The sequence below is a fragment of the Microvirgula curvata genome (assembly GCF_054781615.1).
This window is the reverse complement of record NZ_BAAGUB010000037.1, coordinates 1-41,147: the sequence shown is the minus strand read 5'-3', so window position 1 is coordinate 41,147 and position 41,147 is coordinate 1. Positions and strand designations below refer to the sequence as shown.

Here is a 41,147-nt window from a genome sequence, read left to right as displayed (position 1 = left end):
CCGCTGTCGGTGCGCTGGCGGGTGGCGGCGGGAGACGAGTGCAGCGCGGGCGGGCTGGCGCTGCTGCAGTATCCGGGTTACTGCGTGGACCGCAGCCGGCCGGCACGCGAGGCACCGCCGCTGCCGTTTGCGCAGCAGTACCGGGATGCGACATTGAAGCCGGTGCTGGTCCGCAAAGCAGACAGTGATGAGCAAAGGCGGCGTTTTACACCCTGGTATGCCTGTGCACTGGACGAAAATGACACATACCCTGGTACCGCCCGGCCAACAGAAAACCTGCAGCGTTCATTCGACAGCGCCCACCGCCCCCAGATAGGCATGCACGGTGAACCGATTAACTGGGTCGGCATGAAAATGCAGCTGTACGATCTGGGTGACGGTGCACGCAGCTACGACCCGGGCATTCAACGCTTTCTGACACTCGACCCTTTCAGCCCTTTTTCCATCGGTGGCATGAATCCATACCTGTTCTGTTCCAGTGATCCCGTCAATCGCCTGGATACGACGGGCTATGTTTCCTACCAGGCAGGCTCTTACAGTTACTCGGCATCCACCGCCATCGCTGCGGGTGCCACCGGCTTGATAGCTGGAGTCTTTGCCATTCTGAGCATCCTGACCATGACAAGCATGCTTCTCATATTGGCAACACTGGTGGGTGGCATTATTCTGGTCGTAGCCGCGTCAATGCAGATCGCATCCGGCGTCATCATTGACGCTGACCCGGAATATGGGGGCCAGCTGGGTGATGCCTCGAATATTCTGTATGGCATTAGCGGTGCCATCCTGCTCATTCCTGCCGCAGGTTCAACCTGGAGCGGTTTGCTTAGAATAAAGAATTTTACATGGAGCATCACGCAACGCTGGCGCAACAATGCGAGCCATTCCGTCAAGACATTAACCGATGGCATCCCGGGTTTATCGTTAACTTCACCACGCCCTCATCTGGTCCGATCCCTGTCCAGCTCCTATCCGGAGCTGGGAAACCTGTCTGTGTCGGCATGTCCAAAATTATATTCCAGCCTGCCAAGAACACCCTTTGCGCCAGTCAAAAACATTTCCGAAAATTCAATCTACCATTCGGCCAAATCATCGATTGCTGACTCGCTTTCAATGACATTGCATTCATTTATAAAATTACCCTGATCAATGATCAAAAAACGCCCTGCTTTTATTGGTGCACTCAGGGAGAAAATCCATGCTGTTTTATTCCAATATCTTCAGTTTGATGAACTGGAAGCAGGATGGGGTCAATCCAGCCTCTGGCATGTATATTCTGAATATCCCGCTGGCAGACATTTCCGCCAACCAGCTGCAAGGGCCGGATCTGGACCTGGCCCTGCGCTTCAATCAGTTCAATGCCAATGACTATGGTTTCGGAACGGGCTGGGAACTGAGCCTGGCAAGAATCGATGAGGATCCCGACCCGGACGATGCTTCTTCCCCGCTGCGCACGCTGGTATTGTCAGATGGAAGCCGATACCGGATGAACACGGAGGCGTCCGGCGCTGTCAGTCTGCAATACAAGAAAACCAATACTTTTACCTTCAAGCAGGAAACAGATGGCAGCTGCACGATAGTCCATATCGATGGTCGTATTGAAACGATTTCATCGGGGAGGACGACCTGTATTACCATCCCCAGCAAGAAGCATTTGTACATCAGCTGGAACAGCGATAACACCTTCACCATCAGTGATGATAGCGCAACCGTGCTGCTGTCCAGCAGCATGACGCAAACCGACAACGCCAGAGAGCATTTGGTCACATCACAGCGAGGCAAATTCGCTTTTACACTGCTGGGTCCCCAGCCCTATCAGTTGCGTGCCATCTCCATACCGGGCACAGGCAACCCGATCCTGTATACATTCAGTTACATCAGACACAACACCAATTATTTTCTTATCAAAAACTGGAAATCACTTATTAATTATTTTCAGGAGCAGGCGATAGAGTACACGACCCTGCCCGCTCCCTCCGGGCTGCAAGCGGCCATATCGGCTGTGTCAGCCGTATTTATCACCCGAACTGCCTTTTCCGTCGCCCCCAAGAAAACTGTCGATATCCGGTACGAATATCCTCGCAGGAATTATCTGGGCTATCCCGATATTACAACCTGGGTAGACAACACGGACAATCTGGAAAATTTACCCGGGTCCTATTCATACAGAGTCATTGAAACGGTGGGAAACAAGGACACCCCGTCAAAGACGGTGACACACACCTACAACAAATTCTATCTGCTCTCAAAAGTATTACCGCAAGAAAAATCCAGCGATCGCATCTGCTTTACCAGTTTTTCCTATCAATTAAAATATTCGGCAGGGATTGATGGCCAGTCTCCAAGTTTCATGCTTCCGGTACGAACCGACATCAAGTCGGTCACTGGAACAGGCAGCAACAAGGTGTACACGAATTTTTATACGACTTTAGAATATGATGATTATTCAAATTTGATAAATTTCAGAAACATGGATGGAATGAGAGAGTGGTATGTTTATTATCCAGCGGCAGGAGAGACGGCAGAGGATGGCACCGTACTCTGCCCCCCCGAGCAAAATGGATTCATTCGCTTTCTTAAATCAAAAACACGTTCATCCAAAACAGCGCCCGATGAGCTCCCCCAAAAAACATGGCAATACACTTATGCAAAATCCACGAACACCGACCTGATCCAGAGCAACAACGAACAATTCTTCTTTAAAGACAAAAATTCACCATCCAGCATAAGCCCATTAAAAAAAACAGCCTACACTTATGATGATCCAGGCCGTATGACAAAAGCAGTCAGTGAAACTGGCGGTATCGCAGCACAGGGAGAAGCAGCCGCACCAGCCTATTTTGCAACAACGGTCACTTTCACCTATACCGACAATTCGGCGGACAATACCGTTACCATAAAAAAAGAAACAACAGGCCATGATAATTCAGAAATAAAAAAAACAGAATCCATCACCCAGCGCTATATCACAGCAGATGTCATTTCTTCCACCGACAACAACAACAATATTACCGATTTTGAATATGATCAACTGGGAAGAATTACAAGAAGCACATACGCCAAAGGCTATCCCGGCTCCATGACGACAGATGTCGTATTCGATGCACTTTCCAATAGCACCACCACGACAAGGTCATCCCTTCCTTACGCTGAAATAGAGATATTCGATGGCTCAGGCAATCTGATCAGTACCTCCTGGCTCGCCCCCTCCAGCCGTTCTTCCTCTCCGGAGGCACCCGGCATCAGCTATGAAATCATTCGCAATGAGTTCAATGACCTCAACCAGCTTTCGACAGAAACCCGTTTCGATTACCCAAATCCAGCAAGCACGGTGACGCCTGTCGCCCCATTGGTAACACTCATTACTTATTACAAATGGAATATTTATAATGAGCTTCTGTCAAAATACGATACAACCCTGTCAAAGGATGTCTATGAATACGACACAGTCCAGGGCAATGCAAACCAGAAAACCGTTACTACCATCTCGACACCTGGCGACAAAAAAACAATAGCATACTGGAATGACACCCATCAGGTTTCAAAGGAGGAAACTTACCCATCGAGCAAAGCGAGCACGCCCGATGTTACAGAGACGTTCTCTTATGATGATTTCATGAGACTGCGTTTGCATACGCGAACGGAAAGAGAAGAAAAATATTTTCTGTACGATGCATTCGACAGAAAAATTTCCGAGACCGGCACATCGAGCGGCACAACCCTTTATGCCTATGCACCGCATAGCAGCGACACACTGATATCCAGAATATCCGTTGACTCTGTTGTTATCGGAGAATCAACATACGATGGGCTGGACAGGGTTACCACTTCGACAACATTGTCGGCAAAATCCGATTACGACTATTCAAAAACCAATATTTTTACATGCCCAAACCGCATTTCCATATCCGGCGGGCGTGCATGGGATTATGAATACAACTCGGCACTTGGTCAGGTCACAAAGCAAAAAATCCTGGATGAGTCTCGCATCACAATATCGGTTTTCTCATTCAGCTACGATGAAAAAACCGGTTTGCTGGTAGAGGATAAAGTCGTTCAAAATGAAGGAACGTTCACCAGAACACTGGCCTACAACCAGTTTAATAAACTGGTAAAGGAAACTGGAAGCTGGGGCTTTAGCGCATTGGGAAGATACTCGACAGAAATTCTTCCTACCGTTTGTGGGAAGCCAGAGCAGGTCCAGGTCTCTTTCAATAAAAACGCATCCATCATCAGAGCAGTATACAAATACGACGGCAACGGCAACGAAAAATTCGTTATCTTTTACCTTACGCATGGAGAATTGAACAATTCCATTATCTGGCTTTCCCATATCCATCGTTCAGCAGCGACGGGGAATATCACCGGCATCGACAATTATGCAAAGCATCTGTCCAGAAACAGTGTTTACAATGGCATCAGGAAAAATTTTCACTACGGAAATTATAATCTGGTTGTTTGCAACAATTACATTTTTTACAATCACAACATTCTGCAAACCGTCATGCAATACAACAGGCATTTGCAGCTCAGCGATGTCTCCTACACATTCAGCGCCACAAATACCCACAAGTGGTCCGAAACGTACGAGTACAACAGCCGTGGCTCCCTCTGGAAATGGAGGAGAGCAGGCAATGTCGTTTACCGTAACGAGTATGATCAAATACAAAATTATCAGCGTTTCGAGTACGATAGCCTGAACAATATTTATCGAATCAGGGGGGAATCAGGCAGAGAAGAAACGGAGTCCCTGTATACCTACAACACAGCCTTCCGGCTTGAAAAAATATTGACGACACAGTCTGGCTCTCTGACTCGCACCCAGGTTGACCTGGCCTACGACACGGAAGGCAACATCATCAGCAATACCTGCACCCGATTCAACACCACCACACAGAATAAGTTTCTTTATGGCGCGGCAAACAATATTACGAAATTAACCACTACAGAGCAGGGAAAAACACAAACGCATTCTTATTTTTATAATGCGGCAGGGAAAAAAATATGGACCTCCATACAGAGTGCCGACACGCGGAAAAACATTGCCACCATCCACGCTGGTCATTGCCTGCAAATTGAGCAAGAAGAATTGGCTCTGCCTGCATCGCAACAGTCATTCCGCATTAACCATCAAGTCAATGGCGAAATTGCCTGCACCACCGAAGCACATGCAAACGGGCTTGTCGAAGTCAGGCCCTGTTTCAATGGTCCCTATCGAACGCCCATTGTGGAAGGGCATATCAAGGCGATTCTCCACGATCAGGTGTACAACTACAGAGTCGATACAGAATACAGCTGTTATGATTTCCGTATCCGTGGGCAGAATCCATACGGGATGACTTTCGATCTCGGATCCAGCTTCTATCACCCGAACGTTCTCCTGACACAACTACCGGATTTTTCCTGACCGGGCAGGGCCGGCGCCGCCCACCGTCCTCGCCAGCAGTTCGAGCAGCACCCGCCCCTGTGCCCAGTCACCCAGACCCGATGCCGCGTTGATATGCCCGGCCTTGCCAATTCGCACCAGGTCGGTGCGCCAGGCGCCAGCCAGCGCTTCCGCCCGGTCCAGCGGGCAATACGGGTCATCGTCGCTGGCTACCAGTATGGCGGGAAACGGCAATGCTGCCGCCGGGATCGGGGCAAATCCGGCCAGCGCCGCCGGTACGCCGCTGCGCTCGACATCGGCCGGCGCCACCAGCAGCGCACCGGCAATCGGCCGGCCTCCCCGGCGCACATGATGAGCAACGGTCACGCAACCCAGGCTGTGGGCGACCACCAGCGCCGGCTTGCGGCATGCGGCCAGGGCCGCATCCAGCCCGTCGAGCCAGCGCGGCAGCTCCGGCGTATCCCAGTTGCCATGGGCCACCCGCACGGCGTCAGGCCATGCCAGTTGCCAGCGGCTTTGCCAGTGTTCGGCCGAGGAATCCTGCCAGCCAGGTTGAATCACGATGTCGAAGTCGGCGATGCTCATAGCGCTTCCGTTGCAGTCTGTCGGCCCGGCTTCCCGGTCACATGGGGGGACTGTAATGGAGTCAGCATATAAGCAAAAGAAACCAATTACGATTTCCAAATTCTGTTTGTGCCCGATATGCATCGCGCCATGCGCCGCCCACCCGTATCGGCTGTGCCATACTGGCAGCGCCTTTCTTCATCGTCCGGCCCCTCCCCCACACAGTCAGTCAAAGGAGTCCTCCCCATGAGTGCTACCCGTTCCGAACACGACAGTTTCGGCCCCATCGACGTGCCGGCCGACCGCCTGTGGGGGGCACAGACCCAGCGTTCGCTGGAACACTTCGCCATTTCCACCGAACGGATGCCCGAGGGGCTGATCCGGGCGCTGGCACGGATCAAGCGCGCGGCGGCCGGGGTCAATACCACGCTGGGCCAGCTTGATTCGCACAAGGCAAAAGCCATCATGGATGCCGCCGACGATGTGATCCATGGCCGCCATCCGGGCGAGTTTCCGCTGTCGGTCTGGCAGACCGGCTCGGGCACGCAGAGCAACATGAACATGAACGAGGTGCTGGCCAACCTGGCCTCGGAAAAACTCGGCGGCACGCGCGGCGAGGCACGGCTGATCCATCCGAACGATGACGTCAACCACGGCCAGTCGTCGAATGACGTGTTCCCGACCGCCATGCACGTTGCCGCCGCCGAAGGCCTGCACGACCAGTTGCTGCCGGCGGTGCGTGCACTGCGCGACACACTGGCGGAAAAAGCGCGCACCTTCGCCCACATCATCAAGATCGGTCGCACGCATCTGCAGGATGCGACACCGCTGACGCTGGGCCAGGAGTTCTCCGGCTATGTCGCCCAGCTCGATCTGGCCATCGGCTATGTCGAAGCCGCGCTGCCGACGCTGTACCAGCTCGCCATCGGGGGCACGGCGGTCGGGACCGGCCTGAATGCGCACCCGGATTTTGCCGGACACATGGCGGCGGAACTGGCGCGCGACACCGGGCTGCCATTCGAGAGTGCGCCGAACAAGTTCGCCGCGCTGGCCGGGCACGAACCGCTGGTCCATGCCCATGGTGCACTGAAGACGCTGGCCGCCGCGCTGTTCAAGATCGCCAACGACATTCGCTGGCTGGCGAGCGGTCCGCGCTCGGGGCTCGGCGAGCTGTCCCTGCCGGAAAACGAACCGGGCAGTTCGATCATGCCGGGCAAGGTCAATCCGACCCAGGCCGAAGCGCTGACCATGGCCTGCGTGCGCGTACTCGGCAACGACACGACGGTGAACCTCGCCGGCGCCAGCGGCAACTTCGAGCTGAATGTGTACAAGCCGGTCATCATTGATGCGTTCATGCAGAGCGTGCGACTGCTGGCCGATGCCTCGCGTTCGTTCGATCACCACTGCGCGCGCGGCATCGTCGCCCGCGAAGAACGCATTGCCGAACTGATGTCGCGCTCACTGATGCTGGTCACCGCACTGGCGCCGCATATCGGCTACGACCGTGCCGCCGCCATCGCCAAGCATGCCCACCATCACGGGCTGACGCTGCGCGACGCGGCGATCGCCCTTGGCGCAACCAGCGCCGACGATTTCGATGCCTGGGTCCGGCCGGAAAACATGGTCTGACGGAACAACAAAAAGCCGCACAGGCAGACTGTGCGGCGTTTTCATTGACTGCAAATTCTGGTCGGGGTGAGAGGATTCGAACCTCCGGCCTCTACGTCCCGAACGTAGCGCTCTACCAGGCTAAGCTACACCCCGAATGGTACCGGCTCGACCAGACGAAACGGGTTTTCGTCATGGTTGGAAAGACTGGTCGGGGTGAGAGGATTCGAACCTCCGGCCTCTACGTCCCGAACGTAGCGCTCTACCAGGCTAAGCTACACCCCGATCTTTCCCCGACGTTCGCGGCAAATAGCACCGCCAGTGGCGTCGAGAGGTCGCAATATTAAGCAGCCGGACCGGCAATGGCAAGCAGTTTTTAGCGCCGGCATGCGGCTTTGCGGCGCAAATCATCCAAAAACAGCGGCTTATGTGCCGGATCAGTTGCGGCGGCACGCGGCAGCCTGCAATCGGCCGTGCCCGGCCGGCGTCCAGCGCTTACAATCGCCGCCTTGCCATCAACTCAGGAGCGCTACGCGATGTGGTTCCGCCAGCTTGCCCTCTTCCGCCTCGACCCCAGACAGCTGCCCGATTTCGACAAGCTCGAAACCGCCCTGGCCCGGCATCCGTTCGCCACGTGCGGCGGGCTGGACTGGTACAGCGACGGTTTCGTCCCCGCCGCACCGCACAAGCCGGACCAGATGCTGGCCCGCGCCGGCGGTGCCGCGCTGGTGACGCTGAAGCGCGAGGACAAGGTGCTGCCGGCCGCCGTGGTGCGTGACTTCGTCGAACGCCGCGTGGCCGAGATCGAGGAAAAGGAACTGCGCCAGGTCGGTCGCAAGGAAAAGAAGGAACTGCGCGAGACGGTCGAGGACGATCTGCTGCCGCGCGCGTTCACCAAGAGCGGTCGCAGCCGCTGCTATATCGATCCGCAATCCGGCTGGCTGGTCGCCGATGCCGGCGGGACCAAGGCCGAGAACCTGGTCAGCGCCATCCGCGAACAACTGCCGCCGTTCCCGGCCCGCCTGCCGCGCACGGCGCTGTCGCCGGCCACGGCCATGACCATGTGGCTGGCCGAAGGCGCACCGGACGGTTTCGAGCTCGACAGCGACTGCGAACTGAAATCGCCCGGCGATGATGGCGCCACCATCCGCTGCGCGCGCCAGGATCTGACCGCGCAGGAAGTCCGCCAGCACGTCGATACCGGCAAGCAGGTCACCCGCCTCGGGCTGATCTGGCAGGAACGCATCCGCTTCGTGCTGACCGACAAGCTGGAACTGAAACGGGTCCAGTTCCTCGACGTGATCGAGGACGAGGCCAGCCAGGCCGGCGACGACGCCGAAGCGCTGTTCGACGCCACCCTGCTGCTGATGGTCGGCGAGCTGCGTGGCCTGATCGGCGAGCTGATCGAGGCGCTCGGCGGTGAACTGCCGGTCGATGGCGAATCGTCACCGGCGCCAGCACCGGCACGGCCGGCGCCGGCCGTCACGCCGGCAGCGGCACCGGCCGGAGACGCGTCGGTACCGCCGTGGGAATGACGGTACAACAATGAAAAAACCGCCGCGAGCAGCCCTCGCGGCGGTTTTTTCATCCGGGCCAGGTGGCCGGCTCAGTCGAACCAGTCCGCATCCGGCAGGCCGCCAAACACCTGGCGCAGGCCTTCTCCCCAGCCCCGGCTCAACTGGTGGAAATACGGGTCGTCTTCGCCGATGCGATGGGGAACCGCCGGCGCGAACGAGTCGGTGCGGTAGATCAGCATGTCGATCGGCAGCCCGACCGACAGGTTGCTGCGCACGGTCGAATCGAACGAGATCAGCGTACATTTGGCGGCTTCTGCCAGCGGCGTGCGGTAGTGCAGCACCCGGTCGATGATCGGCTTGCCGTACTTGGCCTCGCCAATCTGGAAATAGGGCGTGTCCTCGCTGGCCTCGATGAAATTGCCCTGCGGGTAAACCTGAAACAGGCGCGTGACCTCACCCCGGATCTGCCCGCCGATCAGGAAACTGCCACCATAGTCGACGCCCTGGTCCAGCGTGGCATGCCCGGTACTGTCGCGCGCCATGACCTCCCGGATGGTGCTGCCCAGCAGGCTGGCCGCGTCATACATCGATGCCACGTTCATCAGGTTCGGCCCGTCATGGCCCAGCCGCTGGCGCAGCAGGCTGATCACGCTCTGGGTAGTCGCCAGATTGCCCGAGTTCAGCAGCACCAGCAGGCGCTCGCCGGGCGCCTCGAACACGGTCATCTTGCGGAAGGTGGAAATGTGGTCGATACCCGCATTGGTCCGCGAATCCGAGGCAAACAGCAGGCCGGCTTCCAGCCGCATGGCTACGCAATAAGTCATGGCGATCGTGTACAGGAAAATCGTTTGGAGGGCATCACTGTAGCCTGTCGGCTCCGGTCTGCCACGCGCTTTTACTGATCTGCTGCCGACGACACCACCCGGGCCGCGATATGCATGATTTCATCGCCGCCGCCGACCCGCATGCCGCGCACCGGGCAGGCATCGAGATAGTCGAGCCCGACCGCCAGCTTCACATGCCGGCCGGCAGCCAGGCACAGATTGCTGGCGTCGTAGCCCAGCCAGCCGCCGTCCATCCACAGCTCGGCCCAGGCATGGCTGGCGACATGCTCGATATCGGTGGCCAGATAGCCGCTGACGTAACGCGCCGGCACGCCGAGCCGGCGCGCGCAGGCAATCATCGCGTGGCTGTGGTCCTGGCACACGCCCAGCCGGCCGGCGAACGCTTCTGCCGCCGAAGTGGCCGCATGGGTCACGCCCGGCGTATACGGCATGTGCTCCGCCAGCGCCACCATCAGGTGCTCGAAGCCCCGGCGGCGATCGGCCATCACCGCACCGGCAAATCCGGCGGCGAAACCGGACAGCGCGGCATCGGCAAGGCTCAGCGGCGTATCGCGCAGGAACACCTCGGGCGGCAACCGGTTGTCGGTTTCGACATCCGCCTCGCGATCGTCGGTCTCCACCGTGCCGACCGCGCGCAGGTGGATGTCGACATGCGGCACGTCGAGCGTCAGCACATGCAGCGTATTGCCGTAGGCATCGGTCCCCGCTTTCGCCCGCGCCGGCAGCTCCAGCCGCCAGTCGAGTACGCGCACGCGCGCCGAGGAGCGCGGCGTCAGCCGCAGATACTGGATGCTGCGCCGGACCGGGTGGTCGTAGCGGTAAATCGTGTCGTGTTCGATGGCCAGCTTCATGACGGGCTCCCGGCAGAAAAGGAATCGGAGCGGCGTGCGCGGCCGCGCATCAGCCGGCTTCCAGATAGGCGGTCTGGATCGCTTCGCCGAGTTCGGCCGAACGCGCCAGGAAACCGGTCAGCCATTCGTGCAGTCCCTCGGCCAGGATCTCGTCAACCGCCCCGTACTCGAGGCTGATCGCCAGTTGCCCGGCCAGTTGCTTGGCAATGCGGCCGGCATCTTCCCCGCCCTGCCCGCCCCTGACCTCGGCCAGGTTGGACCAGATTTCGGCATAGCAGGCGCGCAGCGAACGCGGCACGTCCGGACGCAGGATCAGCAGTTCGGTCACCCGCCGTGCATCCAGGCTGTCGCGATAGGCAGCGTGATAGGCCTCGAACGCCGACAGCGAACGCAGCAGCGCACTCCAGGCGTAGAAGTCCGGTGCGCTGTCCTCGGCGGCTTCGGCCACCAGATGCGACTTCACGTCCAGCAGCCGCGCAGTATTGTCGGCTCGCTCGATAAAGATGCCGAGACGGATAAAGCAGAAGGCGTCATTGCGCTGCAGGGTGCCGTGCGTCGCGCCGCGGAACAGGTGCGAGCGCTCCTTCACCCAGTCGAAAAACGACGACACGTTCGGCACGCCGCGCGCGGGCAGCGTACGGCCTTCGAGCCAGGTGGCATTGATCGCCTCCCACATTTCCGCCGTGATCTGGCCACGCACCGCATGGGCGTTTTCGCGCGCGGCCTTGATGCAGCTGAGCACCGAGGACGGGTTGTCCAGATCCAGCGCCATGAAGTCGAACAGCCGTTCGACGTCCAGTTGAACCTGCTTGGCCTCGAAGGCCTGCAGCGAGCCGGTCACCACCAGCGGCGCATTCAGTTCGATGCCGCTGCCGCGCGATTGCGGCAGCAGCGACAGCGAGTGGGTGACATCAAGCATGCGCACCAGATTTTCGGCGCGCTCCAGGTATCGGCTCATCCAGTAGAGCTGGGCAGCAGTGCGCGAGAGCATGGGATCGGTTCCGTAGTCTTTAGAGGGAGGGGCCGGATTCCAGCACCCAGGTGTCCTTGGTGCCGCCGCCCTGTGACGAGTTCACCACCAGCGAACCGGCCTTCAGCGCGACCCGGGTCAGCCCGCCGGCCACCATCGAAATCTCGCGGCCGGTCAGCACGAACGGTCGCAGGTCGATATGGCGTGGCGCGATGCCGCTGTCGACAAAGGTCGGGCAACTCGACAGGCACAGCGTCGGCTGGGCAATGTAATTGGCCGGTGCGGCTTCTATCCGGCGGCGGAAATCGTCGATTTCCTGCCGGCTGGCCGCCGGGCCGACCAGCATGCCGTAGCCGCCGGCACCATGGACTTCCTTCACGACCAGCTCGGGCAGGTGGGCCAGCACGTGTGACAGGTCTTCCGCACGCCGGCACTGCCAGGTCGGCACGTTGTACAGAATCGGCTCCTCGCCAAGGTAGAAGCGGATCATGTCCGGCACGAACGGATAGATCGACTTGTCGTCGGCCACCCCGGTGCCGATCGCATTGGCCAGGATCACCGTGCCCTGACGATAGGCGGACAGCAGTCCCGGCACGCCAAGCATCGAGTCACTGCGGAAGGCCAGCGGGTCGAGAAAGGCGTCGTCGATGCGACGGTAGATCACGTCGACCCGCTGCGGCCCCGCCGTGGTGCGCATGAACACGCCGTCGTCGTTGACGAACAGGTCCTGGCCCTCGACCAGCTCAACCCCCATCTGCTGGGCCAGGAACGCATGCTCGAAGTAGGCCGAGTTGTACGGCCCCGGCGTCAGCACCACCACCGTCGGCGCCTCGACCTGGCTTGCATGGCGCAGCGTGTTCAGCAGCAGGGTCGGATAGTGCTCGACCGGGGCGACCGGATAGCGGGCGAACAGCTCCGGGAACAGCCGCATCATCATCTTGCGGTTTTCCAGCATGTAGCTGACGCCGGACGGCACGCGCAGATTGTCTTCCAGCACGTAGTAGCCACCGTCGGCGTGACGGATCAGGTCCACCCCGGCGATATGGGTATAGATGTCGTGCGGCAGGTCCAGCCCCTGCATCGCCGGCTGGTACTGGGCATTGGCAAACACCTGCTCGGCCGGAATCAGCCCGGCGCGAACGATGTCATGGTCGTGATAGATGTCGTACAGAAAGCGGTTCAGCGCACTGACCCGCTGGCGCAGGCCGGCTTCCAGCATCCGCCACTCGTCGGCCGGCACGATGCGCGGCACGGTGTCGAACGGGATCAGCCGCTCGGCGCCGGCTTCGTCGCCGTAAACGGCAAAGGTGATCCCGGCCTTGTGGAACAACAGATCGGCTTCGGCATGCTTGTCCGCCAGCCACTGCGGCGTATGCGCATGCAGCCAGTCGGCAAACGGCTGGTAGTGCGGGCGCACGGCGCCCGAGGCAAGCAGCATTTCGTCGTAATGCGCCGGTGCCGGCAAGGTAAGCGCGTGCATGGCTGCTCCCGTGTCTGATTCGCCGCAGGGGTGCGGCGTACGCTCCACGCAGACGCAAATGCCGTGCCAGCACGGCGGTTACGCACGGGAAGACGCTGTCAGATCATCATAGATGGCAGCCGGGCCTGACCTGCGCGCGGCGCCTGCAGTCAGTGCGCGGCGCGCTCGAACAGGGTCAGGTGTTCCGACGTGTCACCCTCCTGACTGCCTCGCCAGAACAGCGCCCAGCCCGATGGTAGCGGCATCGGCGCGCCCCGGGTTTCGGCCAGCAGCTAGCGGCAGTACTACCAGTCTGGCAGCAATCGGTTCAGATAGCGCCGTGTCCGGCAAGCGGGCAGCAGCACCGGCAGCAGCACGCTGCTCAGGGCAAAGATCGCCGGAATGAACAGCCCCTTGCTCATCGCGGCCATGCCGACCCCCAGCCCCAGCCAGACCGCATCACGCCGGCGCACAGCGCAACATCGGTAAACAGGTCGTGCACGTGCTTGATCATGCCGACCGAGCCGAGATACAGCGCCAGCGTCATCAGCACCCACCGGTCAGTCAGTCGTGCCGCAGCAAACGAGGCCCGGGCAAACAGCGTGGCAAAGACCGCCGCCAGCCCGGTGTAAAAGGCGCTGGCCAGCCGTGCGGCGTCATGCAGTGGCAGGACGGGTCGAAGCCAGTGGGCAAACAGCGTTGCCGTCCAGTAATACAGCGGCGGTTTTTCCAGAAACGGCTGGCCGGCATTGGTCGGCACCAGCAATTGCCCGCTTTCGACCATATGCTGAATGATGCCGAAGCTGTAGGCCTCGTCCTGTTTCCAGGGGGTATGGCCAAGCGTGCCGGGCAACAGGCAGACCAGCAGGGCGCACAGCAGCCCGATGGCCAGCGGCCAGGACAGCGTGAGCCAGCCGCCCGTCCGCCATGTGTCGCGGACGGGGGAAGGGATGGCGGCAATGGGGGAGCGGAAAACAGTCGGGCTCGAGCTCATGGCTGGGCAGGTCGCAAACAACAGTATTCGTGTCATTTTGCCCGACAGCAATTAGTGCTCAATGAGCGCTTTCATGCTGGCCGGCCCGGTTTTTTCCACCAGGCGGAATTCGGCTGAAATAACAAATATCGCTAAATACCCAGATAGCAAATGTCGATATGATGTGCATGGGCAGAGACGCACCGGCCCGGACAGCAGGCCCGATCGCGAAGGAACGCCCTCCCCTTCGACACGGGGCCTGTCACGCAGGCCGAAATAACGAACAGACAAGCTCGGTCCCGGAGACGCAAACGTGTTCACCCCCTTAGTCAAACTGGCAGGCAAGCTCAGGCGCGGCGCCCTGGCCTCGGCCGAACTGCAGGCGCTGGCGCAGGCCATCGATGCCGTGGTCAGCATTGACAGCCGAAACCGGATCACCTTCTTCAACGCGGCGGCTGAAAAGCTTTGGGGTTACCGTCGCGACGAGGTGCTGGGCCGGAACGTCAGTCTGCTGGTACCGTCCGACATCCGCCCGGTCCACGATTCGCTGATCAACCGCAACCGGGATACCGGTGTCGACCGCATTGTCGGCACCCGGCGCGAAATCCGCATCGAACGCAAGGACGGCTCCACGTTCTGGGGCAGCATGTCGCTGTCCAAGGTCCGGCTCGGCAAGAAAATCACCTATACCGCTTTCATCCGCGACGTCAGTGCCGACGTGCAACTGCGCGAAGAACGTCACCTGCTGTCCCTGGTTGCCCATGAAACCGACAACGCGGTCATCATCTGCGACGGGAACATGCAGATCCAGTTCGTGAACCGCGGTTTCACCACGCTGTTCGGCTACCAGCTGGAAGAAGTGCGCGGCAAGCGGCCGGCCCATGTGCTCGCCGGCCCGGAAACCGACCGGGAAACGCTGGAACGGGTCAGTCAGGCTGCCCTGCGCCCGGAGAGCATCTATGAAGAACTGCTGCTGTACGGCAAGCAGGGCGATGCCACCTGGGTCTCGACCGTGGTCAATCCGACCATCGGCAAGGATGGCCGCCTGCAGCATTCGATCTCGGTACTGACCAATATTTCGGAAACCAAGCAACTGCAGCTGCTGCAGGACAGCATCCTGGAAGCCGTGGCCTGCGGGCTGCCGGTCAGCGAAGTGGCCGAGCGCATCTGCCTGCAGGTCGAGCGCATTGCACCGGACGTGATCGCCTCGGTGGTACGCATCGACAAGGAAGGCTGTATCCGCCCGCTGGCCGCACCCAGCCTGCCGGACAGCTATATACAACTGCTCGACGGTCTGCCGATCGGCCCGAATGTCGGCTCCTGCGGCACGGCCGCCTTTCGTGGCACCCCGGTCATCGTGTCGCAGATCGACACCGATCCGCTGTGGGCCGATTACAAGCACCTGGCCCTGCCGCTGGGGCTGCAGGCATGCTGGTCGATTCCGATCAAGGCGCGCGACGGACGGGTGGTCGGCACCTTCGCCCTGTACTACCGCAAGCAGGCGCGGCCTTCGCAGTTCCAGCATCGCATCATCGATGCCTGCGTCTACCTGTACGCGCTGGCGCTGGAGCGCGAGGAAGCCAATGCACGCATCCTGACCCTGGCGCTGTACGACGAACTGACCGGCCTGCCGAACCGCTGGTTCCTGCGCGAGAAACTGGATCAGGCCATTGCCCGGACCCGTGAACGCGGCTCGCAGATGGCGTTCCTGTTTCTCGATCTGGACCGCTTCAAGCACATCAACGACTCGCTGGGCCACCCGATCGGCGATCGCCTGCTGCAGGTCGTCGCCCAGCGGCTGAAACAGCACGCGCAACAGGACTGGATTCTCGGCCGCTTCGGCGGTGACGAGTTCGTGCTGGTCCTGCCCGACTGCGGCGCCGAACGGGCCGGCAGCGAGGTTGAGCGCCTGCTGGCCTGCATGGTCGAACCGGTCCGTATCGACGACCATACCATCACGACGTCGGTCAGCATCGGCATCAGCCTGTTTCCGCATGATGGCGACGATATCGACACCCTGTTCAAGCATGCCGACATGGCCATGTACCAGGCCAAATCGGCCGGACGCGGCACCTTCCGCTTCTTCAGTCATGACCTGAACCGCCGTGCCCAGGACCGGCTGACGCTGGAAACCGCACTGCGCGTGGCCATCAGCACCCGCCAGCTGACCCTGCACTACCAGCCCCAGGTCCGGCTCGGCGATGGCTCGCTGTACGGGGTGGAAGCGCTGGCGCGCTGGCAGCATCCGGCCCACGGGACCATTTCGCCGGCGCAATTCGTGCCGCTGGCAGAGGAATGCGGGCTCGGCGACGCACTGGGCGAATGGGCGCTGGACGAGGCCTGCAGCCAGTTGTCGCACTGGCGTCGCCTGCGTCTGCCCGTGCCGTCGGTCTCGGTCAATCTGTCGCCACGGCACTTCCGCAGCATCAAGCTGGTCGAGCTGGTCAGCGACACCCTGCGCCGCCACGGACTGTCGGCCTGCGACCTGCGGCTGGAACTGACCGAAGGGGCCATGCTGGATACCCGCTCGGAAACCCGGGCCACCCTGGCCGCCATCCGTGCGCTGGGCATCCAGCTGGCCATGGATGATTTCGGGACCGGCTATTCCAGTCTCAGCCAGCTCGGTCAGCTGGCCATCGACGAGCTGAAGATCGACCGGGGCTTTATTCACCAGCTGGAAGAAAGCGCGCGCGCCCGCACGCTGGCATCCGGCGTGATCCGCATCGGCACCGGTCTGAACCTGACCCTGGTCGCCGAAGGGGTGGAAACCGAGTACCAGCGCCGCTTTCTCGAAGAACACGGCTGCCAGATCGTGCAGGGCTACCTGCTGGCCCGCCCGCTGCCGCCGGAACAGCTGGAAGCGTGGATCAGCGAACGGGAAGCCCTGACAGCGGCCCGTCAGCCATCGGCGGCGTAGCGGGCAAAAAAAGCCCGGCCAGATGGAATCATGGCCGGGCCAACCTCGGAGCAGTCCGCTACAGCAGACGCCATACTGCCAACAGCAGCGCCGTGATCGACGCCGTCGTGCCCAGCAGCCAGCGCGGCAGTCTCGCCTGGGGGACGAAACCGACGCCGCGCACAAACCCCGCGCTCATCGACCAGAACACCAGCAGCGCGGCCACATGGTCGGCGCGGCCGTCGTGATCGGCCAGCAGGGCGGGACAAGCCACCGTCACCAGCATGATCGACACGGCCAGCAGCAACAGCGGCAGCTGCATGCCGGGTTCCGGCGCCGACGGCGCATCGGCATGTTCAGTCATCGTCACTTGCCGAAGCCGGGGCCAGCGACGCCTGGCGTGCGTCCTCGTACTCCCCCCACATCGCATTGAGAATGGCGAGCAGCACGGCAAAACCGATGCCGAGTGTCCAGGCGAAATACCACATGACGAATTCTCCTTCAGAAGTGGCAGTGGCTACCGCCACCGCCGATGGATTCGGGATGGCCTGCCGCCCGGCCCTGCGGGTCGGCAAGCCACTCGGCCAGCGCACTGGCAGGCAGCGACTGCGCACTGATCACGGTCCGGATGCCGTGGCGGGCCAGGCCCTGCACCAGCCCGGCCCCCACTCCGGCCGTGATCAGCACCTCGATGCCCGCGAGCGGATGCGATGACCAGTCCCCGCCCTGCATGCTCTCGCGCAGGGTCTGGCTGATATCCAGTTCCACCGACCGGAAGCGCTCTCCGTCAGTGAGCAGAAAGTGACGGCAGCGGCCGGCATGGGCGCTGAGCGTCCGGCGGTTCTGGCAGGTCAGGGCAATGTGCATTCCGCCTCCTCAGTAGGCACTGTGATCGTGCTCGCGCACATAGGCGGCGGTGACCTTGCCGCGCATCACGCTGTAGGCCCAGCGCGTATAGACGATGATGGTCGGCATGAAGATCAGCGTCGCCACCAGCATCACGCCGAGCGTCCGCTGGCTGGACACGCTGTCCCACACCGTCAGGCTGGATGCCAGGTCCAGGCTGGACGGCATCACGAACGGGAACATCGATACGCCGGCGGTGCCGATCACACCGGCCAGGCCGACCGCCGACGCCCAGAAGGCGGCGAAGGTCAGGCCGCGCCGCGCCAGCAGCAGCGCCAGGCCAAAGCCGGCATAGGCCAGCAACGGCACCAGCAGGGTCGACGGGTACAGCCGGTAGTTGGCCAGCCATGCTCCCGGCGCACGCACCACGGTTTTGGTCAGCGGGTCCGGCTGGGCGGCGGCATTGATCGCCGAGGTAATCACATAGCCGTCGATGCCATAAGCCAGCCAGACGCCGGCCAGCGTGAAGGCGGCCAGTGTCAGCAGGCCGGTCACGGTGGCCCAGGTGCGCGCGCGGCGCTGGATGTCGCCCTCGGTGCGGTGCATCAGGTAGACCGCGCCATGGAAGGTCACCATCGCACTCGATACCACCCCGCACAACAGCGCGAACGGATTGAGCAGACCCCAGAACGACCCCTCGTAGTACGACACCAGATTGGCGTCGAAGCGGAACGGCACCCCCTGCAGCAGGTTGCCGAATGCCACACCGAAGATCAGCGGCGGCACAAAACCACCGATGAACAGGCCCCAGTCCCAGGTCGAGCGCCAGCGCGGATCGCGGATCTTGCTGCGGTAGTCGAAGCCGACCGGCCGGAAGAACAGCGCCCACAGCACCACCAGCATTGCCCAGTAGAAACCGGAGAACGCCGTGGCGTAGACCAGCGGCCAGGCGGCGAAGATCGCCCCGCCGGCGGTGATGAACCACACCTGGTTGCCGTCCCAGTGCGGGCCAACGGTATTGATGACCACGCGCCGTTCGACGTCGTCGCGACCGACGAAGGGCAACAGCGTGCCCACGCCCATGTCATGGCCGTCCATGACGGCAAAGCCGATCAGCAGCACGCCAACCAGCAGCCACCAGATGAGTTTCAGTGTCGGGTAATCGATCATGTCCGTTCTCCTCAGTGCGCGGTGGCTTCATTGGCGTAGCGGCCGGTGCCCAGGCTGCCCGGCCCCTGGCGCGCAAAGCGCTGCATCAGGAACACCTCGATCACCAGCAGCACGGTGTAGAAGCCGATAAAGCCGGCCAGCGAGCCGTACAGCGAACCGACCGACAGCGTCGACACCGACAGCCGGGTCGGCAGCACGCCGTAGATGGTCCACGGCTGCCGCCCGTACTCGGCCACCAGCCAGCCGACTTCGCAGGCGAACCACGGCATCGGCAGGCTCCACAGCGCCGCCTTCAGCAACCAGCGGCGCTCGGCAAAGCAGCCCTTGACCGAGTACCACAGCGCAGCGGAGAACAGCGCCAGCATCCAGAAGCCCAGCGCCACCATCAGGCGGAAACTCCAGAACAGCGGCGCCACGCCCGGAATGGTGTCGCGCGCAGCGGCATCACGCATGGCCGGCGTCGCGGCACCGACATCATCGGTGTATTTTTTCAGCAGCAGACCGAAGCCGAGATCGGCCTTGTGGGCGTCGAACGCCGCCAGCGCCGCCGCATTGCCACGGTCGGCGCGCAGGGTTTCCAGCGCCTTGACGGCCACGATGCCGGAGTCGATGCGCTGCCGGTTCCGGGCGACGATCTCGTGGATGCCCGGGATCTCCCGGTCGACCGAGCGGGTGCCGATCAGCCCCATCACCCAGGGAATCTCGATCGCCCAGTCATTCTTCATCTCGGCCTGGTTCGGCCAGGCGATCAGGTTGAACGATGCCGGCGCCGGCTCGGTGTGCCACATGGCTTCCATCGCCGCCAGCTTGGTCTGCTGCGCCTCACCGACGGTATAGCCGGACTCGTCACCCAGCACGATCACCGAGCACACCGAGGCGAAGCCGAACGCGGCGGCAATGCGAAAGCTCTTCCTGGCGAATTCGACGTCGCGCTTGCGCAGCAGGTACCAGCTCGATATCGACAGCACGAACATGGCGCCGGTCACATAGCCGGCAGACACGGTATGGACGAACTTGGCCTGGGCATCCGGGTTGAATACCACGGCCCAGAAATCGGTCATTTCCATGCGCATGGTTTCATAACTGAACTCGGCGCCGACCGGGTTCTGCATCCAGCCGTTGGCGATCAGAATCCACAGCGCGGACAGATTGGTCCCCACCGCCATCAGAATGGTCACCAGCAGGTGCTGCTTGCGCGACAGCCGGTCCCAGCCAAAGAAGAACAGACCGATAAAGGTCGATTCGAGGAAGAAGGCCATCAGGCCCTCGATTGCCAGCGGTGCGCCGAAAATGTCACCGACGTAGTGCGAGTAGTAGGCCCAGTTGGTCCCGAACTGGAATTCCAGCGTGATGCCGGTCGTAACGCCCAGTGCAAAGTTGATGCCGAACAGCTTGCCCCAGAAGCGCGTCATGTCGCGATAGACCACCTGGCCGGTCATCACATGGACGGACTCCATGATGACCAGCATCCAGACCATGCCCAGCGTCAGTGGCACGAACAGAAAATGGTACATCGCCGTCGCGGCAAACTGCAGCCGGGACAGGTCGACCACACTATCAATTGGCATGTATTTCTCCTTGTTGTCTGTGCCCGGAAGGAGAAACCGGCGCGAATTGCCGCGCCGTGGTCGCGGCATCCACCTCGACGCGCTGATCATCAACGAACAGGTACCACAGCAGCACGATCGCCATGACCTTCAGCACGAGCACGATCACGATGTCGCGCAGCAGGCGCGGGGGTGGCGCAGTCATCCGGATCTCCTTCTTGTCGAATGACATCCATATCAATAACCGTGCCAGCCGCCCGGATTACATAAACCGTTTGCAAATCATCAACTTGCAAATTTTTGCGCTGCGCCGCCCGCCACCGTGTCATGACACAGTGGCGGCAATGGCAGAAAATGGCAGTGATTCACTGACAGAAAGCCGCCCATGCCCGACCCGACCGCACTGCTGGCCTTTATCGACGCCCTGCCCGATCCGCATATCGTGTGCGACGCCGGCTATCGCATCGTGCATGCCAACCGCGCCTATCTCGACCGCTTCGGTGATGGTCGCGATGTCAGGGGGCGCTTCTGTTACGAGGTGTCCCACCACTATCCACGGCCCTGCAACCGCTGCGGCGAAAGCTGTCCGCTCTCCGACAGCCTGGCCAGCGGCAAGCGCGAACGCGTGGTCCACCTGCACCACACGCCGCGCGGCGAGGAATACGTCGACATCGCCCTGACCCCGATCCCGGGCGACGATGGCGGCTACCGCTACTTTGTCGAACGCATGTCGCCGCTGGCGGCCGGACGCGATATCCAGGGCGACGGCCTGATCGGCCGCTCGCCCGCCTTCCGGCACATGCTGGAACGCCTGGCCCGGGTCGCACCGAGCGATGAAACCGTGCTGCTGCAGGGCGCTTCCGGCACCGGCAAGGAACTGGTCGCCAAAGCGCTGCACGCAGCCAGCCGGCGGGCAGAGAAACCGTTTGTCACCGTCGACTGTACCGGCCTGCCGGAGAACCTGATCGACAGCGAGCTGTTCGGCCACGAGAAAGGCGCGTTTACCGGCGCAGTGCTGCGCCAGACCGGGCTGGTGGAAGCCGCGAATGGCGGCACGCTGTTCCTCGACGAGATCGGCGACATGCCGCTGGCCATGCAGTCCAAACTGCTGCGGCTGCTGGAAACCGGCACCTACCGCCGGCTCGGCTCGACCGAGTGGCGGCGCGCCGATGTCCGCATCGTGTCCGCCACCCACCACCTGCTGGCCCGCCGGGTCGAGGAAGGCCGCTTCCGCGCCGACCTGTACTACCGGCTGTCCACGTTCCCGCTGTACCTGCCGCCCCTGTCCGAGCGGCGTGAAGACATCCCGCTGCTGGCGGAAGCCCTGCTCGCCCGCAGCCACCCGGACTGCCGCTTCAGCCCGGCGGCACTGGCACGGCTGACCAGCCATGCCTTCCCCGGCAATATCCGCGAACTGCGCAATATCGCCACCCGCTGCTGTCTGCTGAGCGGCAACGGGCTGATCGACGAGGCCCTGATCGAGGAAGCGCTGTCATCCGCACCCGGCCCCCGCCGCGACAGCGACACCCCGCCTCCGCCCGCCGCCGGGCTGAAGCGCAGCGAACAGGCGCGAGCACTGGGCATCAGCGAACGCACGCTGTACCGGCGGCTGAAGCAGGCAGCACAGCCGTAATGCTCAGCGGGCGTCCGGCGGACCGGCACGACGCCACAGCCAGCCACCCAGCAAGGCCAGCAGCATGCCGGCAAGATGCCCGACGGCTGTGGCAACGCCGACGAACAGCACCAGCAGCCCGGCATAGGGCGGCCCCCAGACGGTCAACATGGCGAACAGCGCAGCGGCGACCGGGTACGGCGCCAGCAGCAGCCACAACCGCCGGCGTCCGTGACTGAGGGTGAAGGTCAGCAGGCTGGCGATGAGGCCGGTGGTGAGGCAGAGGGTTTCGGGGATGGTTTCTTTCCGTTATTTCTACGCAAAATGCTGCGTGATAATTTGATTCAGTTTTGCAAAAAGCGCAATAAAAGTGACAGGTTAATCGCAAAATATAAAATCAGATATTATTAAATATTTAACACCCGTACAACCAGCATCCCAAGCTATTTTTAACTGTACTCAGGCGGCCATTCATATTCTGCATCGTCATCCGACCTGCATATAAATCACAACGGCAAGTTAATATCAGCAATATGCTTCAGTTCATTTGGGCGAAATTCCATATTGCACTGATTTTTATAAACTACATTTAGCAGAAAACTCGTGCATTTCATATTCTGTTTCTCATTTACTTCAATTTGACTGGCAATTTCAAAAATACGTTCAAATTCGCCAGAGACAACAATGCTGGCAAGAGGATAGTCCACACGAACAGTAACTTCACCAAAAGGATAGAATGCAACACGCTCATCTGGATGCAGGTATTGATTTAATGCTTCAGGAGATAATTGTTCGCCACTTATCACGCATATGCAATTCATTATGTACATTTTTGCCTTCTGATGCCATAACTGGCGCGTAAAAACCAAGCGTCAAATTTTTTGCTGTCAAACATTACTCATCAAGCTCATAACATGTCACTCCTAATATAATATTCAACCGTGCAAACCTTGCTGCAAGATCTGGGCTCAGATCAAACACACACTCTTTATTGTATGCAACATTTAAGCACACATCGACATATTCAACACCTATTTTTTTCAGATCGCCAATAGTTTCAATGAACTCCACTATCCTTTCTGGAGAAGCATCCAACATCATCCTCCCCAAAGGGTAAGGCTTTCCTTTATGATATCCTTCAGTGGCAATCTCACCGGCAGAGTGTGCGGAAAAATCATCTGTCGACAACATATGCCTCGCAATCGAAGAAGGATGGAACTCCCCCCCCACCCATAACGCATGCGCAATTAATTTCCACCATATCTACCTCATGAAATGCTTTAATGGGAAATCCGTAGCAACAGTTCTTTTTGTCTGCTGGTTTCTTGACCTCCCCCCGACTAACCGAGCGGTCTAAACTGGAGATTTCCGGCTTCTGGATGGGCTAGCCGGAACTCGCCGGGAGACCGGTCGCCCAGCGAACTGTGCGGCGTGAGTTCGTTGTAATCCTGCGCCAACGCTCGATCTTGTCACGCGCGTCAGCCAGCGGCAAAAACCAATGCACGTTCAGGCACTCATCCCGCAGACTGCCGTTGAACGACTCGATGAAGACATTATCCGCGGGTTTCCCCGGCCGCGAGAAGTCCAGCGTGACGCCTTGTTCGTACGCCCATTGATCCAGCGCCACCGAAATGAATTCACTGCCGTTGTCGACCTGAATCCGCTGCGGCGTCCCGCGCAAGGCTTGCACATGCCGCATCGTCGCGACTACGTCCGCGGCTTAGGAGACGGCCGCTGCTGAACGACAGCGGTGGCGCGGCGAATGCTGACGCGGTACGCGTTGATCAGGAAGTTGGCCAGCTCGCGTTTGCGAGCCGGCTTCACAGCTTTTTCTGGATGACTTCCTGCAGCATCTGCTTGTCCAGGCTCAGGTCAGCCACCATGCGCTTGAGCCGGGCATTCTCTTCTTCCAGCTGCTTCAAGCGGCGCAGTTCGCTGACGCCGAGGCCGCCGTATTTCTTCTTCCAGTTGCAGAAGGTGGCCTCGGAGATGCCCATCTTGCGGCAGACCTCCGCGACCGTGGTGCCCAACTCCGCTTTGCCAGAAATCTCTACTTCTCTCCGCTACGGTTTTTCGGGAGGAGGTCAATGTGCCCTTGCCGTCTTGACCTCAAGTCCGCTTGAGGCGCTACGGTAGACCACTCTTCCCTCACAGGTGCCATCCGATGACGACTGCAACCCCCGCTCCGCAACTGACTTTCCTCAACCCGGAAGGGCTGTATGATCCGCGCCCGAACGGTTACTCCCATCTGGCCATCGTCGATGGACCGGCCCGGCTGGTCCATGTTGCCGGTCAGGGCGGCGAAGACGCGCAGGGCACGCTCTCCCCCGATTTCGGGCAGCAGGTCAGGCAGGCGCTGGCCAATCTGGAAACGGCATTGCGGGCAGCCGGCGCCGGCCCGCGCGATGTGGCCAGGCTGACGGTGCTGATCGTCGACCATTCGCAGGAACGGCTGCAGGTGTTCGGCCGGGTGTTGACGGCGCTATGGGATGGCGCGCCAATGCCGGCATGCACACTGATCCCGGTGCCACGGCTGGCGCTTGACGGCATGCTGTTCGAGATCGAGGCCACCGCCGTGCTGGCGCCGTCGGCCTGAGCCGGCCCCGGTCGCAGGGCTCAGGCGGGATCGTCGGCGGGCTTTTGCAGCTCGTCGGGAATATCCAGCCCCCAGTCGCCCCACAGATACCAGTCTTCGCCGATGACCTCGGCCGGGTGCTGGGTACGGCCGGAGCCGTTGCCGCACTGGAGGGAATCGACCGGGCAGTATTTGTCACACCCCCAGCAGATTCGCTCCGGGTGTTTCGGGTTAAGCGGGAATTTTTTTGCCATGCCGGCCCCATTAACGTCTGAAGGCAGTGCCATGCACTGCCTTCAGATTAGCGTCATGACCGGGACTGGCGACATGACGCGGGTCAAGCCGCAACGGGTCAGGCCTGCAGATTGAGCCAGAGCTTCTCGCCGTCGCTGTACTTGCTGATCATGCTGGCGTTCAGTCTGGCCGCCGCTTCTTCGGTGCTGGCGGCATCGTCGCCCCCGCCCTGCAGCTCGGCCTGCTTCTTCATCAGCTCTTCGATCTTCGCTGCGACCTTTGCCTTTTCTTCCGGCGGCATGGCCTCGTACTCTTCCTTGGAAATGCCGAGCTGGGCCAGTATCCGCGCCATGACCTTTTCGCGCGGCGACATCGCCATGTACTCAAGGAAGCTCTCGCTGGTGCTCTTGCCGGTCGTCGCCGACGGTACGGCTCCGGCAGCCCCGGCGGCGCTGACGGCCGCGCTGCTGCCAGCAGCAGCGGTGGTGGTGTTCTGGGCCGTCGCCCCCAGGCCGGCGAACGCGGCAACCAGCGCCGCGTTCCAGTCGGCGGCTGCCGTATCGGTTTTTTTCCTGGTCGACGACGAGACGGCGTCGAGGACATTGCTCAGGCTGGCTTCACGAATATTCGACATGCGAATCCCTTTGTCAGTAAACGTTTCAGCCACTGAAACAGCAGGATTCATGCCAGCCCGGATTCCCCGTCAGCCGGCATGGATCGCAGCAAAATCACATACTGCATGACCGGTTTTTACCGCCCGTCGGCAATTTTTGCCTGTGCGGCAGGGCGCCCCGGGCACAGCAGCCGCTCGCAGCGGATGTGGTACATCTCGAGGTCTTCGCGAATGAAGAACGGCATCTCCCACGGGTTCTTGTCGATAAACGCCTGGCGGATTTCCTCGAACACGGCGCTGCCGTTCGGTACCAGGCTGGCCTGGCCCTCGATGATGGTGTAGTTCCACTCGATCGCGCGCTCGAAGGTAAAGGTCGCGCGCTCGTCCATCACGAAGAAGCAGTGCGGGTTGCGCTTCAACTGTCTGGATTTGAAGGTTTCCGGGAAAGTGATCAGGAAGACGTCATCGTTCTCGGTAGACAGGAAGGCAAGCACGGTCGTGTGCGGCTGTTCCGGCGCGAGGGTGATGAGCACCCCGACCTTGTTCTCGCGGTCGCGCCCGGCGATCGGCGGCAGGCTGGCCAGCGTGCTCAGCGGCACCGGCCGCTCCGGACGCGGATCGGCCGGGTAGTCATAACCGGGCTCACGCAGGTTCTCTACGGCGGTAAAACCGTGCAGCAGCATGCATTCGCGCGGTTCAAGCACGGCCCAGTCGCCATCCACGGCCTGCACCCGCCCCTTGTAGGACGCCCGATAGACGCGAATCGACGAGTCGAACTCGTCGACCCCGGTACGGTTGTCCAGGTGAATCGTGGCCAGATCGCCCTGCTGCAGCGCATGCCCGTGCGGAAAGAACAGCCGCAGGCGATTGTCGTGCTGCGGGTACACGCCACAGATATGAATAACGACATCATCCTGCCGGTAGGCGCTGAGAACGCCGAGGATCTGCTTGCCGAGATAGGTGACGAGACTCATGAAGAAAGGTCCGCTAGTACCAGATTCTTCAGATCATACGCCGGGCCCCGGTGTTTCTGGGTCTGTCTGCGGCTTGCGCTTGCCGTGTGGCATGACCGGTGCCGATTTCGGTCTGGCGGCAGCCGCGGTCCGGCAGACAAGAATCCCGACCAGTGCCAGCGGCACCACAACCACCAGCAAGGCTGCCAGCGCGTGCAGGAGTTCGGTGTCCATGGCTCACTCCCCGCGCGCCGACAGCACGTTATCGACGGGTTTGCCGGCGCCTCGCCGCTGGTGCCACAGCGTCAGACTGACAACAGCCTGTCGCGCACAGCGAAACACCAGCACAAAAACCGCCACGGCCAGGGTAATAAAAACCACATCCTTGATAACGGTGTGCATCAGAACGTCTCAGCCACTCTCATGCCAGCACCATAGCCCACAGGAAAATGCCGCGGCGTAAAATTAACGTAAATTCTGCACTGCCACGCTGGTTATTACCGGCACCCTGCCGTTAACTGGACAGAGTGCGGCGTCAGCGACAATAACTGTCTTTATTTACAGCATATTTATATTTCCCGGCATTATCTGAACAGCAATTTTATATCCAGCAGGAAAGAATGGTGCGCAGCGACTTTTACCCTTGATACACACGGGTGTCCCGCCCGGAGAACCACCGACGTGAGTCCAGATCCTGACCCCTTTCCTCCCCCGCTGCGCATTGTCGTGACCGTTCCCCCCGGGCAGACGGTAACGGTCACCGGCACACCCCGCGCACCGTGCGATATCGCGGAAGTCGCGGCCCGGGTCCAGGCCTGCCTGGACGATATCGGCATCGAGGGCGAGGCAACGGCGGTTTACGACGATGGCGTACTCAGTATTGATTTTTCGCGTCATCAGGTCCGGCGTCAGGGGCAGCCGCTTTCGCTGACCCGCAAGGAGTTCTCCCTGCTGGCCCTGCTGGCGCAACAGCCCGGCCGTCTGCTGACCCAGTCCTGCCTGCTGCGCACGCTATGGGGCCCCACACACGAGGACGATGCCCACTACCTGCGCATTCTGGTCGGCAAGCTCAGGCAGAAGCTGGGCGATCCGCGCTATATCCTGACCGAGCCGGGAGTCGGGCTGCGGTTTCTGCCGAGGTGAAACCGCTCACGAAGCCTGCATCTCGTATGGATGGCTGCGCTGCTTCTGGCGCAGGCCGGGCAGGATCAGGGCCAGCAGCGGGCCGGTCATGAAGGTGGTCACCAGCGCCATCACCACCAGCATGGCGAAAATCTGCGGCGACAGGATGCCGATATCGTAGCCGATATTCAAAACCACCAGCTCCATCAGGCCACGAGTGTTCATCAGGGCGCCCAGCGCCCATGCGTCACGCCACTTGATGCCCTTGCTTCGCGCCGCAACCGCCGCGCCGACCATCTTCCCGACCGTGGCCACGGCAATGATGGCCGCGCAGTGCTGCCACGCCTGCCAGTTGTCCAGCAGCCCGATCTGCACCCGGATGCCGGTATAGGTAAAGAAGATCGGCAGCAGGACCACGGTGGTCAGGTGTTCGATCTTGGCGCACAGGTTGATCCGCAGCGTCAGCTGGTGCGGCATGATGGCGCCGGCCAGGAACGCCCCGAACAGGGCGTGGATGCCGATCACTTCCGATACCAGGGCCGAGCCCAGACCAATGGCGAAAATGAAGGCCAGCTGACTGCTGGTGGTCTTTCCGTCCACCGTCGCATGACGGAGCACCCGCTGCGCCAGCGGCCGGATGACCTTGACCATGAACAGCACATAGATGACAGCCATGATCAGCACCACGACGGCCGATTTCATCGACCCGGCCTTGACCAGCCCGAGCACGGCGGCCAGCAGGCACCAGGCCGTCACGTCATCGATCGCGGCGCAGGCAATCGCCATCGAACCGAGCGAGGTGCCGGACAGCTGCTTCTCCTGAATGATCCGGGCCAGGACGGGAAACGCGGTAATGCTCATGGCGATGCCCATGAACAGGGCAAAGGAAGAAAACGCGATGCCGGGCGGGCAATATTGCCGGTACAGGCCGAGCGCCAGCAAGACCCCCAGCAGGAAGGGCAGCAGAATGCTGGCGTGCGAAATGACCACGGCAGCCGAAGCGCTTCTTTTCAGACTGGACAGACGCAACTCCAGCCCGACGATAAACATGAAGAAGATAAGCCCGATCTGGCTGAAGAAATACAGCTGCGGCATCGATGCTTCCGGAAAGAGGAAGTCATAGCCGGCAGGCCACAATAATGCCAATACCGATTTGCCGAGCAGAATGCCGGCAATCATCTCGCCAATCACGCGCGGCTGCCCGAACAGCCTGACCACCCAGGCGCAGGCGCGGGACAGGATCAGGATCGACAGGATTTGAATCAGCAGGCCGACCAGTGGCTGATGCGCATGCTGGATCAGCACCTGGGGCGCAATATCCAGCCAGCCGCCCTGGTCACTGCTGTTTTGCAGGAGAACCGGACTTCCCCCGGAACCAAGGGAGAGAATGAAGAACAGTATGACCAGCGCTGCAGACAGAATCAGGCCGTAGGTCAGAATATGGAGCAGTGTTTTTTTCACACGGTTTTTCCGCTAAAATGCATTCGGTATTTTTACTGGCAGAAACCCATCCACCAATTCCGGGTGCACTCACCAGGATATAAAAACCATTGGTCTGATTTTTATATCCTGAAGCAGGCAGGTTTCTTCATCCTTGTGGCGCGCCGGATCATAGCATCCGCATTCAGGCAGAACATTGCCATATATTCATTTGTGCATCTTGGTGTCGCTTTTCCATGTATCCATAAGGGTTATTGCGCAGTGAACACGTCCGGCGACAACGGCGCCGTCCGCATTCAACTGGCGCCGTACCCTGCCGGCTTACCGGTCGTGCAGGAACGCATCGAGAACGGCAAGCAGCCAGCCGGGCTGATCCTCATGGGTCGAATGATCGGCAAACGGGATGTTCAGCAGCTTTGCGCCCGGTACCCGGTCGGCGAGTTCAACCGCATTGGCACGCGAGACAAGCTGGTCTTCGTCGCCACGAACCACCAGCAAGGCAGCGGTGATGTCGCGCACGGCTTCATTCGGATAGCCGTCTTCGCCCGAGTCAAGCCACAGACTCTGCAGCGCAGCCGTCAAGCGCTCGAAGTCCGGCTCCGGGTTCAGTTTCTGATAGCTGTCGTAGCTGTGCGGGAACATCTCGCGCCAGCTCTTGGCCGTGATGCCGGCATACATGTCACGCGCCGGATCGTCTGCGCCCAGGGCCCAGTGCGCGCCGATCGTGACGAGCTTGTCGACCCCGACTGTCCGGCTGGCGGCCAGCCGCAGGGCGGCGATACCGCCATCGCTGTGGCCGATGATGCTGACGCGGTCCAGACCCAGGTGCCGGATTACGGCTTCCACATCCTGCTGGAGACGCTTGTAGCTCAGGGCTGCCCCGCCAAGCGTGGATTTGCCCTGACCGCGACTGTCGATGCCGATCAGCCGCCAGCGCTTGCCCAGCTGGGGCGTGATGGCATTGAAGGTCTCGATGTCACCGAAACCACCATGGAGAAAAACCAGCGCGGGGCCATGCCGGTCGCCCTGCTCTTCGTAGTAGATGCGCGCGCCGTCTGTCTCGACGTGGTGGCCGTCCTGGTGGTTGAAAGTTGCCATGCTGTTGCCTCCCCTGAATGCCGTATTGATTGCATCAGGGCAGTTTACCTGCATCCGGGCACCTGCAAACATGGCATGCAGCCAGGCCGGAAAAACAAAAAAGCCCTGAAAAATCAGGGCTTTTTTGACAATACGTGGCGGAGAGAGGGGGATTCGAACCCCCGTCAGGGTATTACCCTGAACACGCTTTCCAGGCGTGCGACTTAAACCACTCATCCACCTCTCCGCGAGATGAGGCGCGGATTATAAGCAGGTCGCGACCGCTTCGGCAAGCCATCTTTGCCGCCTGTCGCGCATCACGACGCGACGGCAACGGTCGAAAGGCCTAGCCAAGCGCTGGCAAGTGGATAGAATCACATGTTCCGCTGATACCACTTAAAGATTGCAATGCGTCTCGCACTTGCCCAATTCAACCCCATCGTCGGCGATATCGCCGGCAATGCAGAAAAGATTGCCGGCCTGGCCCGCACCGCCCGCGACGCCGGCGCCGATGTACTGGTTACGCCGGAACTGGCGCTGACCGGCTACAGCCCCGAGGACCTGCTGCTGCGTCCCGCGTTCTACCAGGCGGTGCATGTGGCGCTCGACAAGCTGATGGAAATCGACGGCATCACGCTGGTGATCGGCCATCCGGTCCAGCATGGCAACGAGCGTTTCAATGCCGCCACGGTGATCCGCGACGGCAACATCCTCGGCGAATACCACAAGATGCGGCTGCCGAACGAGGAAGTGTTCGATGAAGTGCGCTACTTCTCGCCCGGTGCGGCGCCGCTGGTGTTCACCCAGGGCGACAGCAAGGTCGGCGTGCTGATCTGCGAGGATATCTGGGGGCCGGAGCCGGCCGCCGCCGCGCAGGATGCCGGTGCCGACGTGCTGGTGGTGCTGAATGCGTCGCCGTTCCATCGCGAGAAAACGGTGGTCCGCACACAGGAATGCCGCTGGCGGGTCGAGGAAACCGGCCTGCCGGTCGCCTATGTGAACCTGATCGGCGGACAGGACGAACTGATTTTCGACGGCGGCTCGTTCGCCGTCGCCCGCGATGGCACCATCGCCGCGCAACTGCCGCAATTTGCCGAACGGCTCGCCTATCTCGATGTCGAGAACGGCGACTTCCGGCCGGCCGACATCACGCCGCTGCCGGACCCGGTCGAGGCCGCCTACCGTGCGCTGGTGCTCGGCGTGCGCGACTATATCGGCAAGAACGGTTTCCCCGGCGTGCTGCTGGGCCTGTCCGGCGGCATCGACTCGGCACTCACGCTGGCGATTGCCGTCGATGCACTTGGCGCCGACCGCGTGCACGCGGTGATGATGCCGTCGCGCTACACCGCCGACATCAGCGTCGACGACAGCCGCGATATGGTCAGACGCCTCGGCATCAAGTATGACGAGATCGCCATCTGGCCGATGTACGAGTCGTTCATGGCCGCCCTGACGCCGCTGTTCGGCGACCGCCCGGCCGACGCCACCGAGGAAAACCTGCAGTCGCGCATTCGCGGCGTGCTGCTGATGGCACTGTCGAACAAGAGCGGCAAGCTGGTGCTGACCACCGGCAACAAGTCGGAGATGACCACTGGCTACGCCACGCTGTATGGCGACATGGCCGGCGGTTTTGCCGTGCTGCGCGACGTCGCCAAGACGCTGGTGTACGAACTGGCCGAGTGGCGCAACCTGCAGGGCGAAGTCATTCCGCGCCGCATTATCGACCGCGCCCCGTCGGCCGAACTGCGGCCCGACCAGCTCGACCAGGACAGCCTGCCGCCGTATGACGTGCTCGACGCCATCATGGCCGAATATGTGGAAATGAACCGCAGCCTCGAGGACATCGTCGATCTCGGCTACCAGGCCACCGATGTGGACAAGGTGACCCGGCTGCTGAAGATCAACGAGTACAAGCGCCGCCAGGCACCGATCGGTCCGCGCATCACCCACCGCGCCTTCGGCAAGGACTGGCGCTACCCGATCACCAACCGCTTCAGTTGATGAAGCACGGGCCGGCGGGAAGACAATCCGCCGGCCCGCTTCCCTTTTATCTGTCCCCGTGATCCGGCGCCCTGCCCGCCCTGTGACAGGCAGGCACAAAGCCGATCCGTTGCCATGGCGTTCGTCGCGCGGGCCCGACCCGCGCCCCGACTTGTCAGGAGAATCGCCCTCATGAAAAAACTGCTCGTCACCGCGCTGATCGCGCTCGCCCCGCTGGCCGCTCACGCCGACGGCATCGCCCAGCTCAAACGCTTTGTCGGTGAAACCCGCTCGATGAAAGCCAGCTTCAGCCAGGTTGTCACCGGTCGCCAGACCCAGACCGCGAGCGGCAGCATGGAACTGTCCCGCCCGGGCAAGTTCCGCTGGAGCTACACCAGGCCCTATGCCCAGCTGATCGTCGGCGACGGCAAGCGCCTGTGGGTGTATGACCAGGACCTGGCCCAGGTCACCACCAAGAAACTCGACGACGCACTCGGTTCGAGCCCGGCCGCCCTGCTGGCCGGCAGCAACGAGATCGAACGCGATTACACGCTCAAGAACCTCGGCGTGGAAAACGGCCTTGACTGGCTGTCGGCCACGCCGAAGCGCGAAGGCACCTTCAACGCGGTACGCATGGGCTTCCGGGACGGCAATCTGGTGCGGATGGTGCTCGCCGACAGCTTCGGCCAGACCACCACGCTGGAATTCTCCAACCTGCAGAAAAATCCCAAGCTCGATCCGTCGCACTTCCGCTTCACCCCGCCCAAGGGCGTGGATGTGGTCGGCGACTGATGTGCCCAATGCGATGCCCGCGCCGATACAGCCGGCATCGCCCTTACCAGACCATTCATGATCCAACTTAAAAACCTGACCCTCCGCCGCGGCCTCAAAGAGCTGTTCTCCAACGTCAACCTGACCATCCACCCCGGCTGGCGTGTCGGCGTGGTCGGCAGCAACGGCACCGGCAAATCCAGCCTGTTCGGGCTGATGCTGAAACAACTGCATCAGGAACAGGGCGACTGCGACTACCCGCGCGGCTGGACCGTCGCCCATGTGGCACAGGAAACCCCGGCCCTGACCAGCTCGGCGCTCGAATACACGCTGGACGGCGACCGCGAGCTGCGCGAACTCGAAGCGGCGCTGCGCCAGGCCGAGGACGCCCACGACGGCACGAAAATCGGCCATCTGCACGGCGAACTGGCGCGTATCGATGCCTATTCGGCACCGGCACGCGCCGCCAAACTGCTGGCCGGCCTCGGCTTCTCGGAAGAAAAGCAGGCACGCCCGGTCTCGTCGTTCTCCGGCGGCTGGCGCATGCGGCTGAACCTGGCCCAGGCACTGATGTGCCGTTCCGACCTGCTGCTGCTCGACGAACCGACCAACCACCTGGACCTCGAAGCCGTGCTGTGGCTCGAACAGTGGCTGGCAGCCTATCCGGGCACGCTGCTGCTGATCTCGCACGACCGCGAATTCCTCGATGCCGTGGTCAGCCATATCGCCGAAGTCGCCCGCGGCAGCATCACGCTGTACACCGGCGGCTATACCGACTTCGAAACCCAGCGCGCCGAGCAACTGGCCCAGCAGCAGGTCGCCTTCGACAAGCAGCAGGCCACCATTGCCCACCTGGAAAACTTCATTCGCCGTTTCAAGGCCAAGGCCAGCAAGGCCAAGCAGGCGCAGAGCCGGGTCAAGGCACTGGAGAAGCTGGAACGCGTCGCGGCCGCGCATGCCGATTCGCCGTTCAACTTCACGTTCGATTCGCCGACCCACAGCCCGAATCCGCTGCTGGTGACCGAGCGCGCCTCGGCCGGCTATGGCGACACCGCCATCCTGTCCCATCTGAACCTGAACATTCAGGCTGGCGCCCGTATCGGCCTGCTCGGCCCGAACGGCGCCGGCAAGTCGACGCTGATCAAACTGCTGGCCGGTGAACATGCGCCGCTGAGCGGCACGCTGACCCCGGCCCGCGACCTGCGCATCGGCTACTTTGCCCAGCACCAGCTGGAAACGCTGCGTGCTGACGAATCGCCGATCTGGCATGTGCAGCGGCTGTCGCCAACGGTGCGCGAACAGGAGCTGCGCGACTTCCTCGGCGGCTTCGACTTCCGTGGCGACGCGGCACTGGCCCCGGTCGGACCGATGTCCGGCGGGGAAAAGTCCCGTCTGGCGCTGGCGCTGATCGTCTGGCAAAAACCCAACCTGTTGCTGCTCGACGAACCGACCAACCACCTGGACCTGGACATGCGCGCCGCACTGACGCTGGCGATGCAGGACTACAACGGTGCCGTGATCGTGGTGTCGCACGATCGCTCGCTGCTGTCGTCGACGACTGACCAGTACTGGCTGGTGGAGCATGGCAGCGTGACGCCGTTCGATGGCGATCTCGACGACTACCGGCGTTACCGGCTGACCCAGCAGCAGGACAGTGTCACCGATCGCGCGGCAGCCAGTGACATGCCGGAAGTCGACCGCAAGACCCAGAAGCGCCAGGAGGCCGAATCGCGCCAGCGCAAATCGGCCCAGAAAAAGCCGCTGCTGTCGCGGCTGGGCAAGCTGGAACAGGAACTCGACCGCCTGCATGCAGAAAAGGCCATACTGGACGCGCTGATCGCCGACGAATCCATGTACGGTGCCGACAAGCGCAACGAGCTGGCGGCGGCGATCAAGCGCCAGGGCGAACTGGCCACCCGGCTGGAGCAGGTCGAAGAGGACTGGCTGGCCGTGCAGTCCGACATCGAGGCCATCGACGCCGCCGACTGAGCGGACGCCGCATTTGGCAAGTCGCCCGGGAAGGACTACCACGAAGGAGTAGGCCGGCTGCGCAGCCTGCAGCCGGCCCGCCCAGTTTGTCCATCACGGAGGTATCGGCATGAAAAGAACAACCCTTGCGGCGATTGCAACCGGCGTGGCATTCAGCGTCGCCGGCTGCGCGACCCAGCCCGGCCAGCAGAATCCGGGCGGCATGAGCAATACCGGCATGGGCGCCATCATCGGCACCCTCGGCGGCGCGGCGGCCGGCGTCCTGATCGGCGACAGCACCAAGGGTGCGCTGATCGGCGCTGCTGCCGGTGCGGCGATCGGTGCCGGCACCGGCTACTACATGGACCGGCAAAAGGCCAAGATGGAAGAGTCCATGCGCCAGGAAATCTCCAGCGGCCAGATGGAACTCCAGCAGCGCCCGGACAAGAGCCTGGTCGTGACCATGAACGAGGAAGCCACTTTTGCCTTCAACTCGTCGAAAGTGAAGCCGGCGTTCTATCCGGCCATGAACAAGGTGGCGCAGGTACTCGGCGAGTATGACAAGACCACGCTGAAAATCACCGGCTACACCGACAACGTCGGCAGCGACGCCTACAACCTGAAGCTGTCGCAGCAACGCGCCAGTGCGGTGAAAAGCTATCTGACCGGCAAGGGTATCGCCGCCAGCCGGATCAGCACGGTGGGCATGGGCAAGGCCAATCCGCGCGCCGGCAACGACACGGCCCAGGGCCGGGCCATGAACCGCCGGGTCGACATCCTGATCCAGCCGACCGCAGACGCAAAGTAAGCTTCAGACGGCGGGCCTCGCCCGCCGTGCACCGACAACAACGCAAACCTGTGCCTAATGGTCCGGTAACACCTTTTGCGGCTTGATGCCTGGCGCTATGGGTGATGCGCCACGCAGGGTCAGGATATTTTTCTTCAAGCGGTACGCCAAACCGTATGCATTCTGCCCATTGATATCCATCTCGTAATAGGCATGATATATCGGTTTGTTGCTTTTTTTGTCGCGACCAGCCAGGCTGATAAACGGCGTTCCCTGCACAATCAGATTACCATTCGGCATGTCGAAACAAGGACATACTTTTATTTCCTCACGACTGCCAGTATAAACAGTCAGAAACATGACCTAGCCTTCTATTCGGTGAAAAAGGGTAAAGCCGGAGAAATTTTTATCAGAATAAGATGGTGCCCTCAGTGACAGCATGACCTCTTCACCATGAAAAAGGTAGAAAATTTCTCCGACAAACCCCTCGCTTTCCTGGGCATGGCGTACCTGCCTCCCTGTGGGGTCATAGAAATAATGGCGTTGACTCACTTTGTTTCCGACGATCACTCTTGTTCTGAACGCCTCATCTTCGCCATCATAGAAATATTCTGTCAATTTTTGTTTACCCTTGATTTTATAACGCTGACTCAAGGTATTGCCATCCAGATCTGAAGTGAAATCAATAGTTTCAGGAATACCCAACTCTTCTAGCGCATTAACATTTTTTATTTGCTTTAACTGATAGGTATTTTCATGCGTATATGTGCTGGTATTTGTGACACCTTCTATATTCGATATGACTTGAGAAATATTGTCGAATGCATCATAAGTAAATTTCTGATCCGTAACTTTCTTATCATATTGATCATAATAAACCATATCCCCCACTCTTTTCCAACGCCGGAGAGTAGAAGCAAATGGCGTATAGCTATATCTTTCATTCCATGAGTATGTGCTTGTTGCCGAGTATGTGAAATCCATCCTTTCCAATCTGCGCTGTTTGTCATATACGCTTTTACAAACCAGCACCGGGAAATTTTTCTTTTCGAATTTCTCACCATACCCAATTTCCCTGACAAGATTATATTTTTTATAATATTCTTTATATTGATACAAATCGGTATAGATATCACCACCCAGCAATACGGAGCTGTTTATTCTCGCAATGTCATGATAGTTATTTCTTTCAATGGAAGAGCGAGACAACATCACGTCATTCAAATGATAGTAAGCCGATGCCAACTCTCCGTCCTGGTTGTACACATTATATTTAATAATCACATTTCCGTCGTATAGCTTCATCATTACATAATAGGGCAGTCCACGGGGCGATGATTTAATTGTTTCCTGGTATCCCCCATATATGGAATCTCCCCATTCTGCTTTTTCTCCAGCCACATTATTAAATTTGTCATATGAAAATTCTTGCGAAAACACCGTTTGCTTTACTACACCAATGTTTTTGTACAAGGTGTTAGTCGATTTTTCCAAAAGCCAGCTGGAAGCATTGTAACTGAAGGTCCGCATAGTGCGTATTGGACTGCCAGGTGCATTCCTGCGTTTTGTACGACGGCTTGTTTTTCCAATTTCAGCAATGTATTCATAAGCAGTAATCCAGCCACCTTGAGTCACAATACTGCCTGGTTTGTCATAAAGGGCCGAACCAGCATAGGTATAGTCGGAGACCGCCGCCCCGATTTTTGTACGCACAATCCTGTCCAGCCCATCGTAAGTTTTCTCGCCAGTCACGACACCATTGATTTCCACGCGGCAGACCAGCAAGGATCGACTATGAGCTGCATATGTAGTGACTTTAGTCTGGACAGTAGATTTTTTTTGAGTGATCTGCCGATCAAATCCATCGTACGTATATTCAACAGGCAGTTTGTCGCTCTGCTCATGCCTTCTGACGTTCCAGAATGCATCATAAGAAAATACGTCCGTAGCATCTGGCGTTTTTTCCCCAATACAATACTGGACTTTCTTTAAAAGTTTTCCAAATTCATTTGAAAAATCTATCGTTTTAACATCGCCAGGCTGGTGACTGACCGCAATTGTCCCACTTGACTCCAGATCAAGGTCCTCATCATAAACGTAAGTGTCAACACGCTGCCCCGGATAGGTTCGGCTGGTTAATTCATCATACACATTCCACAAGGAATACGTTTTTTTTACAATAAAGCCATTATCATCCGTGTAATCATACTCAATGCTGCTTGCCAGCTGCCCCAGCATGTTATAATGATAGGCTGCCAATAAAAATATTTTCTCTTCCTGAACAGCATCCGTTATGGATACCTGTTCCCGTATCACATTTCCTGCCGCGTTGAATTTTCTTATCTCCTTGTACTTCTTCCCTGTCGAGGCCACGACTATCGTTGAATCATCCGGGTCATAAACTACTACTTCGGTAATTTCATACAGCGAACCCGCAGCATAGACCGACTTGACAACATCACCAATTGAGTTATAAGCGTAGACTGTTTTTACGCCATTCTCATCACTCGACTCTAAAATATCTGCTGTTTTCCCGTTTCTCTTGATAGAGCGCGTCGTTGCGTTCCCATCAAATCCGGTTAAATTTCTTGAGATGATTTCCGTATTGCTTTCATTGTCGACCAGATAAGTAAAATTTTCCGTGGTAGGGATATAAGTCAAGACGGGCAAGCCATAACATGTTGTCTTCAGCGTCGCCATATTGGAAATAACTTTTTTTACCCGACCAGGGCAATCAGTAGCAGCATCAAGATACTCAAAGTCCATTTTATGCAAAACAGAAGATGACGGCTTCCGATCACCATCATGATTTATTGAGAATTTTTCACTTGAAACAAGCACCAGGCTACAGCCCGTAATCTGTGCATAGGTATACTGCCATGTTTTTTTGGCTGGCCCATTGGAGACAGCACAGGATGAGAGTGTTTTACTTTTTATATAATTAACAAAACCATCCGGGTCAGCAGGGCAAAGAAGGACATCGCCATCGCTTTCGCCTTGTGCATCAAAGTAGACAATATCCAGCAGCTGTCCCTCTGCATTGGCTACATGGGTCTCATTGAAAAAGGCATCATAACGGTGCGTTGATACTTTACGAATGGTTTTTATTACACCGTCCTCGCCTTCAATAGTTACAACCTGAGAAACCTTTACAGGCAGCATGAAGGTACTGGCTTGCTCTGCAATGCCTTCACCAAGATTTAGCTGGTACTCATACTCATCATGCTTTCTACGTTTCTTGGGTGCAGGGGTGCGTTCTGTTTTTGTCTCAAGGTAAAATTTATTATAATATCTCCATATTTTTCTTCTATTTTTTATTTCAGCGGAACTGATAAATGTCATTGCGGCATCCATTTTTTCCATATTATCCGCATCAGGGTTCCATTGCGCGACAACTCCGTAACCGAGATAATTGCTTCTTTCAAAACGGTATATTGTATTCAAATACATGGGAGTCCGAATAAATTGACAAAAAAACGAATTGACGGAAGTGACCCCCAGGACGTTCACGTTCAACCCGGGCGGGCATTTCAAGTTTTCATAACTGATATTCTCACATTGGTAAAAGCTCAATGACGATATGAATTTTTTGATTGCCAGATATTTATCATTATGAGATAAATATTCCATTGAAAACAACCGCCGATCTGGATTGGTATCATTGACTTCTGCTAAAGCCATTAAATTGCCATCCAGCGGCTGAACCACGTAATCAATCGTCCCTCTGGGAGTGGTTACGCTATGCGTTGTTTTATTTTCATCACTAAGGATAGACGTTTTGACAAGTGCCGAGCCATCATCGTTATTGATTGAAAATGAGCCATCCTCATTCCACACAATAGAAATACTGGTACCATTTCTGTCTGTTATCTTGACTGTTCTGCCATTATCAACAGTTTCAACCAGTCCATTTTTGTTATATATCGTATAGACATCTCCTTTTTTCACCACTTTGAAAACAAGCGTTTGCTTGTACTGCAAGCTCACGTCACCGTCTGCACTGGATGTTATTCGATAGCGTTCACCATTTAACAGAACCAGGGTTTTAATTACACTACCATCCTCGCCCGTTTCTTCGTCAACGCGGGAAAATCCAAGCTCCCAACCGATGCCAAACCCATAATCAACAGCACTAAATTGATTAAATCTGATATATAAATCCACATTCGGGCCGTTCAGAAAATTTGCGTGGATTTTCGCCAGCATTATATTTTGGATATACATCAGGGTACTGGAATCGACACCGTTTTCAAACCAGTTAATCAAATTGAATGCATTCGAATAAAAAAGCATATCGCCCCCGACGTGATCACTGAGCTATTCTGAAAATACCTTTCAGCACTACCACTTGTGGATCAGGCAAAAATCCACGGCCAGGAGCAAGAGAAATATCCAGGCGTTGTGCCCCTGTGCTGCTGTGTGCAGCCCCCGCTGATTGCGTCAACGCAGGCGACAGACTTTTTTGGGAAATTTTAGCCACGAGAGGAGAGGCCCCCGAGCCTGTTTTAGTCAACTTTGCACCTCTGAACCGCATATTGAATTTCGCACGCAGGGGAGAAATTCCTCCCCCGCCAGTAGGCGGAACCAGCAAGACCCCCGCAATATACGCCAGTGCCATTGTCGCTTCGGAAAGCCGGGCGGATGCTTTCGGATCGCTATCCATCAGCGCAGTCGCTGCAATCTGGGTCGCACCAGAAGCAATCGACAATAGTCCCCCCATGATGCTCGCACCAATCATGAAAACCCCGGCAATACCTGCGGTACCAATCAATACGGCAATGCCCGTAATAATCATCAGAAACCCGCCGAAATAGTTCCAGAAACGGGCGCTCGCAGAGATGCGTTCATTAACAGGGTCATTGTTGCAAAACGTATAAGGGTTATCCCAGCCAGCCCGCACAGGACTATATGGATCCATATTCAGAAAGCGCTGCCACGCCGGGTGATAGCTGCGCCGATCACCACTTAAGTGATATTGCTGACTGCGGGGGCCAGTCCATTCTATACATTCCCCCCACATGCCGATCTCCGGACGAGTATCCCCGTTCCCCGCCGGCGCCTGCAGGCCGTCGCTGTCCGGTTCGGGTTCGGGCTCAGGATCCGGCTCCGGCTCAGGCTCCGGTTCGCTCTCCCCCTGATAACTGTCGTTCTCGTCCTGCCCGACCACATACCACGGGCACGGCCGCTGCAGCCGGTAGTTGCCGTCGCCACGCTGGGTCAGCACCGGCTGCAATGTTGCATCCCGGTATTGCTGCGCAAACGGCAGCGGCGGCGCCTCGCGTGCCGGCCGGCTGCGGTCCACGCAGTAACCCGGATACTGCAGCAGCGCCAGCCCGCCCGCGCTGCACTCGTCTCCCGCCGCCACCCGCCAGCGCACCGACAGCGG

General features: G+C 59.2%; 37 protein-coding genes, 3 tRNA genes and 1 pseudogene. 12 read left to right on the top strand and 29 right to left on the bottom strand.

What is annotated here, in order from left to right; genetic code table 11:
- Together ACYVG8_RS18965 and ACYVG8_RS18960 are read left to right on the top strand one after the other, a co-directional pair.
- Window positions 1-1,143 (top strand): RHS repeat-associated core domain-containing protein (locus ACYVG8_RS18965; protein WP_460746594.1); only part of this gene is annotated, 1,143 nt, incomplete at its 5' end.
- 52 nt (window positions 1,144-1,195) lie between these two features.
- On the top strand, window positions 1,196-5,404 hold the full coding sequence (locus ACYVG8_RS18960; RefSeq protein ID WP_460746592.1) for an RHS repeat domain-containing protein: 4,209 nt from the start codon (window positions 1,196-1,198) through the stop codon (window positions 5,402-5,404).
- Here ACYVG8_RS18960 and ACYVG8_RS18955 read toward each other — a convergent pair.
- Window positions 5,387-5,968 carry an RBBP9/YdeN family alpha/beta hydrolase gene (locus tag ACYVG8_RS18955; protein ID WP_036386711.1) on the bottom strand — a complete coding sequence of 194 codons (582 nt, stop codon included), beginning with the start codon at window positions 5,966-5,968 and terminating at the stop codon, window positions 5,387-5,389. The genes ACYVG8_RS18960 and ACYVG8_RS18955 overlap by 18 nt on opposite strands.
- A 225-nt stretch (window positions 5,969-6,193) precedes the next feature.
- On the opposite strand from ACYVG8_RS18955, the gene fumC reads away from it, so the two are divergent.
- Window positions 6,194-7,576 (top strand): class II fumarate hydratase, encoded by a 1,383-nt coding sequence (gene fumC / locus ACYVG8_RS18950; RefSeq protein WP_028500215.1) that lies wholly within the window; start codon window positions 6,194-6,196, stop codon window positions 7,574-7,576.
- Between the two features lie 58 nt (window positions 7,577-7,634).
- On the opposite strand, the gene ACYVG8_RS18945 is transcribed toward fumC, so the two are convergent.
- Both ACYVG8_RS18945 and ACYVG8_RS18940 read right to left on the bottom strand, forming a co-directional pair.
- Window positions 7,635-7,711 (bottom strand) — tRNA-Pro (locus tag ACYVG8_RS18945).
- A 52-nt stretch (window positions 7,712-7,763) separates the two neighbouring features.
- A tRNA-Pro gene (locus tag ACYVG8_RS18940) sits at window positions 7,764-7,840 on the bottom strand.
- A gap of 251 nt (window positions 7,841-8,091) precedes the next feature.
- On the opposite strand from ACYVG8_RS18940, the gene ACYVG8_RS18935 reads away from it, so the two are divergent.
- The gene (locus ACYVG8_RS18935; RefSeq protein ID WP_460746591.1) at window positions 8,092-9,090 is read left to right on the top strand and encodes a recombination-associated protein RdgC; all 999 of its coding nucleotides are present in this window, start codon (window positions 8,092-8,094) and stop codon (window positions 9,088-9,090) included.
- A gap of 71 nt (window positions 9,091-9,161) precedes the next feature.
- On the opposite strand, the gene ACYVG8_RS18930 is transcribed toward ACYVG8_RS18935, so the two are convergent.
- The 5 genes from ACYVG8_RS18930 to ACYVG8_RS18910 form a co-directional block, all read right to left on the bottom strand.
- A complete protein-coding gene (locus ACYVG8_RS18930; RefSeq protein WP_112692984.1) occupies window positions 9,162-9,896 on the bottom strand; it encodes a proteasome-type protease in 735 nt (244 codons plus the stop codon).
- A gap of 71 nt (window positions 9,897-9,967) precedes the next feature.
- Entirely contained in the window at window positions 9,968-10,768 is an 801-nt protein-coding gene (locus ACYVG8_RS18925; protein ID WP_028500212.1) for a transglutaminase family protein, read from the bottom strand.
- 49 nt (window positions 10,769-10,817) lie between these two features.
- Entirely contained in the window at window positions 10,818-11,759 is a 942-nt protein-coding gene (locus ACYVG8_RS18920) for an alpha-E domain-containing protein (protein ID WP_028500211.1), read from the bottom strand.
- 19 nt (window positions 11,760-11,778) lie between these two features.
- On the bottom strand, window positions 11,779-13,218 hold the full coding sequence (locus ACYVG8_RS18915; protein WP_028500210.1) for a circularly permuted type 2 ATP-grasp protein: 1,440 nt from the start codon (window positions 13,216-13,218) through the stop codon (window positions 11,779-11,781).
- Window positions 13,219-13,615: 397 nt separating this feature from the next.
- Entirely contained in the window at window positions 13,616-14,191 is a 576-nt protein-coding gene (locus ACYVG8_RS18910) for an ArnT family glycosyltransferase (RefSeq protein ID WP_460746589.1), read from the bottom strand.
- Between the two features lie 292 nt (window positions 14,192-14,483).
- Between ACYVG8_RS18910 and ACYVG8_RS18905 the strand changes: the two genes are divergently transcribed.
- Complete coding sequence (locus tag ACYVG8_RS18905) at window positions 14,484-17,087, top strand: EAL domain-containing protein (RefSeq protein WP_051529025.1); 2,604 nt, start codon at window positions 14,484-14,486, stop codon at window positions 17,085-17,087.
- 58 nt (window positions 17,088-17,145) lie between these two features.
- Here ACYVG8_RS18905 and ACYVG8_RS18900 read toward each other — a convergent pair whose 3' ends face one another.
- From ACYVG8_RS18900 to cydP, 6 genes are read right to left on the bottom strand one after another with little or no spacing between them, the layout of a single operon-like run.
- Window positions 17,146-17,430, bottom strand: coding sequence for a cyd operon YbgE family protein (locus ACYVG8_RS18900; protein WP_036386709.1), 285 nt, complete (start codon window positions 17,428-17,430; stop codon window positions 17,146-17,148).
- A complete protein-coding gene (gene cydX / locus ACYVG8_RS18895; protein WP_036386708.1) occupies window positions 17,423-17,554 on the bottom strand; it encodes a cytochrome bd-I oxidase subunit CydX in 132 nt (43 codons plus the stop codon). The genes ACYVG8_RS18900 and cydX overlap by 8 nt, the downstream gene beginning before the upstream one ends.
- Before the next feature lie 13 nt (window positions 17,555-17,567).
- Window positions 17,568-17,933, bottom strand: coding sequence for a NifB/NifX family molybdenum-iron cluster-binding protein (locus ACYVG8_RS18890; protein WP_028500207.1), 366 nt, complete (start codon window positions 17,931-17,933; stop codon window positions 17,568-17,570).
- 9 nt (window positions 17,934-17,942) lie between these two features.
- Complete coding sequence (cydB, locus tag ACYVG8_RS18885) at window positions 17,943-19,082, bottom strand: cytochrome d ubiquinol oxidase subunit II (RefSeq protein WP_315385369.1); 1,140 nt, start codon at window positions 19,080-19,082, stop codon at window positions 17,943-17,945.
- An 11-nt stretch (window positions 19,083-19,093) separates the two neighbouring features.
- A complete protein-coding gene (locus tag ACYVG8_RS18880) occupies window positions 19,094-20,650 on the bottom strand; it encodes a cytochrome ubiquinol oxidase subunit I (protein WP_107888645.1) in 1,557 nt (518 codons plus the stop codon).
- Complete coding sequence (gene cydP / locus ACYVG8_RS18875; protein WP_460746587.1) at window positions 20,640-20,834, bottom strand: cytochrome oxidase putative small subunit CydP; 195 nt, start codon at window positions 20,832-20,834, stop codon at window positions 20,640-20,642. The genes ACYVG8_RS18880 and cydP overlap by 11 nt, the downstream gene beginning before the upstream one ends.
- 180 nt (window positions 20,835-21,014) lie before the next feature.
- On the opposite strand from cydP, the gene ACYVG8_RS18870 reads away from it, so the two are divergent.
- Window positions 21,015-22,262 (top strand): sigma-54 interaction domain-containing protein, encoded by a 1,248-nt coding sequence (locus ACYVG8_RS18870; protein ID WP_028500204.1) that lies wholly within the window; start codon window positions 21,015-21,017, stop codon window positions 22,260-22,262.
- Between the two features lie 3 nt (window positions 22,263-22,265).
- Here the strand turns inward: ACYVG8_RS18870 and ACYVG8_RS18865 are convergent, their stop codons facing one another.
- The 4 genes and pseudogenes from ACYVG8_RS18865 to ACYVG8_RS18850 form a co-directional block, all read right to left on the bottom strand.
- Complete coding sequence (locus tag ACYVG8_RS18865) at window positions 22,266-22,460, bottom strand: hypothetical protein (RefSeq protein ID WP_315385377.1); 195 nt, start codon at window positions 22,458-22,460, stop codon at window positions 22,266-22,268.
- Window positions 22,461-22,747: 287 nt separating this feature from the next.
- Window positions 22,748-23,047 (bottom strand): hypothetical protein, encoded by a 300-nt coding sequence (locus ACYVG8_RS18860; RefSeq protein ID WP_460746585.1) that lies wholly within the window; start codon window positions 23,045-23,047, stop codon window positions 22,748-22,750.
- Between the two features lie 88 nt (window positions 23,048-23,135).
- Window positions 23,136-23,432: a hypothetical protein gene (locus tag ACYVG8_RS18855; RefSeq protein ID WP_460746584.1), complete on the bottom strand. Its 297-nt coding sequence runs from the start codon at window positions 23,430-23,432 to the stop codon at window positions 23,136-23,138.
- A 149-nt stretch (window positions 23,433-23,581) separates the two neighbouring features.
- Window positions 23,582-24,289, bottom strand: a pseudogene (locus ACYVG8_RS18850) (integrase core domain-containing protein).
- Window positions 24,290-24,405: 116 nt separating this feature from the next.
- Here ACYVG8_RS18850 and ACYVG8_RS18845 point away from each other — a divergent pair.
- A complete protein-coding gene (locus tag ACYVG8_RS18845; protein WP_460746583.1) occupies window positions 24,406-24,837 on the top strand; it encodes a RidA family protein in 432 nt (143 codons plus the stop codon).
- Window positions 24,838-24,857: 20 nt separating this feature from the next.
- Here ACYVG8_RS18845 and ACYVG8_RS18840 read toward each other — a convergent pair whose 3' ends face one another.
- From ACYVG8_RS18840 to ACYVG8_RS18820, 5 genes are all read right to left on the bottom strand, one after another.
- Window positions 24,858-25,103 carry a DUF3079 domain-containing protein gene (locus tag ACYVG8_RS18840; RefSeq protein WP_373280385.1) on the bottom strand — a complete coding sequence of 82 codons (246 nt, stop codon included), beginning with the start codon at window positions 25,101-25,103 and terminating at the stop codon, window positions 24,858-24,860.
- Window positions 25,104-25,168: 65 nt separating this feature from the next.
- Complete coding sequence (locus ACYVG8_RS18835) at window positions 25,169-25,684, bottom strand: hypothetical protein (protein ID WP_036386703.1); 516 nt, start codon at window positions 25,682-25,684, stop codon at window positions 25,169-25,171.
- 116 nt (window positions 25,685-25,800) lie between these two features.
- Window positions 25,801-26,637 (bottom strand): hypothetical protein, encoded by an 837-nt coding sequence (locus ACYVG8_RS18830; RefSeq protein WP_107888649.1) that lies wholly within the window; start codon window positions 26,635-26,637, stop codon window positions 25,801-25,803.
- A gap of 33 nt (window positions 26,638-26,670) precedes the next feature.
- A complete protein-coding gene (locus tag ACYVG8_RS18825; protein WP_028500198.1) occupies window positions 26,671-26,850 on the bottom strand; it encodes a hypothetical protein in 180 nt (59 codons plus the stop codon).
- Window positions 26,851-26,853: 3 nt separating this feature from the next.
- A complete protein-coding gene (locus ACYVG8_RS18820) occupies window positions 26,854-27,018 on the bottom strand; it encodes a hypothetical protein (RefSeq protein WP_156952574.1) in 165 nt (54 codons plus the stop codon).
- Between the two features lie 279 nt (window positions 27,019-27,297).
- On the opposite strand from ACYVG8_RS18820, the gene ACYVG8_RS18815 reads away from it, so the two are divergent.
- A complete protein-coding gene (locus ACYVG8_RS18815) occupies window positions 27,298-27,759 on the top strand; it encodes a winged helix-turn-helix domain-containing protein (protein WP_460746581.1) in 462 nt (153 codons plus the stop codon).
- Between the two features lie 6 nt (window positions 27,760-27,765).
- Here the strand turns inward: ACYVG8_RS18815 and ACYVG8_RS18810 are convergent, their stop codons facing one another.
- From ACYVG8_RS18810 to ACYVG8_RS18800, 3 genes are all read right to left on the bottom strand, one after another.
- Complete coding sequence (locus ACYVG8_RS18810) at window positions 27,766-29,199, bottom strand: cation:proton antiporter (RefSeq protein ID WP_051529023.1); 1,434 nt, start codon at window positions 29,197-29,199, stop codon at window positions 27,766-27,768.
- Window positions 29,200-29,499: 300 nt separating this feature from the next.
- Window positions 29,500-30,276 (bottom strand): alpha/beta fold hydrolase, encoded by a 777-nt coding sequence (locus tag ACYVG8_RS18805; protein WP_281660525.1) that lies wholly within the window; start codon window positions 30,274-30,276, stop codon window positions 29,500-29,502.
- A gap of 135 nt (window positions 30,277-30,411) precedes the next feature.
- Window positions 30,412-30,502: transfer RNA gene (locus ACYVG8_RS18800), tRNA-Ser, on the bottom strand.
- A gap of 161 nt (window positions 30,503-30,663) precedes the next feature.
- Here ACYVG8_RS18800 and ACYVG8_RS18795 point away from each other — a divergent pair.
- The 4 genes from ACYVG8_RS18795 to ACYVG8_RS18780 all read left to right on the top strand — a co-directional run bounded on the left by ACYVG8_RS18795 (window position 30,664) and on the right by ACYVG8_RS18780 (window position 35,782).
- A complete protein-coding gene (locus ACYVG8_RS18795; RefSeq protein ID WP_028500197.1) occupies window positions 30,664-32,256 on the top strand; it encodes an NAD+ synthase in 1,593 nt (530 codons plus the stop codon).
- 171 nt (window positions 32,257-32,427) lie between these two features.
- Window positions 32,428-33,027, top strand: a complete 600-nt coding sequence (lolA, locus tag ACYVG8_RS18790; protein WP_028500196.1) for an outer membrane lipoprotein chaperone LolA — start codon at window positions 32,428-32,430, stop codon at window positions 33,025-33,027.
- 57 nt (window positions 33,028-33,084) lie between these two features.
- Window positions 33,085-34,995 carry an ATP-binding cassette domain-containing protein gene (locus ACYVG8_RS18785; protein WP_460746579.1) on the top strand — a complete coding sequence of 637 codons (1,911 nt, stop codon included), beginning with the start codon at window positions 33,085-33,087 and terminating at the stop codon, window positions 34,993-34,995.
- 109 nt (window positions 34,996-35,104) lie between these two features.
- A complete protein-coding gene (locus ACYVG8_RS18780; RefSeq protein ID WP_107888654.1) occupies window positions 35,105-35,782 on the top strand; it encodes an OmpA family protein in 678 nt (225 codons plus the stop codon).
- Window positions 35,783-35,836: 54 nt separating this feature from the next.
- Here the strand turns inward: ACYVG8_RS18780 and ACYVG8_RS18775 are convergent, their stop codons facing one another.
- From ACYVG8_RS18775 to ACYVG8_RS18765, 3 genes are all read right to left on the bottom strand, one after another.
- A complete protein-coding gene (locus ACYVG8_RS18775; protein WP_460746577.1) occupies window positions 35,837-36,121 on the bottom strand; it encodes a hypothetical protein in 285 nt (94 codons plus the stop codon).
- Window positions 36,122-36,124: 3 nt separating this feature from the next.
- Complete coding sequence (locus ACYVG8_RS18770) at window positions 36,125-40,054, bottom strand: RHS repeat domain-containing protein (protein WP_460746576.1); 3,930 nt, start codon at window positions 40,052-40,054, stop codon at window positions 36,125-36,127.
- A 16-nt stretch (window positions 40,055-40,070) separates the two neighbouring features.
- On the bottom strand, window positions 40,071-41,147 hold a 1,077-nt coding region (locus tag ACYVG8_RS18765; protein ID WP_460746575.1), incomplete at its 5' end, for an RHS repeat-associated core domain-containing protein.

Coding starts and splice junctions, on each gene's coding strand:
- ACYVG8_RS18930 (WP_112692984.1), bottom strand. CDS start 9,896: ATGACTTATTGCGTAGCCATGCGGCTGGAAGCCGGCCTGCTGTTTGCC.
- fumC (WP_028500215.1), top strand. CDS start 6,194: ATGAGTGCTACCCGTTCCGAACACGACAGTTTCGGCCCCATCGACGTG.
- ACYVG8_RS18900 (WP_036386709.1), bottom strand. CDS start 17,430: ATGACTGAACATGCCGATGCGCCGTCGGCGCCGGAACCCGGCATGCAG.
- lolA (WP_028500196.1), top strand. CDS start 32,428: ATGAAAAAACTGCTCGTCACCGCGCTGATCGCGCTCGCCCCGCTGGCC.
- ACYVG8_RS18915 (WP_028500210.1), bottom strand. CDS start 13,218: ATGCACGCGCTTACCTTGCCGGCACCGGCGCATTACGACGAAATGCTG.
- ACYVG8_RS18820 (WP_156952574.1), bottom strand. CDS start 27,018: ATGCACACCGTTATCAAGGATGTGGTTTTTATTACCCTGGCCGTGGCG.
- ACYVG8_RS18785 (WP_460746579.1), top strand. CDS start 33,085: ATGATCCAACTTAAAAACCTGACCCTCCGCCGCGGCCTCAAAGAGCTG.
- cydB (WP_315385369.1), bottom strand. CDS start 19,082: ATGATCGATTACCCGACACTGAAACTCATCTGGTGGCTGCTGGTTGGC.
- ACYVG8_RS18960 (WP_460746592.1), top strand. CDS start 1,196: ATGCTGTTTTATTCCAATATCTTCAGTTTGATGAACTGGAAGCAGGAT.
- ACYVG8_RS18805 (WP_281660525.1), bottom strand. CDS start 30,276: ATGGCAACTTTCAACCACCAGGACGGCCACCACGTCGAGACAGACGGC.
- ACYVG8_RS18770 (WP_460746576.1), bottom strand. CDS start 40,054: ATGCTTTTTTATTCGAATGCATTCAATTTGATTAACTGGTTTGAAAAC.
- ACYVG8_RS18935 (WP_460746591.1), top strand. CDS start 8,092: ATGTGGTTCCGCCAGCTTGCCCTCTTCCGCCTCGACCCCAGACAGCTG.
- ACYVG8_RS18830 (WP_107888649.1), bottom strand. CDS start 26,637: ATGAGTCTCGTCACCTATCTCGGCAAGCAGATCCTCGGCGTTCTCAGC.
- ACYVG8_RS18845 (WP_460746583.1), top strand. CDS start 24,406: ATGACGACTGCAACCCCCGCTCCGCAACTGACTTTCCTCAACCCGGAA.
- ACYVG8_RS18910 (WP_460746589.1), bottom strand. CDS start 14,191: ATGAGCTCGAGCCCGACTGTTTTCCGCTCCCCCATTGCCGCCATCCCT.
- ACYVG8_RS18925 (WP_028500212.1), bottom strand. CDS start 10,768: ATGAAGCTGGCCATCGAACACGACACGATTTACCGCTACGACCACCCG.
- ACYVG8_RS18780 (WP_107888654.1), top strand. CDS start 35,105: ATGAAAAGAACAACCCTTGCGGCGATTGCAACCGGCGTGGCATTCAGC.
- ACYVG8_RS18825 (WP_028500198.1), bottom strand. CDS start 26,850: ATGGACACCGAACTCCTGCACGCGCTGGCAGCCTTGCTGGTGGTTGTG.
- ACYVG8_RS18855 (WP_460746584.1), bottom strand. CDS start 23,432: ATGTTGTCGACAGATGATTTTTCCGCACACTCTGCCGGTGAGATTGCC.
- ACYVG8_RS18840 (WP_373280385.1), bottom strand. CDS start 25,103: ATGGCACTGCCTTCAGACGTTAATGGGGCCGGCATGGCAAAAAAATTC.
- ACYVG8_RS18890 (WP_028500207.1), bottom strand. CDS start 17,933: ATGCACATTGCCCTGACCTGCCAGAACCGCCGGACGCTCAGCGCCCAT.
- ACYVG8_RS18835 (WP_036386703.1), bottom strand. CDS start 25,684: ATGTCGAATATTCGTGAAGCCAGCCTGAGCAATGTCCTCGACGCCGTC.
- ACYVG8_RS18795 (WP_028500197.1), top strand. CDS start 30,664: ATGCGTCTCGCACTTGCCCAATTCAACCCCATCGTCGGCGATATCGCC.
- cydP (WP_460746587.1), bottom strand. CDS start 20,834: ATGACTGCGCCACCCCCGCGCCTGCTGCGCGACATCGTGATCGTGCTC.
- ACYVG8_RS18880 (WP_107888645.1), bottom strand. CDS start 20,650: ATGCCAATTGATAGTGTGGTCGACCTGTCCCGGCTGCAGTTTGCCGCG.
- ACYVG8_RS18870 (WP_028500204.1), top strand. CDS start 21,015: ATGCCCGACCCGACCGCACTGCTGGCCTTTATCGACGCCCTGCCCGAT.
- ACYVG8_RS18775 (WP_460746577.1), bottom strand. CDS start 36,121: ATGTTTCTGACTGTTTATACTGGCAGTCGTGAGGAAATAAAAGTATGT.
- ACYVG8_RS18955 (WP_036386711.1), bottom strand. CDS start 5,968: ATGAGCATCGCCGACTTCGACATCGTGATTCAACCTGGCTGGCAGGAT.
- cydX (WP_036386708.1), bottom strand. CDS start 17,554: ATGTGGTATTTCGCCTGGACACTCGGCATCGGTTTTGCCGTGCTGCTC.
- ACYVG8_RS18920 (WP_028500211.1), bottom strand. CDS start 11,759: ATGCTCTCGCGCACTGCTGCCCAGCTCTACTGGATGAGCCGATACCTG.